Consider the following 56489-nt stretch of genomic DNA (forward strand, 5'->3'; position numbering starts at 1 on the left):
TTTTGGCTGAATTCAACGGTTTTTTGGTTAGTTAATCCATATTTCTGCGCCGATATTTCCATTTCGCGTTTGAATTGATTGTATTCATTTAAATTTTTTTCAGCTTCATGAAGCTTCCTCCAATCATAACGTAAGCATAATATTTTCCGTAAATCGTATAAGGTTTGAGAGCACTCTTTAAAGATTGAATGGCCCCTGCTTTGCTATTCAACTAAATTAAGCACGATTGTGCAATTTGCCACAGAAATTATATAAGGGTGATACGTGTAAAAACTCTCATTCTTTCAAAGATAGGAATTTTATGTTTATTTACACTTTTTGCTCAAGAAGTTTTCGGGTATAGATGGTTACCCATTTCCTTGGCAGCAGGCCCACACATTTAGCCATAAATTTATTTTTAAAGCCCGGAATGATTACCCTTTTATTCTTCATTAATCCTTCAAAGCCGCACTTGGCAACCGTTTGCGGATCCAACATGTTCTTATTGAACCTTCGTGCCTGCCCCGGCGAATTGCTGCGTGAGTGTTGTTTTGGTAAAACTTGGACATAGCACTGAGACTTGAACCCCGGTTCCTTTCAGTTCTTCAGCAATCGCTTCCGAAAAGGATAAGACGTACGATTTACTCGCTCCATACATCGACATTCGTGGAACCGGCTGAAAGGCTGCCAGTGAAGCCACGTTTAAAATTTTACCTTGCTTTCGTTTCACCATGTCATCCACAAAAAGTCTAGTTAAATACGTAAGCGAAATCATATTGAGTTGCAGATATTCCATTTCCTTCTGAATATCCACTTCCGTCATAAGTCCGAATCCGCCCGCTCCGGCATTATTAATCAAAATATCGATGTCAATTCCCTCGGTTTTCAAGTGTCGATGCAAGCTCTCTACCGTTGTATAGTTTCCTAAATCGCCAGCAAAAGTATTTACTTGCATACCATAATCCTTTTTTAAATTCTCCGCTTGTTGCTCCAGCAACGTTGCGTCTCTGGCGACTAACACCAAATTATAGCTATGACCTGCGAAAATTTTAACGAATTCCAAACCAATTCCTTTTGTAGCACCTGTAATTAAAACAGTTTCTGTTCTCATCCGTCTCCTCCCCATGTTTTATTTATCCAGTTGAGCAATGAGAAATTACTTTATCCCTGTCTTGAACAACAGATTCAGAATCTGTTACATCCAGTGCCAGGACAAGGGCTCGTTTCCCTAATACCTCGATTCCTTTCATAACTTTCTCGTAAGCCTCTATACGACGTGAACATACTACAACGTTTGCATCTTCCTTTACCAACACAAATGCTTTCAGGATCCTTTAACCCGCTACTATCTTCAGTAACTATTTCTGTCCCGTTAAAACAAACAATTGTTTTGATACCTTTAATTTTTTGAATGTTCAAAATTCTATAAAACTTATTATTGTTATCAATTATACTTATAAATTATAATTAAATAAAATTAAAGAATTTAATCTGTAAGTAAGTAATACTAATATTCGAAAAGGGGAGCGGTCATGAACATTGAGCAATTAGTATATATTATTGAGGTCTCAAAACACAGTTCTCTGACTAAAGCAGCACAGAATCTTCATGTGACCCAATCTACGATTAGCCAATCCATTACCAGCTTAGAAAAGGAGTTAGGGATTAAGATCCTTAATCGCTCACGGGGACACGGTGCTGTACCAACCGATGAAGGTAGAATCATTCTAAAACTTGCCTACGGAGTACTGAGAAAAATTGAAGAAATAAAAGAGACAGCCAGCTCATTCAACTCCATGGAAGTGGGAGAACTAAGGTTATCTTCTTTACCCGGATTGACGACGTTTCTAGTAAAAGCTATAGCTGCTTTTAGACAGGAATATCCACATGTAAATGTGGAGGTTACCGAAAAAAGTGGACATGCTGTAATTGAAGATATTCGACAGCATAAGACCGACATCGGACTGATTACGTATTCGCCCGATTTAAATGTAAATATGGAAGGAATAGCTTTTGAAACACTATTTGAAGGGAAACAGAAAGTATATGTTTCTAAGCATTCCCCCTTAGCGTTTCTTGGTACCATAACTCCTCATGATATACTTGATCAAACTCTCGTTACATATAAAGGTGAATTTATGCAGTATTTTGTTCAAGATTTCTTTAACAAATATAAACCCTTAAAAATCCTATTTACATCAAACAATATGGATGGAGTTCTCCAAGCCATCATCGAAAGTTTAGCTATTACATTTGCTCCTGATTTCGTAATGAAAAATTATCCCCCTGTCAACAATGGTGATATCATTCCCGTTGATTTGATGAATCATAGGACTGTAAATATTTCTTTAGGAATGGTTCGATCAGAGAATAAACATCTATCCACTTTTGCCAACAAATATATTTATCATCTAAAATCCCAAATTATTAAGAGTTAAAAAAGAAAAAAGAGGAGCATCTTCGTCACATGAACGTCGCGCTTCTCTTTTTTACGAATCTATCTTTTAAAATTTAGTCACATCGACAGGTGCAATTCCTTCAGCTGCGCAATGCTCATGGTATTTTTTCAGAAATGACTCCCAATTATCTCTGGCAATTATTTCTCCATTCTCACCTAAATAGTCTAATGTTCCTTCAACAATATTAAGCGTAATAACTTCTTCATCCCCTACAGCTTGAGGTGTATGGGATGAGCCAGCTGGCTCATAAACGACATCACCAGCTTTAGAGACCCAAGGATCCTCGAGATATCTCCAAGTGCCTTGGACGGTATAAACAATGACCGTACCAGGGTGAAAATGAGCAGGAAGCTGCATAGCCGCAGGAACTTTTAATAGCGTAACCGTCTGTCCTGTCACCGGGTTTGCCTTAAGCAATTTAAACTTCGAATCTCCAAAATAAGGAATCCAAGGTAAATCATCTGGACAAATATTATTGGCATGAAATGCCACTACCTCTTTTACATTCTTTACGTTTCCCATTTATATCCCCTCTTTCAATTTTTTAAAATCAGCATATTGATAACGCTTACAATAGTCAGTTGATTAACTATTGCGAATCTATCATTTTCAGTGTGTTCATAATTAAAAATTAAGTGAAATGATTATTTTTAACTTATAATTAACTTCTACTAATTCACACCCTCAATTTGATATATTCACGAATTAAGTTTAATTATTTTTTGGGGGATTTACTTAGCACCAAGTCCCCCATCAAGAGTCAATATTTGTCCTGTACAATAATCAGAAGCTGCTGAAGCAAAATAAAGGACTGCTCCTACTAAATCTTTGTCTCTACCTAACCTCCTTACTGGAACTTGGGAGGCGATAATCGGACCGGCCTTATGCACAAGTGTTCCCGGTATTTCTGGGTTATTCATTCCAGTAGTGAAAACTCCAGGAGCAATAGAATTCACATGTACACCATGGCGGCCCCACTTAACTGCAAGATCCTTCGTTAAAGTCATAACTGCACCCTTACTTGTTGTATATCCTACAGAATCTACTGCTTCTGGGTCAGTACCTTTAAAGCCGATTGAAGAAGAAATGTTAATGATTTTTCCGTATTCGTTGTCTATCATATGTCTTCCTACAGCCTGACACATTAAAAATGTTCCTGTCACATTTGTATCGAGCATAGCTTGCCATTGCGTTAAAGGCATGTCCGTAGCAGGCGTTTCAAAAACCGTTCCGCTACTGTTGACTAAAATTTCGATTTTCCCAAAATGAGAAACCGCTATCTCCACACCTTGAGCGATAGATTCAGGAACTGTTATATCCAATGATAAGGCAAGTGCTTGTCCTCCTAACGCCTCGATTTCTTTCACAACTTCTTCGCAAACTTCTATACGACGTGAGCAAACTATCACATTTGCACCGGCCTCAGCTAACGCCAGTGCCATTACACGTCCTAACCCGCTACCACCTCCGGTGACCATTGCTGTCTGTCCTGTTAAATCAAACAATTGTGTAGATGACATTCTAGACCCCCTTAAAAATTTTAAATATTCGAAATTTTTAAAACTCACTATATTATGGATTATACTCATAAGTTATAATTAAATAAAATTAAAGATTTTAATGTGCAAATAAATATTATTAATATTCAAAAAGGAATACAGTATCAATATTGAACAACTACCATAAATATGGACGGGATTTTCCAATTCACCTTTGAAAGTTTGCCATTACATGTTCTCCTGATTTCGTAATAAAAATTATCACCCTGTCATAAAAGGTGATATCATTCCAATTGATTTGGTGATTCATAAGCACTTAAATATTTCTTTTAGGTTGGTTCAATCAGAAGATAACTTGCTTTTTTTGCTACCTGCGAAGCTCCAAATTCTGTCGTACAACCTATTTTACTTCATCTTCTACTTCAATATAATCATCCGAGTAAGTCTCGGACATCTTCTCTTGACAATTCCAACACTCGCTGCGATTCCGTTCCATAATGGCTAATACTTCATGACAATGTACACAACGATCCATTTAGCAACCTCCCTTTCATATTTACTCCTTTCTTTCCCTCCCCGATCCATCATTAATTTTTAAATACTTACTTGCTCCTCTGCTTTTATTGTTGTATGACTTTGATTCGCGGGACGTACAACAATCAAAAACAGTAATCCAATAACGAACATACACAAAGCAGTTACTTGAAATCCATAACGATATCCCATTTCCTCAGTCGCTGCATACTGGATGAAATACCCGAATACGAGCGGAGCAATAATACTTGTTGAGCTTGCAAGAGCAACGTAAATCCCTTGTGCTTTTCCAATGTTTTTTGGAGAAAAAAAATCCATCAATATTGCAGGTGCAAGTGAAAGAATGACATACGCAAAACCTGGAGCAAGGGTGAAAAACAAAATGGATATAGCACTTGAATTCACGGCATTTGCTATATATACACAAAGAGCAGATAGTACCATGGTGGAACCGGCAACATTTATTCGTGCTTTACGAATGTCCCCAGTTTTGCGATAAATCCGGTCTGATAGCATAGAAAAGCCAATTTGACTAATGGCAGCGAAAAGAAAAGGTAACGACACAGCTAATTTTAATGTTTGATTATCAAAATGTTGAACTTTGGTAAAGTATGCCGGAAACCATATAGCTTGAACGGACAATAACCAATAGGCACAACCTCCACACAAAATAATAAAAACAAAATTTTTAGATAAAAGATGCGGAAGAAACTGACGCCAAGAAACCTTGGAGAGGGTTGATGAATGCTGCTCCTCTTGATGAAAAGAAGGCAACCCGATTTCTTGTGGACTGTCTTTACCGAAAATGACCCATAAAACTAATACAATCAGCCCAACAATCCCCATGACTAGAAAAGCAGATCTCCATCCATATTGATTGATCAAGGAGATTAATAATGGTGTAGCAATTGCAGGCCCAATTGTTGCTCCACAGAGAACAGCGCCAAAGCCTATACCATGTCTATGTTTTGGGAACCATTTTCCAACTATAGCCGTTGATAGAGCAGGGGCTGCACCTTCGCCTGCTCCCAAGATCATTCTTGTAAAGACTAGCAGAGATAGACTAGAAACAAAAGGTGTAATAAATTGAACAATCAACCATACCAGCGACATCCAAGTTAACATTTTTTTCGTGTTTTTGGAATCGGCCATGCCCCCAAGAATGATAGAGGAAAAGGTGAAGAACCAAAAGAAGGAACTTCCCACCAATCCCCATTGCGAAGGACTTAAATGTAACTCTTTCATTACTGGAACGGAAACCAAACCAATGATAATTTTATCAACTTGGTTGATCATACCTGAAGCAACTAGAAATAATAATATAATCCAAGAATATTTTGGGGTGTTCAATATAACAATCTCCCCTTACCTTAAGTTTTCTACAATACCACCGCGACCTGCTTTACCTGTCTTCTCATCAATAAACATCGCTAAATCACGTGCAACTTCTCGGCCGTTTGGCATCGTGAGCCATGATCTTAGTAAATGACGTTTACGTTCTGGTTCTTCATAATGTGTATAAAATTACTGCAAGCCTCCCTAAGTATGAAAGCGTTACCATAATTTTATAGATTGTTTCCTAATAAAAGATCAACTTCAACTTCAACTCCATCTCCCTTCTCAAATTCTTTGTCAGATAAATTATAACTTCTTAAGTGCTGTCCTCCTTCTCCGCCTACGCGAAAGTGCTTTAAATAACAACCGATACAACCGCATGGATTGTTATTTAGATTATATTCATAATTTTCAGATAAATAAAATTAAAAGTTTTAATATGTAAGTAAATATCGCTAATATTCAAAAGGGATACAGTTATAGACAGTAAACAATTACAATATATTGTTGAAATCACAAAACACAACTCTCTACCTATCTTCTTCGCTTCTCTCAACCTTGAGATGGACACAAATAGCGGGATAAACAAGAATAGGAGTGTGCTCCTCCCCTTGAAGAGCCTATTCAATCGTACAAGACCGATACATTTTACAGAGTAAGGTATCTGTCCTATTTTCATTATTTACAAAATAACTTTTTTTATATTAGTAATACTTACTTACAAATTAAAATCTTTAATTTTATTTAATTATAATTTATCTGTAGAATTAAAAATAGAAATGATTCAATATTCTCGGGATTTATTTCCAAGTTTGATCTTTTACGGTTAAATCAAAACAGGGGGTTAAAATATGGACTTAAAGTTATCTGGAAAAAAAGCACTTATTATTGGAGGAAGCCGCGGGATTGGTAAAGCTACTGCCCGTCAGTTGGCTCTGGAAGGTGTAGATTGTACGATTTGTTCAAGAAACGAATCCTCACTAAAAATTGCGGCAGAGGAATTAGCCCAAGAAACAAAAAGAAATATCTATCCGATTGTGGCAGATACTACTGATCCTGACTCTATTCTAAATTTAGTTGAAAAATCAGCAGCAACAATGGGAGGCATCGATATTTTAGTCAACAGTGGAGCTCGTGTTGGCGGCTTTGAGCCAGAAGATTTTAATAGTATTAAAGATGAACTTATTTTGAAAGATTTTGAAGAAAAGTATATGGGCTATTTTCGTTGTATCCGAGCTGTAGCTCCCTATATGATTGAAAATAATTGGGGACGTATTATAAGTATAAGTGGTCTAGCTGCTAGAATTGGCGGTAATTATTTTAGTTCCGGTCCACGTAATGCATCTGTTGTCCATTTAACAAAATCTGCATCATTGGAGTTAGGAAAGCATGGAATTAACGTCAATGCTGTTTATCCAGGGATTGTCGATACTGAAATGTTTAGAAATCGAGTCACTAACGAAGATGCTTTGCGTCAGATGGCAGCACTCAATGCAATCGGCCGCCTGATTACAGTAGAAGAAATTGCCAATGTCATTACCTTCTTGGCTTCACCTTTGGCAGCATCTATTACTGGTGATGTTATTTCGGTAACCGGTGGAATTGGAGATACCGTTTTTTACTAAAAAGCTAGGATAGATATTGTAACTGTATCTTAGATTACCAATAATAGTGTATTTAAAAACGAGCCTCGCTAAAAGCTGGGGCTCGTTTTTTATAACTTTTCGATCTCAATCTATCCCTATTGTATATTTAGCAGTATTCAAGAACTTGTCAATCTTAGAAACCGTTGATTCAATGTTCTTAGAGAAAATAGCCATGTGTGCAAAAAAGCCGTGGATCATACCAGGTTCACATGCATATTCAACTTGCACACCAAATTTTTTCAGACGTTCAGCATAAGCCATTCCTTCATCCCGAAGTACATCATTTTCTGCGGTGATTACGATTGCTGGCGGGAGACCACTTAGATCTTCAGCCCCCAAAGGAGAAGCGTATTCATTATACCTGTCCTCATCATTCCTTAAATAATGATTACGGAACCAAACCAGCTGTTCACGATCTAACCCAAATCCTTTCGCAAATGTTTGGTGGGATTCCGTATTAAACTCAAGATTTGTCGCAGGATAAATTAAAACCTGTGCAGTGATGTCAGGGCCTTTTCTGTCTCTCGCCATCATAGTAACTACTGTTGCTAGATTTCCACCCACGCTATCCCCCCCGACTGCCAATCTAGTAACATCTCCGTTAAAAGAGGACCCTTTTTCATAAAACCATTCCAATGCCGCATATGCGTCTTCAACTGGAGTAGGGAACTTATACTCTGGAGCGAGACGATAGTTTACAGATACGACAATACTAGCCGTTCTATTTGCGATCATTCGGCAACTTGCATCCACCACGTCAATGTCTCCTAGAACCCATCCTCCACCATGGTAATAAATAAATATTGGGAAGGGACCTTGCCCCTCCGGTATGTATACCCTACATTTGATTTCTTCATCTTGACTTACCGGTATCATTAAATTTTCTACCTTTGAAACCAGATCTAATTTTACAGCAGGGCGTGGTGCGTTGTAAAGCATATCCCTTACTGCCTTAGGATCCATCGTATGAATAGGTGGCATCTGATTACACGCTTGTAAATATTTTTCTGCTTGCGGATCTAAATTTACCAAGAAACATCATCCTCACTTCAATTTATTTTAAAACTAACCCGAATATTTCCTAAACCTTTCTTCCTGTCCTGAAACCTTCACATTCACTTCATCATTAAAAAACATACAATGGTGATTTTATTCACCTTATTTCGATGAATAAAATCACCATACAACTTAATATAAGAAAAAATAACGATTTTACTTCTCACCAGCTGTTTATCCCACATTAACTGGCAGTAATAGCCCGATTAGACGAGCTTTCCATCAACAAGGGATGAAGCCCCACTGATAGAAGCTTCACTTTATCTATTTACAGGTACTCCTCCGATATAAAACTCGAAATCTGGGGCAATTTTTCTACCATTTGGCATCATAAGCCACAATCTTAATAAATGACGTTTGCGGTCATCTTCTTCATAATCTTCAAATACTGTGCGTGAATGCATAACTGTATAATTATTAACGAATTGCATATCCCCTCGTTCCATCATCATATCAATATGCATGTTCTTATCATGAGTAAGGGAATCTAGTAAATCAAATGCTTCGATTTCTAATTTCGTCAAAGAAACATCTGTTTTCGTTTGTGCAGATTCGATATAATTTCGTATCCATCTGCAGCTCAATTTACCATCGTAATAACTAAAGATTGGTGATGAAACTACTGGAGATGAACTTTGTGCTTCTTCCCCGCGAAGATCATGAAAGAATGGACGATAAAGAATTCCAAGATACTCTGGGTACTTCTCAAGAATTTCATTATAAATAGCCATAGAACTTGCGATACTACTTAGACCACCAGATTTTGCTTTGCGAAGACATAGTAAGCCAACTACATCAGCGAGGTCTGTGTGATAAGGAAGGTGTACATTCGTTTGGTAACCACGTACACTTGTATTTTTAAAGTCGAGACCTACGTCTTTGATATGCCCTAAAAGGTCACCTTTTTTACTTTGAATGATTGGAATACCTAGGTAAAGTCCGAGACCCCAATAAATGATGCTTGCTTCTTCATCAGTATAACGTTCCATTGGCAATCCACGAATCAATAGGAACCCTCTACCATTTTCCAGTTCGTCAACAAAGTAAGTGATTTCGTCAGCAAAATCCGAAATTGGGAAATCCTCTTTTCCAAAATCAGGTGCTTTTAATCCCTTATGCTGAACATGTAATACAGCCTTCTCAAGTGCAGCAATCATTTTCTCGGACAAATAATAAATCCATGAATCATCTTTAGCTAGTTCAATACCCTTCCACACTGAACGCCCTTGAATTTTTTCCTTTAAAATGATCGACATAAATAATCCTCCTTTATTAATTTGGTTATTTTCCTACTTAAGATGACTGAATTTTTTTTAGCATTAACAATGAAGAAAAGAGAAGTATCTTAATCGCCCTTTGATCCGAACCTCTCGCTATCTCCCAAAATACCAGTAAAACAACTGAATATTACGAATTTAATTTTTACACTTATAAATTAAATACAATTATAAGTAAGTTGTATTAATATATACCGGCATCCAATCTCACAAACAACCCTTTCAAAAAACTAAGTAATAGATTCATTGACCAAATAATCCATCAACATAGTTATACTCACCTTACCTCAACTTGATATATTCACTAACTAAGACAATTCTTCGTTGAAGTTACTACTGTACCCTTACTTGCTGTATATCTTTTAAATATTCACTTGCTCCTCTGCTTTTATTTTTGTGTTGCTTTGCTTTGCAGGACGTACAACGATCCAAAACAATAACCCGATAACGAACATCCCCAAAGAAGTTACTTGAAATCCATAACGATATCCAATCGCCTCAGTCGCTGCATATTGGATGAAATACCCGAATACGAGTGGAGCAATAATACTTGTTGAGCTTGCAAGAGCAATGAACGTCCCTTGTGCTTTTCCGATGTTTTTGGGAGAAAAAAATCCATAAATATTGCGGGTGCGAGTGAAAGAATGACATACGCAAAACCTGGAGCAAGGGTGAAGAACAGGATGGACACAGCAGAAGAATTCACAGCATTTTCCAGATATACACAAAGAGCAGATAGCACCATCATGGAACCGGCAAGATTTATTCGTGCTTTACGAATATCCCCAGTTTTGCGATAAATCCGGTCTGATAGCATGGAAAATCCGATTTGGCTGATGGCAGCGAAAAGAAAAGGTAGTGACACGGCTAGTTTTAATGTTTGACCATTCAAATGTTGAACTTTGGTAAAGTATGCCGGAAACCATATTGCTTGAACGGACAATAACCAATAGGCACAACCTCCATATAAAACGGTAAAAACAAAATTTTTAGATAAAAGATGCTGAAGAAACTGACGCCAAGAAACCTTAGAAAGGATTGATGAATGCTGCTCCTCTTGATGAAATGAAGGCAACCCAATTTCTTGTGGACTTTCTTTACCGAAAATGCCCCATAAAACTAGCACAATAAGTCCAACAATCCCCATGGCTATAAAAGCAGATCTCCATCCATATTGATCGATTAAGGAGATTAATAATGGTGAAGCAATAGCTGATCCACCTGTCGTTCCTAATAGAACTGCACCAAAGCCTATACCATGTCTGTGTTTCGGAAACCATTTTCCCATTATTGCCGTTGATATGGCAGGGACTGGACCCTCGCCTGCTCCCAAGATCATTCTTGTAAAGACTAGTAGAGACAGACTGGAAACAAAAGGTGTGAGAAATTGAATAATCAACCATGTAAGTGACATCCAAGTTAACATTTTTTTCGTGTTTTTGGAATCGGCCATACCACCAAGAATGATAGAGGAAAAGGTGAAGAACCAAAAGAAGGAACTTCCCACCAATCCCCATTGCGAAGGACTTAAATGTAACTCTTTCATTACTGGAACGGAAACCAAACCAATGATAATTTTATCAACTTGGTTGATCATACCTGAAGCAACTAGAAATAATAATATAATCCAAGAATATTTTGGAGTGCTCAACGTATAAATCCCCCCCTATTTTTACCATCAAGGGAAAACCTTTTCCTGCCATCTGAAAAGGCACCCCCATTACATGAATCAATTGGTGTTCTAATGAATCGATTTATATAGGTAAGTCTTTGTGATTTAAACCCAATTACTTTAAGTTTTCTATAATACCGCCAGATGTTTTTCCACGGACTGGAATACCGCCACGACCCGCTTTACCTGTTTTCTCATCAATAAACATCGCGAAATCATGTGCAATTTCTCGGCCATTTGGCATCGTGAGCCATAATCTTAATAAATGGCGTTTGCGTTCCGGTTCTTCATAGTCTTCGTATTGAGTACGTGAGTGAAGAACTGTATAATTATTGACGAATTGCATATCACCTTCTTCCAACATCATATTATAATGCATATTTTCATCATGAAGGGTGGAGTCCAGTATGTCTAAAGCTTCGATTTCAACCTTTGACAAATGGATACCTGTTTTCGCTTGTGCTGATTCTATAAATGTACGGACATATCTACAGCTCAATTTACCATCATAGTAACTAAAAATTGGTGATGTAAATACTGGCGATTCACCTGGCGATTCCTCACCACGACGATCAAAGATGAATGGACGACAGAGAATTCCTAAATACTCTGGGTACTTCTCAAGAATTTCATTATAAACAGCCATTGAACTTATGATACTACTGAAACCCCCAGATTTCCCTTTTCGAAGGCTTAATAGTCCAACGACATCAGATCCATCTGCGTGAAAAGGAAGGTGCAGTTTCGTTTGGTAACCGCGTACATTTGAATTTTCTAAACTCAGACCTTGATCAATGACGTGCCCTAAGAGGTCACCATTTGCGTTTTGCGATACCGGAATGCCCATGTGAAGTCCGAGCCCCCAATAAATAGTGCTCACTTCTTCATCCGTATACCTTTCCATTGGCAATCCACGAATTAATAGAAACCCCCTCCCATTCTCTAATTCTTCCACAAAGTATGCAATTTCGTCAGAGAGATCCGGAATCAGGAAGTCTTCCTTGTTAAAATTAGGTGCTTTTAAACCTTTTTGTTTAACATGAAATAAAGCGTTTTCAAGAGATGCTATTGTTTTCTCAGACAAATAATAAACCCATGAATCATCTTTAGCTAGATCAATACCTTTCCACGCTACTGGTCCTTGAACTTTTTCCTTTAAAATGAGCGACATAAATAATCCTCCTTCAATAATATGGTTAGTTAGTTTCTTACTTAACTTCAATCAATTGTCTTAACTCTCTGCGCAAAATTTTCCCTGTTGAGTTCTTAGGTAACCCTTTAGAAAATTCCACTCGGCTAGGAAGCTTGTACTTAACCAGCTTATCCTGACAAAATCGGATAATGTCATTCATGGTGATTCGTTCATCATTGACTACGACATAAGCTTTTACTTTTTCTTCGTATTCTCCATCTGAAACTCCGATTACGGCCGCCTCTATAACAGCAGGATGTTGATACAGAACTTCCTCCACTTCACGAGGATATACATTGTATCCACCAACAATAATCATGTCCTTCTTACGATCCACGATGTAGATGTATCCTTCTTCATCCATTGTCGCTAGATCATCAGTGTAAAACCATCCATCTATTAAGACCGCTGATGTAGCTTCCGGCATCCTCAAGTATCCCTTCATTACGTTTGGCCCTTGAACTACTAATTCTCCGACTTCTCCTCTGGGCAATTCTTTTCCGTCCTCATTGACAATTTTGCTCTTGAGGCCTGGTATATTTAGGCCGATAGAGCCTGGTTTGCGGGTTCCCTTTAAAGGATTAATAGCGACAAGAGGAGCAGTTTCCGAAAGGCCATACCCTTCCAAGATAAAAACGTTATATTTGTTTTCAAATTTTTGTAGCAGCTCGACCGGAATCGATGCACCTCCTGAGATACACAAGCGAATGGATAAAAAATCTTCTGCAGTGGATTCAGGCAATTGCAAGATAAAATTATACATCGTAGGAACTCCAGCAAACACTGTTGCCTTTTTTTCTCGAATGGTACTGATTACATCAAGAGGGCTGAATTTAGGTAGGATCAGGACAGTTGCCCCGCAAGCAATTGGGGCATTCAGACAAATAGTCATACAGAAAACATGGAACATCGGTAGAACAGCTACTACACAATCTTTACCATGAAGCTCAATTAATTCTGAAATGGCGTCTGCATTCGAAGCCAAATTCCGATGTGATAACATCGCACCCTTTGGTTTCCCTGTTGTTCCTGATGTGTATAAAATGACTGCAAGGTCTTCCTGATCAATGAAAGGGCTTAGCCAAACGTTATTGTTTGTTTCCATCAGATGCTCCCATGTACATTCCTGATCCTCGGCATCTGTATAAATGACTAGCATTAGATTTTTCAATTGTTCCTTTACTTCTGATAACTTCGGTTCTACAGATACATGAGCAATAACCGCTTTAACTTGGCTATCGTCTAAAATGTAATTCATTTCCTCTTTCGTATACAAAGGATTCATCGGAACAACAAATGCACCTAATCGTAAAATGCCGTAATACGTAATGAGAAATTCAGGGCTATTTCCTAATAAAAGAGCCACCCCATCTCCCTTCCCAATTCCTCGGGCAGACAAACCAGCAGCCAATTGATCTACCTGCTGATTTAGTTCTCTATAAGTAACACTTTTATCTCTATAGATATAAGCGATACTGTTTGGGAACTTACTTGCACTTCTTTTCAGATTTTCGTCTAAATTATAACTCATTAAATGATTCCCCCCTTTATTCATATGCAAGTGGTTGAATGGTAACTTTTAAGAATATTCAAAATATTATTACGTTAAGTATACTTATAAATAATAATTAAATAAAATTAAAGATTTTAATTTGTAAGTAAGTATTACTAATATTCAAAAAGGGATGCAACCCTGATGTTGGGAGCTCTTCAGCATATGTGGGAATAATTAAGAGGAAAACTTCCAAAAACTATTTTATGGTCAAACGTTAAGTATACTTGGAGATTGGTTTCATACTGCAGCTTTATGAACATTCGTCTATAGCTCAACAGAATCTCCATTTACGGATCTCTTATTCAATTATCAATATTTATAACAGGATGGCTTTTAGAAATACTTTCTCCGCAAATAATCGGTATTTCGTTAGCTATATGCTGTATTTTCGTTAGTTTTACATGGCTTTTCTTATTTTATCGCGAGGAACTTAGTGAAGAATCTACTATCACTTAATGGCATGTATATGTACATGCCATTTTTATTTATGTCGAAACTTACAAGAAAAAGGCGATTTATTTCTCTTACGTTCTAATTTTTTAGAACGTACAATAAATTTAGATTATAAGAAAGGAGCTAACATAATGTTTGAGGATCGACTTACCATTTCAGCAGAACAACAAAAATTAATTTCCAATGCAACTCGCATTCAAATTCTTCATCTTTTAAAAGACGAAACACTCACTGCAAAACAAGTATCTACTAAACTAAATAAATCTGCTGGTAGCGTTCACTATCACATCCAAATTTTATTTGACGGAGGCTTACTTGAGTTAGTAGATACAAAGGAAAAACGGGGGATTATTGAAAAGTACTATAAAGCAAAATCTGCTCACTTCTATATTGAAGAAGCGGGCACGGAAGGAACAAATACAGGGAGCCATATTATATCTCATTTATTTTTAACTCCAGAGGAATTACAACAACTCACTTGGGAGATTTCACAAGTTTTATTACGCTGGGAAAGCAAAACCGCTCGTCAATCAGCCTCAGAAGAAGAATACGCTATTTCCTGCCGGATAAAAAAACAATGAAAGAAAGGTCCATATACACATGAAAAATAAACTATTATTATTGTCGGGCACAGGCATTTCTCGTTTAGGTGATTTTATGTACCTCATAGCTCTAAACTTAATGGTGTTAAATAGTACAAACTCTCCCGCTGCTGTAGCAGGCACATGGATTGTCGGTCCAATTGCCACCGTTGTTACAAAAATATGGTCTGGTAGTATTGTAGATCGATTAAATAAACGGTCAATTATGCTCATCACAGATATTATTCGAGCAGTTCTCATCGGCTGTATTCCACTATTTGACTCTATTTGGGCAATTTATATTTTTATCTTTTTGACTCGCATTGCTACATCATTTTTCGATCCAGCTTCATTCACTTATAAAACACTGCTCATACCAGCTGAAGAACGTGCTCAATTTAATGCTTGGAATAGCCTATGTACAAATGGGGCTTTTATTATCGGTCCGGCTCTTGCTGGAATACTTCTCACTACATACTCGGCAGCTTTTGTTATTTACTGCAACTCAATTTCATTTCTACTTTCTACCATTCTCATTTACTTCTTGCCAAACATCACATTACAAACAAAGCAAAACGAAGAGGTTGCAAATACTTTCGTACAAACGTTACGAAGTGATTGGAAACAAGTTTTTTCATTCGCACGAACTGAAACTTATATTATTCTCGTATTCGTTTTATTTCAAGCTACGATGCTTGTCTCTATGGCACTTGATTCACAAGAAGTTGTTTTTACACGACAAGTACTGTTTTTATCAGATGTAGAATATAGCATGCTTGTTAGTATAACCGGAGCAGCTTACGTTTGTGGTTCATTTCTTGTCTCTCTCTTTGCAAAACGATTACCGATTCAATATTGTATCGGTTTAGGTATGATTTTCACAGCAATAGGCTATGTGATTTTCGCCTTTTCAAATTCATTTACGGTCGCAACAAGTGGTTTCATTTTACTTGGGATCGCTTCATCATTTGCTGGTACTGGATTTATAACATTTTATCAAAATAACATCCCAGTACATATGATAGGACGTATCGATAGCGTATTTGATTCAATAAAAAATTTCATCCAAATCTTTTTCATTTTAGCAATTGGAGCATCCGCACAATTTATTTCAATTCAAATTGCTGTAATAAGCAGTTCATTATTAATTTTTGCTCTTTCCTGCTTATTAGCAATCCGGGTAATGACTCCTTCACGAGAAAAATATTTTAAAACTACAGAATCTTCACTAGAATGCTAATTAAACGTAAAAAGCGGCTATTATGCCGCTTTTTCACAATAAATATTTTATAAAGTAAAGACCTGAACTTACTATCACGAATATATTAAAGAATAATAAAAATCCTTTTTCGAAATCTTTATACTTTTCTACTTTTACTCCACGTTTTTTTAACTCCATAATAATCATTGCAATTTCATGTGCATACGCAATACTTCCAAATTGTATATAATTGTTATTATATTTAATCTCAAAGACGTTTTTCATTTTTTTATGTTGCGAAATGGATTGTATATCTTCTATTGGCATGCTATGTTCATTTGTTTTTTTAAAATAACAATCTAACCCTTTCATTATCACTCTTTTATTTGTTAAAACGATATAATAATAAAAAGTAGCTCCTACGTAATATATATTTGGTATGACTTTATTATTTACCATACATCCTTCGTCTACTAGCAGTTCCTTCTCAATTTCTTCACCAGTTTGTAATTCGTTGCGAATTGATTCTTCCAACATTTGTAAGGTTAATTTTTTTAGTAGCTCTCCATTTCTCACATAATACTTATCTATATTTATAGACTCATTCGCTTCTTTCTCTAAACGTGTAATTTCTTCTTCTGAATATTGGAGCTCATTTAACATCGATAATAATCTTTTATCCATATTACACACTCCCTTTCCACAGTTTTTGAAGTTTTTTCTTCCCACGAGAAATTCGATTGTATATATAATCCACCGTTACTTTTAATTCTTTTGCAATATCGTCAATGGAATATCCATCAATATACCTCTTTAAAAAGATATATCGATCCTTCTTATTTAAATCTTGGACTATTTCCATAATCTCTTCTTCTTGTTCTATTTCATACCTATCATGGATACCTTTATCTATTTCTAAGTCTTTATCCATTTTGTTCTCTTTATGTACTTTCTTTTTATATTCCAAAGCCTTTAATTTAGTAATACCAATCATCCAAGATTTTAAGTTTCCCTTTCCTATATCAAATTGGTCAATATTAAACCAAATGACAGTAAATACATCGTTATAACAATCATCCACATATGTTTCTCAATAGGGGTACTTAATGATTTATGAATAATGTACAAAATTAATTTTCCATATTGATCAATCACTTCTTTCAAAGCATCTTGATCACGTTTTTTCATAGCTATAATTAAATCCTCTTCAGAATTGAAAATCATAAGCATCTTCCTTCCTCAGTTCCCCTTTAGCAGCTGCTTTTACTTACTATTGGAAATTTATTCTCATTTTCTATCACTTTTGTAAAAATTTATTAATTTTTATTTTCACTTTATATAATAACAAATAAAAAACCGAAGTTGAGAAAGCGGGTCCCACTTTCTTAGCTTCGGTTTTGCAAGTGATGTTATAACTTAAACTAACGTCTCACCACATACTGTTTTTATATTTTTAAAGTATTGAAGATTTTCATTAATTTCACCTTCATCAAACAAATTGAGCTGTTTCATAATTTCAATTGCAAATTCAACGTACGCGGATCCTATTGCTGTAATAATTTTCTCATCCACAGTTACATCTTCTTCTTGTTTATATTCCCATTTATGGAGATGTGCTAAATGTTCTACCTCTGGTGTTAATGATGTTGAGAATTTTTTCTTATTAAGCACTCCAGCTGCATGCAGTAGAGATGTCCCCGCACAAATTCCTGCTATCCATTTATTTTGCTTATGTAATTCGTTCACAATAGATAAAAGTTGTTCATTTTCTAAATGGTGAAAAATATGCCCTCCAGGTACAATAAACACTTCATAATCTACTGTTTCAATATGATCTATAGAGACGTGTGGCTGACACTGAAATCCACCTTCTCCTGTAACTGTTTTCCCGTCTACAGTTACTGTTATTACTTCAAATCCTTTACTTTTTAAACATAAACTCGCTATATTTACTTCAAATTCTGCAAATCCATCAAATAAAAACATCAATGCCTTTTTCATGTTATCTCTCCCCCATCTTTATACTTATTCGAAGGTGATTACATTTCTCCTCCCAAAAAGGCAAACCTGAAATATAGGTTTGCCTTTCACTTATTTCTTATTTAGTCCTCTTTCATTTAAAAACTCTTTCATATGCATTCTCTTCTCTTTGGACATAAATGTGCTCATTGATTCTGTCCATGTTACGTTTTTTTGATTTGACGATCTTTCTTTGTAATACGCGCTCATCGTTTCATCGTATTCGTTTAACAATTCATCATATTTCTTTTCATCATATCCATTTTCATGAAGAATGGCGGCTACTGGTAACCGCGGCTTAACTCCATGATCTTCATCTGGTACGCCGACTGTCATTCCGAATACAGGATATACTTTATCCGGTAAATGAAGCAATTTACTCACTTCTCTCGGATTATTACGAATTCCTCCAATATAACAAATACCGTATCCTAAAGATTCGGCTGCAAGTGCTAAGTTTTGTGCAAAAAGTGAAGCATCTACTGTCGCAACGATAAAGTCTTCCACCCCTTCATGTTTTATCTCTGTACCATGTTTTTCACATGCAACTTCTAAACGTTTTAAATCCGCACAACAAACAAAGAATGCTGCGCAGTTTTTCACGTGACGATTTCCAGATAGCTCTGCTAGTTTAGCTTTTAATACCTCATCTGTTACATATATAACAGAATACGCCTGCACAAAATGTGAGGAAGCCGCATGCTGAGCAGCTTGCACCATTCTTTCCACTACATCTTTTGAAATTGGTTCTTCTTTATATTTACGAACTGAAACGTGTTGCTCCATTTTATATATCATCTCATTCATGAAAATCACTCCTTTTTTCTCTTCATAATGAAAAATTAACATATCTTTTTCATTATTCACAACTTATAAACATAAAAAGAGCAATTCTTTTTGAATTGCTCTTTTTTAAATGTCTATTAATACGGTATATGAAATTATATAAACGATTTGACAAGAAATATCGACTTACCGACAAATAACGGCTGGCTCACGTAATATGATTTCCTGTTATACAATTTTTGTTACGCCGTTTTCAAAACTTTAATACCTTTTACGATATTCCAAATGAAATAGTAGATTCCTACAAGAATGAACACTGCATATGTGATAGCCATTCCAATTCCAGCGCCATCAGATTGATTGAAGCTTAAACCGTATACTCCTGACACTGCTAATCCGCCAAATAAGATTGCGTACGGGAAAATATGTGACCAAAATGCTTTTTTTGCGTGATATTTCACTTCATCTTCCGCAACGAAGTATACGATAATTGGTAGTAAAAATGGTGCGAAAAAGATACTAAAGTAACATAACGAAGATAAAATATTATTTCCTTTCATACGATTCACCTCTAAAGTTTTTTGTTACCTTCATTATGTCAGGAAACCATTCCAGAAACTATCGCTTTACCTTTCATAAACATGACACATTTGTAAGATTTACATCCTAAAAACTCCCACCTAATTTTAGGTGAGAGCCCTATTGACTATATTCGATTCATAAACCAATATTGTGTAATTGCTAAATATTCTCGGACGTTCGATTGAATAATAATTGGCTTCGGTGTTTTTGCCGAGAGACCTTCTAGTTTTAGCCCTTGTTTTTCTGCAATCTTTTTCGCTCGGAACATATGAAAATCATTCGTTACAATCATCCCTTGTTTCATATGTTTTGGAATAAGGGGTTTTGAGAATTTAATATTTTCATCTGTACTCGTCGAGCGATCTTCCATTATAATTCGATCTTCTGAAATATTTTGTTTCATTAATCCTTGTTTCATTGCTAATGCTTCTGAAATATCCTCGCCTTTTCCTTGCCCTCCAGATACGATAGCAATTGTTTTCTCATGTGATTTTAAATACTCAGCTGCTTTATCAATACGATATTGCAATGAGTAAGATGGTTTCGTCCCATTTACTTTCGAGCCTAGTACAATTATGTAATCCGCATCGTCAATTGCATTCATATGCCCATGCTTATAAATGTTATATTGTAAAAAAACCGCATACACGGCGCAAATCATTATAACAACTAAAATGTACTTAATTATTTTCTTCTTTCTCATATTCATATACTCCTATTTCCTTTACTTCCTTCATGATAATATCCATTTATTTGTTTGTATACAGACAAATTCCAATTAACCCTAATTTATCCTTCAAAAGGTAATATTTATATTACTTCTCGGGAATAGTAAGTACAACTTCGCACGAAGGAGTGTCCCTATTGCTTCTCTTTTTATTTAATGTATCGTTCTTTTTCATCTTATTTTTACTATCCCTTAAGCTGCTTGGTAAATCTGCATTAGCACAACTAACTCCTCATGATTTTGGGGCTATTATCTTTTTATCTTATTTAGCTTTTCAAGCCATACCAGTCGCTGGTGCTTTGCAAGCCTTTTTCGGTATGGTCGTTATTACTTGTTTGCATTTACTTCTTACAAAATTAAGCTTACTAAACAAACTAAATCGTTTCATTCTTGGACACCCCATTATTTTAATTAAACATGGTGATATTATCTTTGATAACTTACAAAAAAGTAGATACCCAATCGCTGAATTACTCTCTAATCTTCGTGTCGCCGGATATCCAAGTGTTCATGAAATTGAATACGCTATTTTAGAAACGAATGGAGCCATTAGTATTTTACCAAAGCGAGAACTTGTACCATTGACTCCAAAAGATATGAATATAGATGTTAAGTATGCTGGATTACCAATCGCCCTTATCGTCGATTCACAAATTCAATACGATAACTTAAAGTTAATTCATAAAGACGAAAAATGGTTATATAAAGAGTTAAAAGAAAAAGGCATCACAAATATTAAAAACGTTGCTTTTGCGTCTGTTCAAGAAACGGATGGATCTTTTGCGATTAGTTTAAAAGAATGAAAAAATCCCCTTACTTGTTCAAGGGGATTTTCTTCACTATATTGCTTCTTTCTTTCCTGCCAAGTTTAATGGAACAGGATGTTTCATACGATTCATCGTAAATACAATGATTGCTGTCAATATTTCCGCTACTGGCATAACGAGCCAAATTCCATTTACACCAAATAATTTCGGCATAATCCATAACAATGGAATAATAAATAGTAAACCACGGCTCAAAATAATAAGAACTGATTTTGTCGTTTGTCGCACTGATTGGAAATACTCTCCATACACAATGTTATAGCCTAAAAATACATATTGGATAAAGAATAAACTAATACCTGTTAACGTTAACTCCAATAGTTCTGGGGATTGAACATCAAACAAACCAATTATATATTTCCCGAAGAATAAACCGACAACAATTGCTACGCCTCCGAGTACAACTGCAATTTTTACAGCTAACCGTAATCCTTCACGCAGTCTTTCTGGTAAATTTGCACCATAATGGAAACTAGCAATAGGTTGTAATGCTGCTCCAACACCGAAGAATAATAGTAATGTCATTGCATGAATACTATTGACCATCGCATAAGAAGCGACACCTACTTCTCCTGCATATTGAACAAAAGCGATATTAAAACCAACCGTTACAATCGCTACTGTAATCTCAGTTGTAAAACTTGGGAAACCAATCACCATAATTTGTTTAACCGTATCCCATTCAAAATGGAATTTCGTCCACTTTAAAACACTATTTTTTCTAAAGAAGTGAGTTAATAACACTAGGAAACCAATTGCTGCTGAAAGAATAGTTGCTGAAGCAGCACCTGTTACGCCCCATCCAAAGATGAAAATAAAGATATAGTCAAAGATAATGTTCAATACAGCTGTTACGACAAGACCTGCCATTGCTAAATTAGGATTTCCATCGTTACGTATAAATGTACTTAAAATATTTTCTAAAACATATATCATTCCAAATGTTAATAACACGTGTAAATAATCTAACGCATATGGTAAAATCACTTCATTTGCACCGAACAGATATGCTAAATCTTCTATTCTCCATAAGCAAATAACCGCTAAAACACCTACGATAATAACTGCCACTGTCATAGATTGAGTAAAAATAGATCTTGCTCTTTCTAATTTATTTTCACCTAGTGCAATGGAATATAGCGTTGCTCCGCCCATTCCAATCCATAATGAAATGGAGAAGAAAATTGAAAACGCTGGAACAGCCACGTTTACTCCTGCTAAACCGTTCGCTCCAACTCCTCTACTAATCATGACCGCATCAATCATAATATTCACTGACATTAATACCATCCCAAGAACTGCTGGTATTAAATACGAAATAAATAAACTTTTTATCGGTTTCTCTCTTAACTTTTCTGTTGTTTCCATCATGTAAATGCTCCTTTTTCAATGCTCTATTCACAGTTTAAACCTTCAAGTTACTTGAAGGTCAATAGAGAATCGAAAAATATATAAGCCTATTTGTTATTTATTTTTTTAACAACAGGTATTTGAATTTCCGTTACTTGCTCCTCCGGATTTTCTGTTACAGACCAATCAATTAATGCAAGCTCAAGCGCATCTCCGCATACTTCGTATCCTTCGTTATCAATGTGCTTTAATAATTCCGTATACGTTGCGTCTGTTTCTTCATATGGTCCATGGTGATAAGAACAAGCAAATATCCCTTCTTTTATTTCATCTGAAGTATGCACTTGAAAAGGCATATAATCCAATAAAATAAACACACTATTATATGCTTGAAACTCATTTTGAAGTAACGCTTTTTTGGAAACTGTTACACCGATATCTCCTGAAAATAAACTATTATCAATTTGCTTCATATTTTTTTGCAGCGAATGGATATAATATTCAAACATATCATCCGTTGTATTTGGTGCAACTGCAATCGCTGTTATTTTTCGCTTCGGTATTTTTTTATAAATAATTTGATTCGCTTCTGATTTCGTCGCTTTTTTCATTAAATGGATTTTATGTTGCATTTTTGCCAAAGCATACTCGATTTCTCTTTGCTTTTTCAGCATCATTTCTTGTTGTTTTTCAAGTAAATTCAGCGCATAAGACGGATTTCGTTCATCAATATATTTCTTTATTTCCTTTAATGGGATATTCAATTGGCGTAAAAATTTAATCGTGTCTAATAGTGAAAACTGATCAATTGTATAATAGCGATAATTCGTTTGCGGGTCCACAATGGACGGATGAAAAATTCCTTTTTCATCATAATAGCGTAATGTAGATTCCGCTATATTATGCATTTTTGCCATTTCTCCAATTGTAAAACGTTTATTTAATAACATATGCCCTTCTCCAATTCATTAAAAATGTAGCCTTATTTCTTCTTATTATATAGTGATTCCCTCCATCCCTAAATCGAATCCTATCATGAAAATCTGCTATTTTTTCATTGATTTTTAGTAAATTTTATTATATATTAATTACAGGTTCAAATTACGAGTTCAAAAGAACTTGTAATAAGACCCTTTGTTTAATGGGTTTTTACATATTTTCATTAGGCAAATTCCGAGAAATCGTATGATAAAACTAAAAATGATGAGGAGAGGATCAGATGGAATTCGAATTTTTCTTTCAAATTGCACTAATTCTATTAAGTACAAAGCTTGCTGGCGACCTTAGTGTAAGATTAGGTCAACCTTCTGTACTGGGTAAATTAATTGTCGGTATCGTTATCGGTCCAGCTATATTAGGTTGGATTGAGAATTCAGAACTTCTAACGCAATTAAGTAATGTCGGGGTTATTCTTTTAATGTTTATGGCTGGACTAGAAACAGACTTAAAAGAGTTAAATGAAAACCGTAATTCGTCTTTAGCAGTCGCAATTGGAGGTATCGTTCTTCCATTCGTAGGTGGTTACGTTGCCGGTCTTGTTATGGGCATGGAACAAGGGAACGCTGTCTTTTTAGGATTACTTCTTTGTGCGACAAGTGTTAGTATTTCTGTACAAACACTTCGTGATTTAGGTAAGATGAAAACACGTGAAAGTACGACGATGCTTGGAGCAGCTGTATTTGATGACATTCTTGTTGTTATTTTATTAGCATTTGCAATGAGCTTCTTAGGTACAGATGATGTTAACTTAACAATGGTTATCTTGAAGAAAGTAGTATTCTTTGCTTCTATTATTTTAATCGGTTGGAAAGGTGTTCCAGCGATTATGCGTTGGTTATCACCACTACGCGTATCGGAGTCTATCGTTAGCGCAGCACTTATCATCTGTTTCTCATTCGCATATTTCGGCGAACTATTAGGAATTGCTGGTATTATCGGTGCTTTCGCAGCTGGTATCGCTATTTCTCAAACGAACTACAAACATGAAGTAGAAAAGAAAGTAGAACCAATCGCTTACGCTATGTTCGTACCAGTATTCTTCGTTAGCATCGGTATGAATATTACATTTGACGGTATTGGTGATCAAATTTGGTTCATTTTAGCATTAACAGTAATCGCTGTATTCACAAAACTAATCGGTTGTGGATTCGGTGCACGAATGACTGGATTTGATGCAAAGTCTTCTGCAATTATCGGTGCTGGTATGGTTTCTCGTGGTGAAGTTGCACTTATCATCGCAGGAACAGGACTTTCTTCTGGCCTATTAGCACAAGATTACTTTACAGCAATTGTTATTGTCGTTATTTTAACTACGATGATTACACCACCAATGTTAAAATACACTTTTGGTGCAAAAGATAAAGCAATGAAAGCAAGTAAATAATTTTAATATAATAAAAAGAGATTGCTATCTTATAAGATAGCAATCTCTTTTTCATGTTCTCTTTAAACAATTCCATGCGTTTTCAACCATTTTTCAAAAATAGTTCGTGCTTCTTCATCCTCGATATCATCATGAAATGAATAGACTTTAATGCCGTAATCATCTATATATTCACCTAGCTTCATTTCACTTACTTTCTCATAAAGTGAAACTTTAATCAGTGGGGGTTTTATTCATCCCCACTGATTATTAGCCCTCACCAATCGGGCGTTTACGGGCAGCCCGACTCCCACCTAACTTCTTTGCTCCAGGCGAATTTTGAGGTGGGAGTTTTACTGCCCACAAATAGCAGGATAAAAACTCCCTGCTTCATATTCTGGAATATATGCATCCCAAACTGCCTCATTTATTCTTTTGTACGCTGTCACTTCTAAATCATATCCATCTTCATAATAACCGATGTGATAATGTTTGTTAGGATCATATTTATCCATTAAAAGCCCCTCCTAATAAACAAAAGCGAGCCTTATCTTTCAGCTCTCTCCTCTCATTTCATTTACTAAATACGTTCCATTGCCGTCTTCAACGTTCCAACAATGAAAGCAATTTCTTCACTTGAAATAACAAGCGGTGGTGCTAATGTTAAAACGTTATTATACCCCGCTGTTGTCATACCGTTACGCCCAATAATAAGTCCTTTTTCTTTACAAGCATTTACAACACTTGCAATTTTGTCGTTATCAATTGGTTCTTTCGTCGCTTTATCATTTACTAGTTCGATTCCAACTAATAACCCTTTCCCTCTAATATTACCAACAAGCGGATGTTCCCCAATTTCTTCTTTTAATTGATTTAATAAAAGTGAACCCATTTGTGCAGAGCGCTCAATTAAATTTTCATTTTCCATAATCTCTAAGTTTTTAAGCGCTAATGCACAAGCCGCTGGATTTCCACCAAATGTATTAATATGGCGGAAGAATTCATATTCTCCTGTTCCTTTAAATGCCTCATAAATTTCTTTTTTTACAGCTGTTGCTGATAATGGTAAGTATGCGCTCGTAATACCTTTTGCCATCGTAACGATATCAGGCTTAACGTCATAGTTCATAAACCCAAATGCTTTTCCTGTACGCCCGAAACCACAAATAACTTCATCACTTATAAGTAGTGCTCCGTGTTTTTGACATGTTTCGTGAATTGCTTTCATATAGTCTTGTGGTGGCATTAAAATACCTCCGCCTGTAATAATTGGCTCCATTATAAATGCTGCTATTGTTTCGCTTAATTCCCACGTCATAACACGATCTACTTCTTTCACACACTCTACATCATAAATATTTTGTGATTCCATTTCTGGCATACGGTAACAATCTGGAGGCGTTACGTGTAAAAAACCTGAAGCAAATGGCTCATATTGATATCTACGTTGTGCTTGGCCAGTTGCCGCCATCGTTGCCATTGTATTTCCGTGATAACCACGATAACGTGACATAAATTTGTAACGATGCGGTTCACCTTTTTGAGCATAATATTGTCTTGCTATTTTAAAAGCTGTTTCATTCGCTTCTGATCCACTATTAGAGAAGAATATAACATACTCTCCACCAAGCCACTCGTTTAACTTTTCAGCGAGCTTTATAGCTGGCTCATGTGATTGTGACATCGGAAAGTATGATAATGTTTGCAATTGCTTATAAGCTGCCTCCGCGAGCTCTTTTCTTCCGTATCCACTATTCACACACCAAAGACCACTCATACCGTCTAAATATCTTTTTCCTTGTATATCTTCAACCCAGCACCCTTCTGCTTTTGCCCCTACCATTGTACTACTCGGGCTAAAAGGACGCATTCCGTGCCAGACATATTGCTCATCTTTTGCTAATAATTCATCGGTTTGTTTTGTCTTCATCATTTCTTCCACCTTCCATAACAACTTATTTTTCACAAAGCTGTGCTGGTGCCATGATGAGTTAAATTTCTCCCTGCCTATTTCATTCCACAAAAACATGACAAATCCTACAAAAAATATAGTGATATTTATAAGAGAATGACAAAAGAAAAAGGAGCTTTTCTTTTAATTCGAAAAGCTCCTCTTTTTTAATGTGAAGAAGCATCACTAATACCATGACCAGTATTAGATTTCACAAGAATTTCATCAAACTTCGCTGCATCTTCTTTCTTACTAGAGAAAACAGTTCCTAAATATGCTGCAAGGAATCCAAGCGGAATAGAAACAATTCCAGGTGTCGTATATGGGAATATCGCCTCTCCAACAAATATAGCTTTCCCTGCCACAGGATTCCAAACGTTTGGACTTAACGCAACAAGAACGATTGCTGATACAAGACCAACGATCATTCCACAAATTGCACCCGTTGTATTAAAGCGTTTCCAATATATTGTAAATAATATAACTGGTAAATTTGCACTCGCTGCAACTGCAAATGCTAGTGATACTAAAAATGCTACGTTTAATGTTTGAGCAAATAAAGCAAGTATAATAGATACTATCGCTACTCCAATAGACGCATAACGAGCCATTGACACTTGCTCTTTTTCCGTTGATTTTCCTTTTCGAATAATCTCGTTATAAAAATCATGAGCAAATGCGGAAGCCGCTGTTAATACAAGACCTGCTACTACAGCTAAAATTGTTGCAAAAGCAATCGCAGATACGAATGCGAATAAGAAATCTCCACCTAATGCTTTAGCTAATAAAGGTGCTGCCATATTACCGGCTGGATTTGCTTGAATAATTGCCTCATTCCCTACAAACGCCGCCGCACCAAACCCTAAGAAAATCGTCATAATATAAAATGCACCAATTAACCACGTAGCGTACACAACTGATTGACGTGCAGTTTTTGCATCACGTACTGTGAAAAAACGGACAAGAATATGCGGTAATCCTGCCGTACCAAGAACTAGTCCTAAATTTAAAGAAAGTGTATCAAGACCATCTTTATACTTTACTCCTGGATTTAAAAACGAATCTTTTAATGGAGTAGCAGTTTTCATTTGAGCGAACATTTCAGTCACACTGAAATTAAATTTGGAGAAAACGATAACAGAAATAATAAATGTCCCTGCCATAAGTAGTACAGCCTTTACAATTTGTACCCAACTTGTAGCAGTCATACCACCAAAAATAACGTACACTGTCATAAGTGTACCAACGATTAATACGGATGTCGTATATTCAATTCCTAATAATAATTTAATAAGTGCACCCGCCCCAACTAATTGTGCAATCATATAAAAAATCGAAATCGTCATCGTACTAAGTGCTGCAATACCGCGAACTTTTTTCGTATCAAAACGCGCCGCAATCATGTCCGCTAACGTATACTTCCCTAAATTTCTAAGCGGTTCTGCAACTAGGTATAATACAACTAAGTAAGCAACTAAGAAACCTATACTATAAAAGAACCCATCAAATCCTGTTAACGCTATCGCTCCGGCTATACCAAGAAATGACGCAGCAGACATGTAATCTCCGGCAATGGCCAGACCATTTTGCCAACCAGTTAATCCCCCTCCAGCCGTATAAAATTCACTCGCATTTTTCGTTTTTTTCGATGCGAAATAAGTTATAACAAGTGTACCAAGGACGATAATTAAAAATAGCGCAAAAGCGGTTGTATTCAAAGTCAGCCCCTCCCTTGTTGCATATCTTGCAGAATTTTTTGCGAGATTTCATCAAAGGATTCTGCTTTTTTGCTATAAATCATACATAATGCCCATGTCATTATAAATTGCGCAAAAGCAAATACCCACGCCCATGTAACATCACCAAATACCGGTGTATTAAGCACCTTTGAATACGATGTTAAAATAGGTAATGTAATAAAAAAACTTAAAAAGAAAATACTCATCGGAATGATAAATTTCTTTTTCGTATTTAATAACAATTGAAACTCTTCAGACTGAACAACTTCTGTATAATTCACCTCATTTTGTAACTTACGTGCTGACGTATCATCTCGTTTCATTCTCTGGTCCCCTCTCTTAACTTAAAATACAATTCCCCCTTGCATACCTAAAAACTAATTTTTATAAATATTCAGAAACTTATTTTCATTTTAGACAATCCGTACATTCCTGCAAAGATTTTTCGATAGACATTTTTCGTCATTTTCTCCTAAATTTTCAATATACTTTTTCAACATAAAATTTGATTGATTCGATTAAACTTTTATTCCCGTTAAAACAGAATAAAGTGAAACTTTAATCAGTGGGGGTTTTACGGGCAGCCCGACTCCCACCTAACTTCCTCGTATTCGCCGAATTTTGAAGTGGGAGTCTTACTGCTCGCAAATAGCGGGATAAAAAAAGTAGTGCTTATCGCACTACTTCTGTCTTTGTCTCCTTTTCTAAATTACGAGCTGTTTCACTTAATTCAACGTCTTTTCCATCTTTAAGCGTTCCAAATATAAAATCGAATACTGGATTTGAAACTCCGAACCAAAACTTTTCATTTTTATAATGGTGTAATATGTGCTGTTTTTTTAGCCATCTTCCAAACTTAGTGAAGGGACGAATCGGTTTATGTGCAATATAATGTTTCCATTCATAAACGAGGAGCATGATAATCATTCCGACTCCAAATGAAAGTGTAACAGTAACACTTTTTGTAATACCATATGATATAAGTAAATAGATAGTAAAGCTAGGTATACTAAACCATGCAGGCAAAAATAAAAGCTTCAAATCATCTGGATATACGTGATGATCATAATGTAATCTTCTTAACATTTTTAATAAAAATGCGTTTTTAGGCGGCTTTAAATGGAATAAAAAACGGTGTGTTATATATTCGTTAAACGTATAAAAAACAATCCCAAACACACACGCTAACATACCGATCCATGTGAAAAATTGCATTTTTAAAATAATAATAAAAATTAATAGAACACTATACATAATAACAATATCATGTTGTAAAAAGAACTCTTTCACCACTCTCTTCATCTTTCTTCCCCCTTTTCCCAAAAAACAGCCGTAACATATCGTTACGACTATTTCTTTTCTATTTTATTCTTATTCTATTCACTTTACAAATTTGCCTGCTGTTCTATTGTCGAGAAAAAAGTGTTCGGACCAAATATATTTTGCTTCGGAATAATGTGTTCTACTGCAAACACTGTTACTTCTCCTCTTTGTACTTCTCCAATAATGAGACCGAATACTTCATGATTTACCGCAAACGTTGGTTGTTTCGTTTGCAGTAACCTTGCTGCATTTTTAAATACCGCTTCATATAGTGGATTCCTATCAGTAATTTCTTTTCGGATTTTTGGTGCTAAAGTGATGATAATTTCTTTTCCGTCAATAGTGGTTCGATACATAAAAATCTCCCCTTCAATCTTATATGAACAACTGTAAAGCTTTGTATGCAAAATGGATAGAATATCCTACTAAAATAATACCTGCTCCGGCTGTAATATAGCCAAGTGCTTTTTTCTTTAATAAAGTTCTTCCAAAATGTACAGAAAAGGCAATATTTAAATTCCACAAAATAATACCAACAATAATGCAAAGACTGTACAAAAAAGCTTCTTGTTTCGTTACCTTTGTAAGCAACGAGCTAAGTGTACTTCCGTATATGCCAAACCAAAAAACGAGATTTAATGGATTGGATATCGCAATTAGAAATCCTGCCATAAAAGATTGTTTAAGTCCACCTATCTCTTCTTGTTTATATTCCATATTAGAGTGAGAAATTCCTTGTTTTACACTTTGAAACCCTAAATAAAACAACAAGAAAAAACCAGCGCAATACATAAAAGCTTGTACATATGTATACATAAACACAGAAGATAAACCGAAATAAATAAGCAGCATAAACAAAATATCAGCAGTCATTCCTCCGATTCCAACAATCCACGCATGCCAAAATCCACGTTCAATTCCCCGTTTTAACATTTCAATATTAATCGGACCTACAGGTGCAGCTAATGAAATACCTAATACTATTTGTTGTATAATTGCTCCAAACATCGCTCTATCCTTTCTACTTCTTTTACTATTAAGTAATGATGCAAATATAGAAAACAGACTAGCCTTCATAAAAATTATTCACTAATACAATACCCTTTTTTATCCAAAATATGCAAAAGAGCCATCCAGTTGATGGCTCTTATTTCTCTACTCTATGATGAAAAGGACATTTACCTTTAATCGGCTCAATATCATCCCCTATGAAATATTGTTTCCATTCACGATGATTAGGATCGCCGTAGTGACTAATGTTAGGGTGCTTCGGCAACTGATCCCACTTTTCAACTCGTTCACGGACCATTTGTCTTGAATACGACCCTTTAGGACGATCTCCTTCTAATCCATCGAAAATAGTTCGTGGCTGGAATCCAATAACGAGAGAATTTCCTAAATGCCTAGTTTTTCTCTGTTTATAAGCTGGCGCATTCCCAAATGCAAATATTGGTTCACCACCAAATGAAAATTCCCATAAATGATGGTCAGGGTCTGCTGGAATTTGCTTCGGCCATGTTTGGTTATCATTTTCATGTAAATACTGTAGTACTTTCCAAAAGTAATCACGGTAATATTCCAATGATTTTTCTTCACATTCTGGTTCCACAAAAAGAAAAAAGCCCCTTCTTACAATCGGCCGCTCTTTCATTAGCTCCAAAAAAGTTAACATTGTATTGGGCAAATGACTCCAATCATTATGAGAGAGAAATGAATAACGAAGTTCATTCTTCTTCAATGCTGTTAAACCGAAATAACACGGGAAGGTTGGTTCTAACACGACACTCGAAAAATCATGAAATTCTTTTGCAACCCAATTCGGTATGTCGACTCTATTTTTCATCCCTTCATTATCTAATAAATAAGACTCATCCATTCTTTCACCTCATTATGTACAGCATTCACTTAAGAATATTACATACTCGGCTTGTCCTATACCTTTTTAAAAATTCGAGAAGAAATTAATTTAAAATGCGAAATTTTCAAAACACTCACTTGACTAAATTCTACCAATTCATGTATATTTAAATTAATCATTTAGCAGAATATTCGAGAATGTAGCATTTTTTATTTATATTATTTTTTAATGAATTTCACTAAATGAAAAAAGGAATCGTTTTTAGGAGGAATTGTGACATGCAAGGAAAAGTAAAATGGTTTAACAATGAAAAAGGTTTTGGATTTATCGAAATGGAAGGCTCTGAAGATGTATTCGTACATTTCTCTGCTATTCAAAGCGACGGTTACAAAGCTTTAGAGGAAGGTCAAGAAGTATCTTTCGACATTACTGAAGGAAACCGTGGACCTCAAGCTGCTAACGTAACAAAACTTTAATCCCACATATGACAGGAGGTTACCTTACTTGGTAACCTCCTTTGTTATTCCTTTGTATATTTCCGTTTTACAGAGCAAAAACTATGTGAAATGCACAAAATACAAAGGAGGCAATAACAATGGGGTCACATGTAAATGATTTTGAAGAAGTAAAATTCCGTGTAGAAACTGCACAAAAAATGGTAGGTTCTGCAACAATTTCAATGGATCCAGACACATTAGAGCATGCCACTACTGCAGTAGAATCGGCTCGTTCTCAGCTTGAAATCATGAAATCCGTTGCAACGGATTTAGATGAGCCATTTCTAATGAATGAAGAAAAAAAATTAAGTAAGTGCGAGCATCAATTACACGAAGCGAAGCACTAAAAAACATCCAGAGAAAATTCTCTGGATGTTTTTTTATGACAATTGCTCCCCATACTTTTTCAACTTCTCTCCAACCGTACATTGCCGTATACAAAAAGAATGGGCATAGTATTTACTATGATTTTTCCGATTATGTTCCTGCAGGAAACACCCTCCGCAATACGTTTCTAATAAGTCATTTACCTCTGTAATGAGTTGCTTCTTCTTCACGTGTGCACCTCTCTATTCGGTTATTTCTTTATGACTATCAATCGTCGTCCCTTCTAATGCTTGCGCTGCTAATTGATGTGCCTCTTTATTTTGCTTTCTAGATATCGGTTCACAAACAAGTTTTAATTTCATTTGCTTCGCTTTTTGTTCAATTTGGTCTAAGTAATGATTTAAATTTTCATCATAGCAAGGCCATTCACCAGCTAATTGCTGCAGTACAACTTGAGAATCTCCACGAAGTGTAACTGCTTCATATTTAATTCCTAATTCCTCGAGTGTATTCATCCCGTATAATAATGCTGCGTACTCCGCTTCGTTATTATCATATATGCCTTCTATGTATGCATTGCGACGAACTCGATAATTTGTATTTCCTTTTTTGTAGTATACACATATGCCAACCCCAGCTTCTTTCGTCTGCACATCATAACCACCATCAAAATAAACTTGAATTTCTTGAGGATCTTCCTCCACTTGCTTACTCAGTTTTTTCATTTCTTTTAATGACCATTCCGCGTCCATTTCATCGTAAAATAAAAGTTCTTTCACCCTACCTGTTTTCTCAAAATCCTCCGCAAATTGAAGCACTTCTTCTATGTTCATATAATCTGTTGTTAATTCAGTTTGTAAACCACGCTTCGTTTTATACAACCAATGTATTTTATATTTCATACTAGATTCCCCTTTTATAAGACTTCTTATATTTATTTTATTATATTTTATCAAGAGTCACAGCATTATATTCAATATAATCACATACAAAAAGAGCCATCCTATATAAGGACGGCTCTTTCATCTATTACATAAATCTTTCAAATTGTACTCGCTTATTAATCCAGTACATTACAGGCATACCAATTGCCATTACAACAAATTCACCAACTGCACAAGTTAGCCATGTCAATAAAAATGGCAGATCAAACGCAAGATGAAGTTCAATTGCTATCATAAACATTGTAATTGTAAAAATAACTGTATTAAAAATCATACGAGCCCAAACACCTTTAATGAAGCGCATAGAAATAATAGTTGCAAGTAGTGCAAGAATTGATTGCCCTACTCCAAATACTAAATCATAAGCGATCATAGGTGAGAAAAAGAGATTCGTTAAAAATACACCTAATACAATCCCGTAAATTGCTTTCTTATTGAATACAACGAGATGATTAAACATCTCTGAAATACGAAACTGTACACTCGTAAAGCCAAATGGCTGAATAAGCATAGAAACAGCAATATATAATGCCGCTAAAATACCATTACCGACTAATGTTCTTATATTCATGACAAAATCTCCTTAGTTTTTTTACGTGGGATGGTTTCGAACCACGTTATTCGTTTTTAAGCAACAAGATTATATTTTACGCAATAGGTGCTCTTTCGTCAATAGATTCCTATCATTTACTACCTTTTTTCTTTTAGACAACGTATAATAAAGTGAAACTTTAATCAGCGGGGGTTTTGTCCATCCCCCACTGATTATTAGCCCGCACCAATCGGGTTTTTACGGACAGTTAATACGGGATAAAACATATGAAAGATTTAGGAGGTTTCACTTCATGACAGCAACAATTCAAAATGAAAAAGTGATCGTTTCCATCTCTGACAAAGGTGCAGAATTACAAAGCGTTCGCTTAAAAGAAGACAATACAGAATATTTATGGCAAGGTGATTCTACTTATTGGGGACGTCGTGCACCAATCTTGTTTCCAATCGTCGGTCGATTAGTAGAAAATACATACTACGTAGAAGGTAAACCTTATTCATTAACACAGCATGGTTTTGCCCGTGATCTTTCGTTCTCTGTTAAAGAACAAAGTGAAACAAAAATCACTTATGTCGTTACTAGTAATGAAGAGACGTTACAAAAATATCCATATGAATTTGAATTACTCGTTTCTTATGAAGTAGACGAACAAAATATACATGTTACATATGAAGTAAACAATCCTTCTTCAAAAGAGATGTTCTTTTCAATCGGAGCACATCCTGGATTCAACTGTCCTTTATTAGAAGGTGAATCATTTGCAGATTATCATCTATCATTTAACGGATCTGAACGTTTAGAAACTAGCATATTAGAAGGTCCTTTTCTTTCAAATGAAAAGCAACTAATCGCTGAAAATACGAAAGAATTGCCACTTACATATGATTTGTTCAAAAATGACGCGCTTATTTTTGAACATATGAATACGAATGAAATTTCTATTCGCTCACATAAACATAATAAATTTGTAAAAGTAGCATTTGATGGGTTCCCATTTGTCGGCGTATGGACACCAGGAGATAACGCACCTTTCTTATGTATTGAACCTTGGTACGGAATTGCTGATGAAGTAAAGCAAACAAAAGATTTTAAAGAAAAAAAAGGAATTCAATCGTTACAAGCGAATGAAACATTTACATGTCGTTATAGCATTACAATTGGATAAAGTGAAACTTTAATCAGTGGGGGGGTGTTCATCCCCCACTGATTATTAGCCCACACCAATCGGGCGTTTACGGGCAGTAAGACTCCCACAAATAGCGGGATAAGTACTCTATCCCCTACTTCTAAAAAAATTTTCAAGTAGGGGATAACCTTATAACTGGAGGTTTCTCATTTTGATTGAAGTATATATCGATGGTGCATCAAAAGGAAATCCTGGACCTTCTGGTGCCGGGGTTTTTATTAAAGGGGTACAGCCACCTGTACAATTGTCATTACCACTTGGGACAATGTCAAACCATGAAGCAGAATACCACGCTTTACTTGCAGCATTAAAGTATTGCGCAGCGCATAATTATAGCATTGTATCTTTTCGTACAGATTCTCAACTTGTTGAGCGGGCTGTTGAAAAAGAATACGCAAAAAATAAAATGTTTGCACCGCTTCTAGAAGAAGCACTGCAGTACATAAAAAATTTCGATCTCTTTTTTATTAAGTGGATTCCAAGTAGTCAAAATAAAGTCGCTGATGAATTAGCTAGAAAAGCTATTTCACAAAATTAACGGGGGTATGAGTGTGAAAAAAGGGTGGATTGCTCCTCTCGCATTATTATTCGTCTCTTTTATTTGGGGAGCTACGTTTGTTGTCGTTCAAAATGCTATGTCTTTTATTGGACCATTTACTTTTAATGCTATTCGCTTTTTATTCGCTGGAATTATTTTATTATTCGTTCAAATGATTTTCTCACAAAAAACTTCAAAACAAGATATAAAACAGAGTAGTCTCGCTGGATTGATTGTTGGATTCTTTTTATGTATTGGCTATTTATTACAAACATTCGGCTTACTTTATACAACCTCTTCAAAAGCTGGTTTCTTAACAGGGCTTAGTATCATTATGGTCCCAATCTTGTCTTTTATCTTTTTAAAACAGCGAGCTACAATTTTCATTGCACTTGGTATTACTGTAGCAACAGCAGGTTTATATTTATTAACAGCTGGTGATTATTTTCAATTAAACATTGGAGATATACTCGTTCTCGGTTGCGCTGTCGCTTTCGCTGCCCATATTCTTATTAACGGTTTCTTTTCTAAGAAAATATCACCTTTATTACTAAGCACTTCTCAAGTATTAGCTGTCGGTATATTTTCTTCTATTTGCGCTTTTTTGTTTGAAGATTGGGGAAAATTACTTTCAGTATCACTATGGACAAATCATTCCTTTTTATTCGCTCTATTTCTAACTTCCCTGTTTGCGACATCAATTGCCTTTTTCATTCAAACATCTGCACAAAAACACACTTCTCCAACGAGAGTAGCCATTATTTTCGCAATGGAGCCTGTTTTTGCAGCATTAACAGGCGTTCTAGTAGCAAATGAACAGCTTTCTATTTCTGCTGTTATTGGATGTCTATGTATTTTCCTAGGTATGATTTTTGTTGAATTACCTTCAAAAACAAAAAAAGAAGCGCGGGCTGCGTGAAGTTACGCTTGTAACTTCCGCATAAAAGCCTTAGCGCTTTTTTTATCTGTAATTTCTTCTTCTTTCAATCGTTCTAATAACGCAACAAAATAACTGCCATCAAACTGTAACTGATGTTTAATCGTCGCTTCTATTGCTGCGTTCACAATTCCATCAGATGCACCAGTATATCCTTGTCCAAACATAATAAACCCGTGTGCTTCCTCTGATAATTTAAATCCTTTCGTATGTAAGAATGAAAGATAATCTTCTACTGTTTGCATGATATTCCCACCTACTCAAAAATTCTCCACTTCCTATCATACATGTTTTTATACTCTATGAGAATGAAATTTCTTTGACAACTTTGTAAATCGCTCGTCTACTTCACTAATGATAGAGGATTCTCATACACTATTACGGAATATATAAAGTGAAAATTATTCTGTATTAAAGGGGAGAAACAATGAAACAAGCTCTATTAATTATTGATGCTCAACAAGAACTAATTGATGGAAATGAACAAGAAAATGAAGTTTTCCGTAAAACCGAGCTATTAGCTACACTAAATATCGCTGTACAGCAAGCAATTGATTCAAATGCCCTTATTGTTTTCGTAAGAGATACTGATGTTGCTTCTGGTAAAGGGGAAGGATTTGAAGTACATAAGCAAATTAACATCCCTCAATCTGCAATCCTTATTAATAAAGCCGCAACAAATTCATTCTATGGTACTTCTTTACTTGAACTTTTAAAAGAAGAGAAGATTAATCATCTCGTTATAGGTGGATGTAAAACAGAACATTGCATTGACACCGCTGTTAGAACAGCTACTGTACAAGGTTTTGATGTTACATTAATTAAAAATGGCCATTCAACAACTGATTCTAACGTATTGTCTGCGCAGCAAATTATCTCTCACCATAATAAAACTTTACATGGTCATTATAACGTTGATCATTTTTCTATGGTGAGAGATATCGAGGAAGATCTCTTTCAACCGACTCATGACCAATATCGTGATTAAATTAACTATAAAAAAGAATCCTTTTCACGAAAGGATTCTTTTTTATCCAAAAATTTGTGCCGCAATACTATAGAGCCCATTATTCCTTTTTAATAATTGATCACTATTTTTCATCATTATTGGCGGTTTATTAACCTTTTGAAAACCAGTAATCTCTAATTCTTGCATGAAATCTTTCTTTCCTTCTGGTACATCAATTCTTAATTTTCCATTATGCCCTTTTGCTAAAGAATGTACAATTTCCATTGCCATTGTGTCATTTTTAGCAACGACTGGTCCTATTATTTTATTTTCTGGCGTTTGTATACTCATTCCATAGCCTAATATATTTTGTTTTGTATCCCTTATAAGGATACATTGTTCACTTTGCATAATTCTGCGCTTTAAAAACCCTTTTCGACTTGTCCCAAATGCATCTTCATCTATTTTTATTATTTTTTCTAAATCACACTCTTCATAATTCAAGATATACTCTTCATTTCCTACACATTTATAATTCGCATTATACGAGTTGCATATGTATTTAGAAACATAGCTCACAACCCTAAATCCTAATTTTTCATATAAAGGCTTCCCCTCATCCGTAGCAATAAGCATAATTGGAGTTTGAGATGATACAATCTTCATACATGAATCCGTTATCGCCTTTCCAATCCCTCTCCCTTTATAATCTGGATGTACAATCACCATTCCGATAGACGCTAATGTCTCCCCATATAATATAATTGCTGCACTAGCGATTACTTCTCCCTTTTCATTCCGCATGCCATATACGATACCTGAACTTAAAATGGTGTTGATTTCCCCTAAACTATAATCCCAGCCTATCCTTTCCGATAGACTAATAAGACATGATATATTATTTTCTCCAAGCCTCTCTACTACATTCACACAGTAGCTCCCCCTTCTTTGTCCCTTCTCACTACACTATAACACCCCTTCACTTTGTGAAGGGGTGTTATAAATCAATCTTCATTCAATTATTAGAACCACTATATGCTACATGTCGTTTCTCAATTCGTTCTTCTATCTCTTTCATATTCTCTTTATTACTTAATAATGATTGTTTATTTTCAATTAATAATTGTTTAAAGGATTTTCTCACTTTTTTTCGCATTTTCATTTTCCTCCTTGGGGGATGGTTTATATAAAAGATAAGGAATTATCTGCGTGTTCTTATAATAATTGATTGTTGTGAAATCTATTTGAACTTCATATGAAAATCCCGTTTATTTTCTGACAACTTTGTGAACAAAAAAGAAAGGCCGATTAAAAATATTTAATCGACCTTTCTACTTCTTACAACATATTTATTAATATTTCAGGTCTTCCCCAATTCATTTCTTCACAAACGAATCTAAGTTTTTCTTCATCCATTGTGTGTAACCCTTCTTCTAATGAACATGAGATTGGAACTTCACAGTGAATTTGTGCTAATTGTAATGAAATATTTAAGTTCTCTAAATCACTTTCAATCTTTGTGCGCTGCGCTTTTGTTAATGATGCTATATTTTCTAGTACAGCCGATACTGTGCCATATTCTTGAATAAGCTTATACGCTGTTTTTTCACCAATACCTTTTACACCCGGATAATTATCACTTGTATCTCCCATGAAAGCTTTCGCATGCACGATTTGCCAAGGTTCTACACCTTTCTCTTCCATGATTTTTTCCGGTGTGTAATACTCGTAATTTCCAATTCCTTTACGAAGAAGCATAACTGTAACATTCGTATCAACAAGTTGAAGTAAATCTGTATCACCTGTCAAAATATAAACTTCCGCTTCATTGCAATATTGTTTTGCAAGCGTACCGATACAATCATCCGCTTCATAACCTTTCATACCGATTACAGGCATAGATAATTTCGCAGTTATTTCTTGCACTAAATCAAATTGCGGAATTAATTCTTCCGGCGGTGCTGCACGATTTGCTTTATAATTCGAGAAAGATTCCGTTCTAAATGTCGTACTTCCCATATCCCAGCACGTTACAATGTGCGTTGGTTCGATTGCTTGTTTTGCTGTTAATAAATGCTTCATATAACCATGAATCCCATTCGTCGGGGTACCATCTTGTCGTTTCATAAATTGTCCATATACACTTGTTGCGTAAAAAGCACGAAATAATAGTGCCATACCATCAACTAACAATACTTTTTTCATAATTCCTCTCCTACTAACAAAAAATAATAACCTCACGTTATCACGTAAGGTTATATATAGATTACCATTCTACGTTTTTGTTCAACTTTGTCTATTATACATTGTTTTTGTATATTTAGCATCATTAACACATTAAGACATTCTACCGCAACAAGTATGAAGTATTCCTGAATACGTATTTTTACCTGTCGAAACAACTACAGCCTTTGCATTTCCGCCAACAATATACGTACCTTTGAAACATACATTTTCAAGTTCAAGTGGATTATAGTCTTTCATCCGTTTTAATGGAATAAATCGTTTACGTTCAAGATGGTAGCAACTTTCAAATTTCTCAATACTAGCATCGTTTCCTGTCAGCATAGATTCATTTACTAATAAACCATTTGCATAAATAATACGTACATCTGCTGGCACTGTATCGCCCTCTGAAAGAAAAATCATATCTCCAGGTACAAGCTCTTGTACTGGTAATTTCATCATTTTCAGTTCACTGTTTAACCCTGTTACGCTACAACCAGCTACTCTAGAAACAGTAACTGTTTCACATTGTAATTCATCACGCACATTTTGTTTTGAAAGACCTGGGATCATTCCACTTAGCTTCATCATTACTTCCGCAATACGCACTCTTTTTGAAGTTAATTCATTTCGGCCATATACTTGAATACGCTGTTGTGCCTCTTTCATAGATAGTCCGTCTCTTGTTGTTTTAAAATACGCAAATACAGATTTTACATCTCTTGTTGCGATTTCAATTAATAGATCTTTATTTTTTTGAAGCATTGTTTGTTCTTTCATTGCTTTTTTACTTAATTTATACGGAGTGTTACCCACACTTTTATTTACATATAACATATTATCGTCTCCTCCTTTACAACATAGGAAGAAACGCTTTGTTTCTCAATTTATCCACTTCACCGTGAAAGTGTCTAGCGCTTAAATACTCGAATAAACGCTACATTATGATAAATATAGAGGGAGGAACAAGTCGTTTCCTGCCTACATCATATATTTTTGATTTGAAGTATATGGGTAACGGAACCGAGTCAGAATTTGACATGCTCCTCACCTCCTCTTTAATTTTTTAGTTATAATCTATACTATGAAATTACTCATAGCTTGCTAACAAAAAAGACCCTTACTCATAAGAGAGCAAAGGTCATTGCATACACAAATAAGCGATTCCTAATATAATACAATTAGAAATCTACGGACCTCTCCCTCGCCGAGTTTTAGCACTGTATAGCATAGGTTCATTACCAGCTACGTTAAGAAAAACCTTAATTCGATCATTCCTGTTGACCCATTGGCGTCTCTCGACATTTTTGGGCAGTAGCATTTCTCTATACAGGAGCCTCACCTAACAGAGACTTATTTTAATTACATAGAAAATGTTACTCTTATTTAAAATAGATGTCAACACTTTGTATGGAAACTTTTCCTTATTACAAAAACTATCTCGAGTTTAGTACACTAATACGCATCCTGCTCAGCGTTCGGCTACATAAATTAATTGAACACATATTGAGAAAAAATTAGCACATGAAAAATAAAACCCTTACGTTAAAATGTAAGGGTTTTAATATGTTACACAACCAGCAATTACAATTCCGATGGAAAGTGATAAAAACATAAGGAAAAGACCAACTGCTTGATTATCTTCTTCAAGGCTTTTATTAATATTAAAACGTGGTGTAAGCCATTCCGCTAAATAAAAGACAATAATTTGAGCTAATATCCCAACAGCTCCCCATGAAACCATATCAAGAATTGAAATAGAATTAGCAGCCGTTGAATATAAAACGATAGCAAGACCAAGTAGTCTTCCTCCAAGTACATAGCTTACCGCTTTATTCCCTTGAGCCATTAACTTAAATTCCTTAACTTTCGTTGTCACTTCCATAAGAAAAAGACCGATACACAAAAGTGCAAGTGATACTGCTAAATATAGTAAAAAATTAATCATTTATTTTCCTCCTTCTTAATACCTACCGGTAAATAATATGATTCATTTCCCGTAATTTTTTCTCCAGCACGTATACCGATGCTGCTCGCTTTTCCAGCAATTAAAAACGCCCCAAACACGTACGACAGCTTCTCAATTCCTTTTTCAGTCTCCAAAAATAAAACTGGAAGCTCTGTATATTTCTGGAATATAGGAGGTGACGATTTATACGTTTCATGTGCATTTCGAATCATAACGTTTGTATCCTTATCACGAATCGTAATCGTGTCACCTTCTCTACCGAACGAAGGTTTTTGAACGAAAGGACTTTTCCCCAAAAATAAATCTGGCTCTAAATATGTAGGAAGCATATATTCTTTAATCCACTTTTGTTCCTCACTTGTGTAAAAAGCACCTTCTTCTGCTAATCCCCAAATAAGACATTGAATTGATTTTGGCTGAAGTAAAAAGGACGACAAAGGATTTATAATAAAAAGCTTTCCTTCTTTTACAAGTTGCAAGAGTTCCACTCCCACCAAATCCCCCGTTTCGGGATCTTGATCTTCAATCAAGTCTTCAATTGGATATGTTTGGCGATACAAAATATCAATTGGTACACCATCTCTATCTACTAAAGCATCGGCTGTAATTCTAAGTTCTGTCATTGGCATCACTTTATTTTCAACATGACATAGTTGGCTCAAATACATAGTCGTATTCCAATCTTCTATATGTTCATGATGAGCTGTGAAAACAACATTTGGATCTTCCATTCCTTTTGCAAACTCCATTACGGCTTTTGTAATACCAGAAGAAAGTAAGCGCTCTTGATTTGCATTTGGATCATCATAGTCAAGTTCTTCACAAACTTTTCCATTCATTTGAAAGCATTCCACAATAAAAGTTGGCGTGTCACTATTAAACTCAAGCATTTTAATACGATTATCATCTGTTAAAGCAAAATCAAATCGTGAAATAACAGATTCAGGATACATTCCTTTCAGTCTAATAAAAGGCAAGCTTGCAGTTGGAAAACCGAGTTCAAGAAGCTGTTCATTAGATAAATTCCGAAGAAGTCTAGCAGTCTTAAAAAATATTTTCCCCATTCGTACAGTTGCTAATTGCAATTGTTTCATCGTTTGCTCTGTTATTGGGAAAACTTGAAACAAACTATACTCACATTCATATAAATCCGACCAGAAGTGCGGATAATTCGAATAAAATTCTTTTCGTTTCTTTATGTATTGCGACATATTTTAACCTCCAAATCCACCTTTTGAACCGCTTCCAATTCCACCTTTAAATTCGGCCGAAGATTGATAAGTTTTAAACTCTGATGAATTTTTGAAGGTGGATTTATTTTGATAGTATTTACCACCATAAAAGTAATGTCCACGATAACCTGAACTACTATCATCACACTGCCAAACACCAAGTTCATCATCCCAATCCCAATCAGAACAACTAGTATCATTCGGTTCGGGGGGAATATCTTGCGCACAGCCAAATAAAGTGCCCGTCATTAAAGATGTCAGGACACCACCTACTAGCCATTTCGTTTTTGTCACCTTTGCACTCCCCTTTTCAAATTATATTTCTATTATATAAGATGTCATGATAAAGTAGAAGAAAAAGGAAGAAGAGGGATAAAATGCGATTGGAATACCGGCTCAATGATGAAACTAACGGGTATCCGGCTTTATGGAACTACGCAAATATTTCTAATTCTGAAATTGTCGCGCGCATGACTTGTGAATATTTTATAAAAGATGGAAATACATATGTCGTTACTGCAACTTCAGTAGATCCAGACGGGACAGCAGTGTTATATATACAAAAAGAAGTTTTTTTCAACGATCCTTCAGATCCTACATACTCGCACATAGGTTTTGAAATTAGAGAACTAAAGGAAGCAAGCTCAATTATGATAGAAAGTAAAGATGTGTGGAATTACGAGGACATCTTACCCTCTCTCCATTCAGATATTATATATATTCAACGGGATGGAATACATTTGGAATTCACCCTAGATTCAAGAGAAATTGATGAAGACCGCAAGTGCTATATTTATTATGGGAACTTTACAGGTAAATCGAGATAACATGAGCATATTTATTCAACAAAAAAACCTTACGTATAAAACGTAAGGTTTTTTATATAGTCCCACATATGCCGTTATCTATAGATGTCCATAAACCTGCTCTCACAGGTGGATGTTCTCACAAATGTTTGTAACTTCCTTCTTAAAAAGATGGCCTGCTATCTACATCTAAATATTGAACTTCCATATTATACTTATTGGTTTAAGACATACACAAGCTACGTACACCGTAGGAATTTTATATACTGTTAGTTGAAATAAGACCCCCGCAAATGCCGTCCCTCGTAAATGTCCAAAAACCCGCTACTCGCAGGTGGATGCCCTCACAGTTACCGTATATCTTCCTCCACAAAGAAGGCTTGATAATGGTCACTAAATATTGAGCTTCCGTAAAACTAACATCGGTTTTAGACATAAATAAGTTACGCACACCGCAGGATGTATTATTTACTTGTCGTTATATTATCACATTGTTTCCAATGTGTAAAATATAATATTTTTGAAGCAATCTCTTGCTTGTGACCTTATTTTAATACAAATTATTTTTGCATGCAAGTGATTAATCTTCTTCTTTTGCAATTTGATTTTCTGGATAAGAAATCCAATCACTCCAGCTACCTGTATACAATTTAACATTTTGAAAACCAGCTAATTTTAATGCAACTATGTTCGGACACGCTGTAACACCAGAACCACAATATACGATTGTTTCCTTCTCTTTATCAAGATTTTGGAAACGCCCTTGCTGTTCCTCTTCGTTTTTAAAGTGTCCCGATTCTAAAATTCCATCTTTCCAAAAATAGTTTACTGCCGTCGGAATATGCCCTGCCTTCGAATCAACGAGTTCTTCCGCACCAGCATAACGTTTTGGTTCCCTAGAATCAATTAATGTCATATGTGCATCTGCACCAATTTTCCCTCTCACATCTTCCATCGTTACAAGCATATTTTCTTGTATTTCCGGTATAAAAGGTTTTCGTGCAATAGCTGGGATATTCGACGTTGTTTGTAATCCATTCTCTTTCCAAGCTGGAAATCCACCGTCTAATATATACACTTTCTCATGTCCTACATAGTTTAATAACCACCATAAACGAGAAGCCATTGCACCAGCTTGACTATCATACGCAATTACTGTCGTATGTTCATCAATTCCAGCTTGTGAAAGCTTGTCTGCAAACTGCTCTATACTTGGTAATGGATGGCGACCACCATGTTCTATTACAGAACTTGATAAATCTAAATTTAAATCAAAATATAACGCATGAGGAATATGTTCTTCCTCATACTTCTCTTTACCCCAATTTGGATTCGCTAAATCAAAACGACAATCGACTATACGGACATGTTCATCTTCTAAATGCTCACGCAACCATTCGACTGTAACAATCATCCTTAACGCCCTTCTTTCTCGTGCACGCGACCTACATACTCCATAACCATATCTGTTGTAACAAGTTTACGCTGCGGCGCAACGCCGCGTTTTGCAAGGTCATTAATTTGCTGTGTTACCATATTAATTGCATCAACTGAGAAATGTTTTCCATTTGATGCAAGTGCGATCGTAGCCTCAATCGCTGCTTCGCGTTGCGCATCTAATTGTAAAAATATTTTTACAATCTCATTTTGTTTACGAGAATGTGCTGTAATTGCTTTATGTACTTCCATCTTCTCTTCCCCCTAAATAATTTATACTTATTTGTTTAATTCCATTGCAAGCCGAATCATATCACGACATACAATTCCATTTTCAATAATCTCTTCTTCATAATGCTTCGAAAAGTAATCAAAATCAATAGAAAAAATCCGAAATCCACATTTTTGATATAACGCAAGTTGTGAAACACTAGAATTACCTGTACCAACTTCAAGCTTGTACATATTATATTCTTTAGCTGTTTCTATTGCATGCAACAATAACTTCTTACCAATACCTTTTCCTTGCATATGTTCTACAATCGCAATATTCATAATTTCCATCGTCTTTGGTCTTGTTTCCAAAAGCACATAGACACCGATAACTCTTTCTTCTTGTTTAGCTACATACATAAGTCCTCTTTGTACATATGCATTAATTTGACTTTCACTTGGATCAGCAAGAAGCAATAAAGATTTCGGTATAGCTTCTTTTGAAATCCGCTCTATTACAACAGACATAAAAATTCCTCCTTCTCTATTGTTCTAAACCCCCCTTGTCTACCATAGATAATAGAAAGGAGGGATTCACCATGGACAACAATGAGAAAAAATGCAACGTCATCTCTATTGATGGAAAGAAAAAGAAGAGCGACACATATTCCTATCCAAAATTAGTAGTAGAAAACAAAACGTATGAGTTCTCTTCATTCGTCTTATGCGGTGAAACACCAGACGGCAGACGCTTAGTTCTTACCCATATGATTTCTACTGATGAGTTTGCAGGGTTTGTAAAATCTTTAGATACTGTACTACAAAAGAAAATTGAACGAATCTTTTTTTCATAACAGCTATTTAATATAAATTTCTTTTTCAATTTCTACTAACTGCTTTTGTAGCTCTTCTTTACTTTGTTCGTATAGTGATACATCAATTGTTTCAGCTAAAGCGAATAATATACTTTCATAATAATTCTCAACATCTTGCTGCATCACTTTTTGGAATAGGTTCCATTTTGCATCCCACTCTTGCTTATAATGATGAACGAATAAATCTTCTTCATCAACTACATAGTTTGATACGAAAGGTTCTAACACTCCTTTAGCGTCTTCTTGCATAAAAGCTTTATCATTTTTTTCAAAAAAGCTTTTCTCATTTTTAAAATGTGCTAGTGCCTTTTTAAAATCTTTTATTTCTATTGAAGGAAACGGCTCTTTATGTGTAATAACTTTATATTCATAATCCACTGTTCCACCCATAGAAATCGATTCATTTTCCACTTTGCAATTCACAACAATTTCATCCTTTGCACACTTCATCGCTTCATCTATCCATTTTTCAAGACGTAATGATGTCGCACGCATTTCTTGTAATAAATCATGTTGAATAAATGAAACTAATTCCATTACACATTGTTGCAACTGCATTTTCACATTTCCATCTGTTCGTAACGAAGCCGGATTAATAAATTCAGTAAACACATCGTTATAGCGTAAAAATAGACGTTGGTGTACATAATAAAGCAATTCTTTCACTTCATTTTGCATTGCTTGCTCTTCAGCAAGCACACTATATGATGAAATAATATGAAGTAGCTGATCACGCTCTGCTTCATATTTTTTTGTTTGCTTCTCTTTCTCATCATTTCCCTGCTTCGCGCCATTTATCATATTTACAAGAAGCTGATTCGCTCCTTGCAATGCACCATATAAAGCATGCACAGATACAAGCATTAAATCCCTCATCATAAAGGACGTAAATGATTCTTCAAACTTAGCAATCCCAGAGTTTTGTAAAATACCATACTTTTCTTTATCAATACTTTTCCCTTGTTTTTCTTCGAGTGCACATAAACTTGAAATTGCAAATAAGCGTGGATTTCTAATACCATATTGTAAAAGCTGATCCGCAATATAACCTTTTACCATTTCAAGCTCTTCTTCAGATTGAGCTAAATCGGCTGCATTAATTAAGAAGAACATTTTATCAAGCGCAAACGTATCTTTTACACGACCGAGCTGAATTAAAAATTCACGATCTGCACGAGAGAAAACATGGTTATAGTATGTTACGAATAAAATAGCATCCGCATTCTTTATATATTGGAATGCAACATCAGTGTGACGAGCATTAATAGAATCAGCCCCTGGTGTATCCACAAGAGCTACCCCTTGCCTTGTTAAAGCACAATCATAATAAAGCTCCATATACTCAACAAAACATGATTTTTCTTCATTTGCTACATAATCAGAGAACTCCTCTAACGTAACTTGTACTTGTTCACCTAAATGAGCAGCAACTGCCCCATACCCTTTTTGTACCGCTCGTAAAAAGCTAAATGTTGTTTTTTGCTTCCCGCTTGGTGAAGGATATTTCATAATTTTATCAATTTGTGTTAGCGCTTCTTCCAACGTAGCAATTTCATAGTGAAACATTTTATAAACGGCTTTCATATCTTCAAATAGTGCTTGCTCTGACTTAAACTGCACAATTACCGTTCCATGTGGTTTGTCTTCTGTAACTGGCAAAATTTGATTTATTGTTGCTGTCGTTGGATTTGGTGATACAGGAAGTACCTTTTCACCAAGTAATGCATTGGCAAATGATGATTTACCTGCACTAAAAGCTCCAAATAATGCTACTGTAAATTGCTTCGTTTCCACGCGCTTTCTTTTACTAACTACTTCTTGCTGTAAATGTTTAAGTGTAGGCAATGGATCTAATATCGTTTCAGCTTTCTTCACTTTTTCTAATATACGCTGAATATTTAAAGCTTTCGTTCCTTTAATCTCTTCTTCACTAGCCGCTACGTTATCATTTACAATTTCTTGCTCTTGTAGTGTAAACTTCTCACTAACAACTTGTTTTTCACTTTGTAATATTTCGTCTATTCGCAATCCATCTGGCGTAGAAACACGATCATACCAAACATCTTGTAAATAGCCCTCATATTCCTCATACGTCTTAATGTATTGTAATTTCGTTTCTTTCGCTGTTTGTAACATCGTATATTTTTCAATTTCCTCTTCAATACGGGCAACTTCTATCTTCACTTTTTTCTGCAATGCATCCGTACTTTTTTCAAAAATTTGCTGAGATTTCATAAAGTATCTTTTCTTCAACTCATTTGCAACGTCAGCAGTATACAGAAGTAAGTAATCACCAGTAAATCCAGCCCCTTGTTTAATTGTTTCAGCCAACACTTCCGGTCCGAAAGCAATCTCTAACGCATATATGTCTTTCCCTATTTCTTCTGTAAATAACCCTTCTTCTTTTAAGAAGGCTACAATAAATTCTTTCACATGAAAATCAAGTTGCGTTTCAACAGTCTTTTGAAGAGCAGAATAAAAAGCATCTACACGTCTTTGCTTTTCTTGCTCTGTCTTTCCTTTCGCAAATAACAAACCAACTTTAAACTTCGTTAATTTCGTTTCTAAATACCCGTTTGCCAATGCTCTCATTTCAAATGGCATTAAATACGCGTTATCTAATATAGCTTGTAAACCTTTTATAAACTCATTTCTCACATCGGATTCTTTACTAGCCGCGCGATTTTTATTTTCAGTTAACTCTTCTTTCTTTTCGACTATCTCTGAAAGGGAAAGCAGTGATGTCAATTCTTCTTCATATTTCATGAGATATTTTTCATTTTCAGAAAGTATGAACGAGCAATGTTCTTGCAGTAAATATTCTGTTTCTCGCTCCATTCCATTTCTTACATACTGCTCTTTTTCTTTCATAATTGAAGAAATTAATACTTCTAATCTTTGAATTTCATTGTACGGATGATTCATCATTCGTAACGATGTATAAAAAATACCATCTACTTCTATATCCCAGTTAGAAAAAGACTGTTTTACACTATCTCTATACTCTTCAAACGATAGTTCATTTTCTTTATGTTTATCTATTTGGTTTACAACAAGATAAACCGTTTTATTACGTTGTTTCAATTCTTTAACAAATTGTAAGTTAACCTCTGATTGGACATGGTTATAATCCATCATATAGAAAATAACATCTGCTAGATGCAGTGTTGATTCTGTCGCTAATTGGTGGGCATCATCCGTAGAATCAATTCCGGGCGTATCAACTAACATAACCCCATCAGGAATTGGCGCATCATTTCGATAAATATGAACACCAATTACTTCATCACCGTCTTTACATATTTGTTTTAATTCTTCTGCTGAATATGCGCCGTCATATTCATACTGTTCTCCAGACTTAATCGTTACAACAACGCGATCAGATCCTCTTTCAATTTTAACGACGTTAGCACTCGTTGGAATCGGACTTGTCGGTAATAATTGCGCTTTATATAGGTGATTCATCATTGTCGATTTCCCCGCAGAAAAATGACCACAAAAAGCTAGCATAAGCTGCTCTTGTTTATATTTTTGAATCACTTCAAACAACTTCAAACTATTCTCTACATCGCCGTTTTTTTGCCACTCTTCATAAAAACAAACAAGTTTTTTCATACCGTTTGTCTGTACTATGTTTGTCATCCCCTTGTTCCCCTTTATCCAAGATGTATATACTTTATCCCGCTATTTTTGGGCAGTAAAAACCCGTTTCGTGCGGGCTAATAATCAGTGAGGGATAGACCTCCCCGCTGATTAAAGTTTCACTTTATTATCATACTAAATTTTCAGCATATTCACATCAAAAATAAAAAATCCCTTTCATTCTTTTTACAAATGAAAGGGATTTTATGTAATATTATTCATTTTGTTGTTCCTACTCCATTTAATACATACTTTGTAACACCAACATATATAGCAATCGTTCCTGCAACAAGTGCATACACCATATTAACACACCAACCTTTTTTGATAATGATTATCACTTTTGAATACATTTTATCATTAAAGAGAATCATTATCAACAATTTTCTAAAAAAGAAAGCTCCTTCGGGAAAAGGAGCTTTACTGCCTGTTTTAAAGAAGTTTAAAACTTGCTGTGCACTCTTATTATATCTCATAATACACATCTTAACAGTTTTAAAAATTGGAAATAACCTATATACCCTCCCCTTTACATTTTGTATAATAAAAGGGAATTACTTAACAAGGAGGAAAATAATGACACAAAATCTCACGCAAGGCGAGAGGATACACTCTATCGATATTATTAGAGGAATAGCTGTACTTGGTATTTTTCTTGTTAACTGGCCAGTTATTGCCGGAGTTGACTCAAGTGAAATTTCAGGGATTTACGAAGGAGTAGACAGCTACATCCGCCTATTTTACGATATGTTTATTCAAACGAAATTTTATACTATTTTTTCGTTTTTATTCGGATTAGGTTTTTATATCTTTATGAATCGTGCTGAGGCGAAAACAGATCGTCCAAAAACTTTGTTTGTTCGCCGTCTTCTCATTTTATTATTATTTGGTTTCTTGCATTACGTTCTTTTATGGGATGGAGACATCTTACATACTTATGCAATCACTGGGTTTTTCTTATTTCTATTTTACAAGAGAGAGCCACGTACTATTTTAATATGGTCAATTGTACTATTAAGTTTCATGCAATTGTTCACATTATTAGGTTCTCTTCTAATGGCACTAGTGCCGTTAAATGAATTAGACCTTTCCTCAGCAATTATACCGTTAGAAAACTGGGGCTTACAAATCGAAGACAGATTCCATTCATTCTATTCGGAAGCAATAGGAAACAGTTTCATTATGCTTCCTGAAACACTAGGGTTGTTTTTACTCGGATTATACGCTGGTAAAAAAGATATTTTCCGTCGTGCAAAAGAATTAGATCCAAAACTAAAAAAATGGCAAATTATTATTTTCATTTTAACATTGCCAATGTGGTTTATTATGATTCACTTCTTTATTAACAACCAACCTTATACACCATTTACCCTTATGGGCATTACGATGATAAGCGGAAAAACATTATTCATCTTTTACATTTTTACACTGATGCGCTTATTACAAAAAGAAAGATGGCAAAAATTATTACGCCCATTCCAATATGTCGGACGAATGGCGTTAACAAATTATATCACGCATACGATTGTTACGTTACTTGTATTCGGTCTATTTTTCAAAAATTATTATCCCGCTCCATTATGGGTCGGGCCACTATTTTGCATCGGTTTCTACACGTTACAAATCTTCATTAGCCGCTGGTGGCTTTCTCGTTATCAATACGGGCCACTTGAATATATATGGCGCCTCGGTACGTACGGTAAGATGATGCCACTTAAAAAGAAAAGCAAGGTCTCATAATGAGACCTTGCTTTTTTATGCTTCTCTTACTGCACTTTGCATCGGAACTGGCTCTTCTTTTACTTTACGCTGCGGCACCATGTTAAATACAATATTTAAAAGTACGGCTGATGCACTTCCAAGTACAATTCCGTTATCTGTTAAAATACGAATGTTTTCCGGAAGCTGTGAGAATAACGTTGGAACGACTGTAACACCAAGTCCGATTCCGACAGAACATGCAACGATTAATAAATTCTCTTGTTTTCCAAAATCAACACTGCTTAACATTTTAATGCCATACGCCATTACCATGCCGAACATTGCTAACATCGCACCGCCAAGTACTGATTTCGGAATAATTGTTGTAATGGCTGCAATTTTAGGAATAAATCCAAGAGCGATTAACATACCACCGCAAGTATAAATAATAACGCGATTTCTCACTCCAGTTAATTGAATAAGACCTACGTTTTGAGAGTACGTTGTATATGGAAATGCGTTAAAAATACCGCCTAAAATCATTGCTAACCCTTCTGCGCGATAGCCTTTTGTTAATTCTTTTTCACCGATCTTTTTATTGCAAATATCAGATAATGCAAAATATACACCTGTTGCTTCCACAATCCCTACGCAAGCAACGAGAATCATCGTAATAATTGGCGTTAATTCAAATGTTGGTGTACCGAAGTAAAATGGCTGAATGCCGTGGAACCAGTCTGCCTCTCCAACCGCTTGCAAGCTTACTTTCCCCATAAATGCTGCAACGATTGTACCGAACAAAAGACCAAGTAATATAGAGATTGAACGGATAAATCCGTCAAAGAAACGATACATAATAATGATAAATAATAAAACACCAAATGCTAATGCTAAGTTTTCAAGACTTCCAAAGTCTTTACTTCCTACTCCCCCAGCCATATCATTAATTGCTGCTGGAACAAGTGTAACCCCAATTACTGTAACGACAGATCCTGTTACAACAGGAGGAAACAGTTTTACAAGTTTCCCAAATAATTTCGCGAAAATAACAACAAATAATCCCGCAGCAATAATTGCTCCATATATAGAGGACACGCCGTATTGTTTACCAATTGCAATCATCGGTCCAACCGCTGTAAATGTACAACCAAGTACAACCGGAAGCCCAATACCGAAAAAGCGATTTGATAATGCTTGTAAAATCGTTGCAACGCCGCACATTAATAAATCAATGGATACTAAATACGTTAATTCTTGTTGATTTAAACCAAGTCCCCCGCCGACAATAAGTGGAACAATAATTGCGCCAGCGTACATTGCAAGCATGTGCTGAATGCCGAGCGATGCGATTTTAAATGGGTGCTGCTTCATTGTTAGTTCACCTCCGCAGTTTCTTGCTGTACAAATGTAACTGTGCCGTTATCAAGTGATGCAATTTCTGCTAGTGATTCAACACGAACGCCCTGTTCACGCAGCTTCTTTCCTCCATCTTGAAATGCTTTTTCAATAACAATGCCAATTCCAGCAATACTTGCCCCGGCTTGCTCTACTAAGCTCATTAAACCTAAAGCAGCCTGACCGTTTGCTAAAAAGTCATCAATAATTAGTACATGATCATTTTCATCAATATGATTTCGAGATAATGAGATCTCGTTCGTTTCTTGTTTTGTAAATGAGTATACTTTCGCAACATACATATTATCTTGTAACGTTAACGATTTACGCTTTCTTGCAAAAACTACTTTTACACCAAGCTCTAAAGCAGCCATAACTGCTGGCGCAATGCCTGAAGATTCAATCGTCACGATTTTTGTAATGTTCTCTTCTTTAAAACGCTTAGCAAATTCTTTTCCGATTTCTTGCATAAGTACTGGATCAATTTGATGATTTAAAAATGCATCTACCTTTAATACATCACCAGATAAAACCTTTCCTTCGTTCAAAATCTTTTCTTGTAATACTTTCATGTTTGTTCCTCCTCTTATGCAAATAAAAAACTCCAAAAGCCGCCACCACTCGTTACAAGTGAGAGACGTGCTTTTGGAGTTTCGCAAAAAAGAATGCTAAACAAGCAAATATATTCGTCCTCACTCATAGTCAAAGTATTTACGGTACTTCGGTAGAAACTTGCAGGCCATATCCCCGCGATTATATGAGTGTAGCTAACTTATTTATTTATTTATAGAAGGATTATAACGCACTTTTTTCACTTTGAAAAGCATTTATCGTAAAAACACGTACAAATTTTATGAAAACACCATTTTCGTTCGAGTTTTTCAAACTCTTACATTTCATATTACAACGTCGTTAATATGATAGGCCCATCCTTCGTAATCGCAATTGTATGCTCATATTGTGCAGATAATTTCCCATCCATCGTCCTTGCAGTCCATCCGTTTAAATCTACTTTAGAATATCGCATACCGGCATTTATAATAGGTTCAATTGTAATTACCATTCCTTCTTGTAATTCTGGCCCTTGCCTTGGCTTACCAAAATGAAAAATTGCTGGTTCCTCATGAATTTCTTTACCAATTCCGTGTCCCGTAAAGTCTCTTGCAACAGAAAACCCTTCAGAAGCTACATAACTTTCAATTGCGTATCCAATATCTCCAACATGATTACCACTTATCGCTTGCTCAATCCCTTTATATAAAGCACTCTCTGCTACTAACAATAACCTTTTTGCTTCATCAGAAATATCTCCAACTATATACGTCCATGCAGAATCCGAGAGTGCACCATTTAAGTTTACTACCATGTCAATTGTCACAATATCTCCTTCACTTAAAGGAACATCTGTTGGAAACCCATGACACATTTCATTGTTCACAGATGCACATATTGCGTACGGATAATCGTTATACCCTTTCTGTTCGGACCTGGCACCATGCTCTTCTAAATATGCTTCAACAAACGTATCAATTTCTTGTGTAGTGATACCTGGTTTCATCATTTTTGCGATTTCTCTATGACAAGAAGCTAGTAACTTCCCCGATTCATGCATCAAATCTATTTCATTTTTCGTTTTAATTGTAATCATACTACCTCTACCTCTCCTTACTAAACTTGCTATTTGCTACTAAACTTCAATCATACACATCCTCTTCCAAAATTTCAAAACTTCTAACTACATCAAGTACAAAAACAAACATCATTTATTTCAACATCAAAATAAAAAAACAGAAGCCCCTTTCTGTTTCTTAATCATTTTTACATATATAGTTCATTTTCAAAAACTCAAAACAACTGCCATTCGTTTTTTGAATAAACGTTCCAACTGCTTCGAATCCTGCTTTTTTATATACTTCGATTGCCCTTTCATTAAATGCCGCTACCGATAATGTTATATAGTCACAGTTATATTTTTCTTTACTAAAATCTAATCCAGCTTTTACGAACTGTAAACCTAATCCATTGCCTGTTATATCAGGTCTCATTCCAAGTCCTATATCAACCGTTTGATTATTTATTTTACAAAAACTAAAGAAGCCAATTATAATATCGTTTTCTTTCACGACAAATGTAGTATTTCCTCTCATATGAGCATTTAAAAAGTCCACTAAATCTTCTTGATCTGCCTCTATATCATAAAAAGAATACTCCCCTTCATAATGCCAGTTGTATGCAATTTCTTCCGCTTCCGCTTGCGACATTACTATAAACATATAGCCCATTTCTCTCACTCCCTCATAAAAAAGAGCTGCAATTAAGCAGCTCCTGTTTTATAACTCATAAATCTCTTTATATTTAGCTTCCAAATAATCAGCTAAGTAGTTTGCATTTAAACCTTCACCTGTCACATCTTTTAAAATTTCAAGTGGTTTTTTCGTTTTGCCATATTGGTGAATATTCTCTGTTAACCATTCACGAATTGGTGTCACGTTTCCTTCTTCTAATAATGCATCAAAGTTCGGAATATCCTTTAGCATCCTATGTTTAAATTGCGCTGCATACATATAACCAAGCGCATAAGATGGGAAATATCCAAATGAACCACCAGCCCAGTGAACGTCTTGTAATACACCTTGTGCATCATTCTCTGGACGAATACCTAAATAAGTTTCCATCTTATCATTCCATGCCGCTGGTAAGTCCTTTACTTGCAATGTGCCATCAAATAATTCTTTCTCCAGCTCATAGCGAACCATAACATGAAGCGGATATGTAAGTTCATCTGCTTCTATACGGATAAAGGATGGTTTTGACTCATTAATCGCATCATAAAACTCGTCTACTGATACGCCATCAAATTGATCGTCACTATATCGCTTTAACAAATCATAGTTTTTCTTCCAAAACGACTTATTACGGCCAATGAAGTTTTCAAAGAATAACGATTGTGACTCGTGAATTCCCATTGATGTTCCACTGCAAAGCGGTGTTCCTTCTAGTTCCTCTGCAACATTTTGCTCATATACAGCATGACCACATTCATGAATCGTGCCGAAAACAGCCATACGGAAGTCTTTCTCATCGTAACGAGTCGTAATA

Annotated in this window: 63 protein-coding genes, 2 other RNA genes, 4 pseudogenes and 3 riboswitches (2 of these 72 running past the window's edge); of the genes and pseudogenes, 16 read left to right on the forward strand and 53 right to left on the reverse strand. The window is 35.5% G+C overall.

The genetic code is table 11. The annotated features are described in order from the left end of the window. The 4 genes from CQZ94_RS00925 to CQZ94_RS00935 all read right to left on the reverse strand — a co-directional run. Positions 1–62 carry the beginning of an aspartyl-phosphate phosphatase Spo0E family protein gene (locus tag CQZ94_RS00925; RefSeq protein ID WP_105583927.1) on the reverse strand. 73 nt of this gene lie to the left of the window's left edge, so only the first 62 of its 135 coding nucleotides appear in the window; its start codon is at positions 60–62; its stop codon lies off the left edge, out of view. 247 nt (positions 63–309) lie between these two features. Then, entirely contained in the window at positions 310–477 is a 168-nt protein-coding gene (locus tag CQZ94_RS31590) for a hypothetical protein (RefSeq protein WP_258166002.1), read from the reverse strand. Positions 478–481: 4 nt separating this feature from the next. Then, positions 482–1090 (reverse strand): SDR family NAD(P)-dependent oxidoreductase, encoded by a 609-nt coding sequence (locus CQZ94_RS00930; protein ID WP_258166003.1) that lies wholly within the window; start codon positions 1088–1090, stop codon positions 482–484. Positions 1091–1112: 22 nt separating this feature from the next. Beyond that, positions 1113–1295 (reverse strand): SDR family NAD(P)-dependent oxidoreductase, encoded by a 183-nt coding sequence (locus CQZ94_RS00935; protein WP_258166004.1) that lies wholly within the window; start codon positions 1293–1295, stop codon positions 1113–1115. Between the two features lie 216 nt (positions 1296–1511). On the opposite strand from CQZ94_RS00935, the gene CQZ94_RS00940 reads away from it, so the two are divergent. After that, positions 1512–2417: a LysR family transcriptional regulator gene (locus CQZ94_RS00940; protein WP_105583929.1), complete on the forward strand. Its 906-nt coding sequence runs from the start codon at positions 1512–1514 to the stop codon at positions 2415–2417. Between the two features lie 66 nt (positions 2418–2483). On the opposite strand, the gene CQZ94_RS00945 is transcribed toward CQZ94_RS00940, so the two are convergent. The 4 genes from CQZ94_RS00945 to CQZ94_RS00955 form a co-directional block, all read right to left on the reverse strand. Beyond that, positions 2484–2960: a 2,4'-dihydroxyacetophenone dioxygenase family protein gene (locus CQZ94_RS00945; protein WP_105583930.1), complete on the reverse strand. Its 477-nt coding sequence runs from the start codon at positions 2958–2960 to the stop codon at positions 2484–2486. Between the two features lie 209 nt (positions 2961–3169). Next, complete coding sequence (locus tag CQZ94_RS00950; protein WP_105583931.1) at positions 3170–3958, reverse strand: SDR family NAD(P)-dependent oxidoreductase; 789 nt, start codon at positions 3956–3958, stop codon at positions 3170–3172. Positions 3959–4337: 379 nt separating this feature from the next. After that, entirely contained in the window at positions 4338–4472 is a 135-nt protein-coding gene (locus tag CQZ94_RS31595; protein WP_002171253.1) for a hypothetical protein, read from the reverse strand. A gap of 59 nt (positions 4473–4531) precedes the next feature. Further along, positions 4532–5821, reverse strand: coding sequence for an MFS transporter (locus tag CQZ94_RS00955; protein WP_105583932.1), 1290 nt, complete (start codon positions 5819–5821; stop codon positions 4532–4534). A gap of 836 nt (positions 5822–6657) precedes the next feature. Here CQZ94_RS00955 and CQZ94_RS00965 point away from each other — a divergent pair. Further along, positions 6658–7431: an SDR family NAD(P)-dependent oxidoreductase gene (locus tag CQZ94_RS00965; RefSeq protein ID WP_105583933.1), complete on the forward strand. Its 774-nt coding sequence runs from the start codon at positions 6658–6660 to the stop codon at positions 7429–7431. 105 nt (positions 7432–7536) lie between these two features. On the opposite strand, the gene CQZ94_RS00970 is transcribed toward CQZ94_RS00965, so the two are convergent. The 5 genes from CQZ94_RS00970 to CQZ94_RS00990 all read right to left on the reverse strand — a co-directional run bounded on the left by CQZ94_RS00970 (position 7537) and on the right by CQZ94_RS00990 (position 14180). Continuing rightward, complete coding sequence (locus CQZ94_RS00970; RefSeq protein ID WP_308727538.1) at positions 7537–8433, reverse strand: alpha/beta hydrolase; 897 nt, start codon at positions 8431–8433, stop codon at positions 7537–7539. A 335-nt stretch (positions 8434–8768) separates the two neighbouring features. Further along, a complete protein-coding gene (locus CQZ94_RS00975) occupies positions 8769–9764 on the reverse strand; it encodes a TauD/TfdA family dioxygenase (protein ID WP_105583935.1) in 996 nt (331 codons plus the stop codon). Between the two features lie 487 nt (positions 9765–10251). Continuing rightward, positions 10252–11436 (reverse strand): MFS transporter, encoded by a 1185-nt coding sequence (locus tag CQZ94_RS00980; RefSeq protein ID WP_258166005.1) that lies wholly within the window; start codon positions 11434–11436, stop codon positions 10252–10254. A gap of 136 nt (positions 11437–11572) precedes the next feature. Beyond that, positions 11573–12628 carry a TauD/TfdA family dioxygenase gene (locus CQZ94_RS00985; RefSeq protein WP_105583936.1) on the reverse strand — a complete coding sequence of 352 codons (1056 nt, stop codon included), beginning with the start codon at positions 12626–12628 and terminating at the stop codon, positions 11573–11575. A gap of 37 nt (positions 12629–12665) precedes the next feature. Next, the gene (locus tag CQZ94_RS00990) at positions 12666–14180 is read right to left on the reverse strand and encodes a long-chain-fatty-acid--CoA ligase (RefSeq protein ID WP_105583937.1); all 1515 of its coding nucleotides are present in this window, start codon (positions 14178–14180) and stop codon (positions 12666–12668) included. Between the two features lie 306 nt (positions 14181–14486). On the opposite strand from CQZ94_RS00990, the pseudogene CQZ94_RS00995 reads away from it, so the two are divergent. From CQZ94_RS00995 to CQZ94_RS01005, 3 genes and pseudogenes are all read left to right on the forward strand, one after another. Further along, positions 14487–14660: pseudogene (locus CQZ94_RS00995) on the forward strand (MFS transporter); the annotation flags it as partial. Positions 14661–14788: 128 nt separating this feature from the next. Then, positions 14789–15238 (forward strand): ArsR/SmtB family transcription factor, encoded by a 450-nt coding sequence (locus tag CQZ94_RS01000; protein WP_105583938.1) that lies wholly within the window; start codon positions 14789–14791, stop codon positions 15236–15238. A 19-nt stretch (positions 15239–15257) separates the two neighbouring features. After that, positions 15258–16478, forward strand: coding sequence for an MFS transporter (locus CQZ94_RS01005; protein ID WP_105583939.1), 1221 nt, complete (start codon positions 15258–15260; stop codon positions 16476–16478). Between the two features lie 33 nt (positions 16479–16511). On the opposite strand, the gene CQZ94_RS01010 is transcribed toward CQZ94_RS01005, so the two are convergent. The 6 genes and pseudogenes from CQZ94_RS01010 to CQZ94_RS01040 all read right to left on the reverse strand — a co-directional run bounded on the left by CQZ94_RS01010 (position 16512) and on the right by CQZ94_RS01040 (position 20529). Continuing rightward, the gene (locus CQZ94_RS01010; RefSeq protein WP_105583940.1) at positions 16512–17123 is read right to left on the reverse strand and encodes a PH domain-containing protein; all 612 of its coding nucleotides are present in this window, start codon (positions 17121–17123) and stop codon (positions 16512–16514) included. A 1-nt stretch (position 17124) separates the two neighbouring features. Next, positions 17125–17669 (reverse strand): annotated as a pseudogene (locus tag CQZ94_RS01015) (sigma-70 family RNA polymerase sigma factor). Between the two features lie 186 nt (positions 17670–17855). Continuing rightward, entirely contained in the window at positions 17856–18440 is a 585-nt protein-coding gene (locus CQZ94_RS01020; protein ID WP_105583941.1) for a DJ-1/PfpI family protein, read from the reverse strand. Between the two features lie 90 nt (positions 18441–18530). Continuing rightward, on the reverse strand, positions 18531–19265 hold the full coding sequence (gene nfsA, locus CQZ94_RS01025; protein ID WP_105583942.1) for an oxygen-insensitive NADPH nitroreductase: 735 nt from the start codon (positions 19263–19265) through the stop codon (positions 18531–18533). Between the two features lie 221 nt (positions 19266–19486). Further along, positions 19487–19804: a magnetosome magnetite crystal formation protein family gene (locus CQZ94_RS01035; protein WP_105583943.1), complete on the reverse strand. Its 318-nt coding sequence runs from the start codon at positions 19802–19804 to the stop codon at positions 19487–19489. 146 nt (positions 19805–19950) lie between these two features. Continuing rightward, the gene (locus CQZ94_RS01040) at positions 19951–20529 is read right to left on the reverse strand and encodes a YdcF family protein (protein WP_142395715.1); all 579 of its coding nucleotides are present in this window, start codon (positions 20527–20529) and stop codon (positions 19951–19953) included. A 161-nt stretch (positions 20530–20690) separates the two neighbouring features. On the opposite strand from CQZ94_RS01040, the gene CQZ94_RS01045 reads away from it, so the two are divergent. Continuing rightward, a complete protein-coding gene (locus tag CQZ94_RS01045) occupies positions 20691–21356 on the forward strand; it encodes a DUF421 domain-containing protein (protein WP_105583945.1) in 666 nt (221 codons plus the stop codon). Positions 21357–21392: 36 nt separating this feature from the next. Here CQZ94_RS01045 and CQZ94_RS01050 read toward each other — a convergent pair whose 3' ends face one another. Both CQZ94_RS01050 and CQZ94_RS01055 read right to left on the reverse strand, forming a co-directional pair. Continuing rightward, positions 21393–22748 (reverse strand): MATE family efflux transporter, encoded by a 1356-nt coding sequence (locus CQZ94_RS01050; RefSeq protein ID WP_105584311.1) that lies wholly within the window; start codon positions 22746–22748, stop codon positions 21393–21395. An 89-nt stretch (positions 22749–22837) separates the two neighbouring features. Then, positions 22838–23680 carry a MerR family transcriptional regulator gene (locus CQZ94_RS01055; RefSeq protein ID WP_105583946.1) on the reverse strand — a complete coding sequence of 281 codons (843 nt, stop codon included), beginning with the start codon at positions 23678–23680 and terminating at the stop codon, positions 22838–22840. A gap of 269 nt (positions 23681–23949) precedes the next feature. On the opposite strand from CQZ94_RS01055, the gene CQZ94_RS01060 reads away from it, so the two are divergent. Beyond that, positions 23950–25113 (forward strand): cation:proton antiporter, encoded by a 1164-nt coding sequence (locus tag CQZ94_RS01060; RefSeq protein ID WP_105583947.1) that lies wholly within the window; start codon positions 23950–23952, stop codon positions 25111–25113. A gap of 62 nt (positions 25114–25175) precedes the next feature. Here the strand turns inward: CQZ94_RS01060 and CQZ94_RS01065 are convergent. The 9 genes and pseudogenes from CQZ94_RS01065 to CQZ94_RS01105 form a co-directional block, all read right to left on the reverse strand. Then, positions 25176–25316: pseudogene (locus CQZ94_RS01065) on the reverse strand (DUF3986 family protein); the annotation flags it as partial. A 141-nt stretch (positions 25317–25457) separates the two neighbouring features. Then, a pseudogene (locus CQZ94_RS01070) lies at positions 25458–25607 on the reverse strand (DUF3986 family protein); the annotation flags it as partial. Between the two features lie 65 nt (positions 25608–25672). Further along, positions 25673–27022 carry an aspartate aminotransferase family protein gene (locus CQZ94_RS01075; RefSeq protein WP_142395716.1) on the reverse strand — a complete coding sequence of 450 codons (1350 nt, stop codon included), beginning with the start codon at positions 27020–27022 and terminating at the stop codon, positions 25673–25675. Positions 27023–27210: 188 nt separating this feature from the next. After that, positions 27211–28761, reverse strand: coding sequence for a solute symporter family protein (locus CQZ94_RS01080; RefSeq protein ID WP_105583950.1), 1551 nt, complete (start codon positions 28759–28761; stop codon positions 27211–27213). A 2-nt stretch (positions 28762–28763) separates the two neighbouring features. Beyond that, a complete protein-coding gene (locus tag CQZ94_RS01085; protein ID WP_105583951.1) occupies positions 28764–29105 on the reverse strand; it encodes a DUF485 domain-containing protein in 342 nt (113 codons plus the stop codon). 349 nt (positions 29106–29454) lie between these two features. After that, positions 29455–30084: a sterol desaturase family protein gene (locus CQZ94_RS01090; RefSeq protein ID WP_105583952.1), complete on the reverse strand. Its 630-nt coding sequence runs from the start codon at positions 30082–30084 to the stop codon at positions 29455–29457. Positions 30085–30167: 83 nt separating this feature from the next. After that, on the reverse strand, positions 30168–30461 hold the full coding sequence (locus CQZ94_RS01095; RefSeq protein ID WP_002011898.1) for a hypothetical protein: 294 nt from the start codon (positions 30459–30461) through the stop codon (positions 30168–30170). 19 nt (positions 30462–30480) lie between these two features. Beyond that, on the reverse strand, positions 30481–31113 hold the full coding sequence (locus CQZ94_RS01100; protein ID WP_002030886.1) for a LysE family transporter: 633 nt from the start codon (positions 31111–31113) through the stop codon (positions 30481–30483). A gap of 139 nt (positions 31114–31252) precedes the next feature. Then, entirely contained in the window at positions 31253–31981 is a 729-nt protein-coding gene (locus tag CQZ94_RS01105; protein ID WP_105583953.1) for a YqcI/YcgG family protein, read from the reverse strand. A 260-nt stretch (positions 31982–32241) separates the two neighbouring features. Between CQZ94_RS01105 and cspB the strand changes: the two genes are divergently transcribed. Both cspB and CQZ94_RS01115 read left to right on the forward strand, forming a co-directional pair. Continuing rightward, positions 32242–32439 carry a cold shock-like protein CspB gene (cspB, locus tag CQZ94_RS01110; protein ID WP_105583954.1) on the forward strand — a complete coding sequence of 66 codons (198 nt, stop codon included), beginning with the start codon at positions 32242–32244 and terminating at the stop codon, positions 32437–32439. A gap of 119 nt (positions 32440–32558) precedes the next feature. Continuing rightward, the gene (locus tag CQZ94_RS01115) at positions 32559–32807 is read left to right on the forward strand and encodes a DUF2564 family protein (protein WP_002011905.1); all 249 of its coding nucleotides are present in this window, start codon (positions 32559–32561) and stop codon (positions 32805–32807) included. Positions 32808–32840: 33 nt separating this feature from the next. On the opposite strand, the gene CQZ94_RS01120 is transcribed toward CQZ94_RS01115, so the two are convergent. The 3 genes from CQZ94_RS01120 to CQZ94_RS01130 form a co-directional block, all read right to left on the reverse strand. Further along, the gene (locus tag CQZ94_RS01120; protein ID WP_002011906.1) at positions 32841–33017 is read right to left on the reverse strand and encodes a zinc-finger domain-containing protein; all 177 of its coding nucleotides are present in this window, start codon (positions 33015–33017) and stop codon (positions 32841–32843) included. 12 nt (positions 33018–33029) lie between these two features. Continuing rightward, complete coding sequence (locus CQZ94_RS01125; protein ID WP_105583955.1) at positions 33030–33689, reverse strand: ribonuclease H family protein; 660 nt, start codon at positions 33687–33689, stop codon at positions 33030–33032. 127 nt (positions 33690–33816) lie between these two features. Further along, on the reverse strand, positions 33817–34302 hold the full coding sequence (locus CQZ94_RS01130) for a QueT transporter family protein (protein ID WP_105583956.1): 486 nt from the start codon (positions 34300–34302) through the stop codon (positions 33817–33819). Positions 34303–34308: 6 nt separating this feature from the next. Continuing rightward, positions 34309–34353: riboswitch (PreQ1 riboswitch) on the reverse strand. 223 nt (positions 34354–34576) lie between these two features. Here CQZ94_RS01130 and CQZ94_RS01135 point away from each other — a divergent pair. From CQZ94_RS01135 to CQZ94_RS01145, 3 genes are all read left to right on the forward strand, one after another. Beyond that, positions 34577–35449, forward strand: a complete 873-nt coding sequence (locus tag CQZ94_RS01135; RefSeq protein WP_105583957.1) for an aldose 1-epimerase family protein — start codon at positions 34577–34579, stop codon at positions 35447–35449. A 172-nt stretch (positions 35450–35621) separates the two neighbouring features. Further along, entirely contained in the window at positions 35622–36008 is a 387-nt protein-coding gene (locus CQZ94_RS01140; protein ID WP_002149250.1) for a reverse transcriptase-like protein, read from the forward strand. Positions 36009–36021: 13 nt separating this feature from the next. Beyond that, positions 36022–36927, forward strand: a complete 906-nt coding sequence (locus CQZ94_RS01145; protein WP_142395717.1) for a DMT family transporter — start codon at positions 36022–36024, stop codon at positions 36925–36927. A gap of 2 nt (positions 36928–36929) precedes the next feature. On the opposite strand, the gene CQZ94_RS01150 is transcribed toward CQZ94_RS01145, so the two are convergent. Continuing rightward, a complete protein-coding gene (locus CQZ94_RS01150; RefSeq protein ID WP_105583959.1) occupies positions 36930–37190 on the reverse strand; it encodes a DUF6123 family protein in 261 nt (86 codons plus the stop codon). Positions 37191–37372: 182 nt separating this feature from the next. On the opposite strand from CQZ94_RS01150, the gene CQZ94_RS01155 reads away from it, so the two are divergent. Beyond that, positions 37373–37933: an isochorismatase family protein gene (locus CQZ94_RS01155; protein WP_105583960.1), complete on the forward strand. Its 561-nt coding sequence runs from the start codon at positions 37373–37375 to the stop codon at positions 37931–37933. A 42-nt stretch (positions 37934–37975) separates the two neighbouring features. Here CQZ94_RS01155 and CQZ94_RS01160 read toward each other — a convergent pair whose 3' ends face one another. From CQZ94_RS01160 to CQZ94_RS01190, 7 genes are all read right to left on the reverse strand, one after another. After that, positions 37976–38824, reverse strand: a complete 849-nt coding sequence (locus CQZ94_RS01160; RefSeq protein ID WP_105583961.1) for a GNAT family N-acetyltransferase — start codon at positions 38822–38824, stop codon at positions 37976–37978. Between the two features lie 85 nt (positions 38825–38909). Then, complete coding sequence (locus CQZ94_RS01165; protein WP_105583962.1) at positions 38910–39050, reverse strand: FbpB family small basic protein; 141 nt, start codon at positions 39048–39050, stop codon at positions 38910–38912. 182 nt (positions 39051–39232) lie between these two features. Further along, entirely contained in the window at positions 39233–40099 is an 867-nt protein-coding gene (locus CQZ94_RS01170; protein WP_105583963.1) for a 5'-3' exonuclease, read from the reverse strand. Positions 40100–40231: 132 nt separating this feature from the next. Continuing rightward, the gene (locus CQZ94_RS01175; RefSeq protein WP_105583964.1) at positions 40232–40957 is read right to left on the reverse strand and encodes a P-type ATPase actuator domain-containing protein; all 726 of its coding nucleotides are present in this window, start codon (positions 40955–40957) and stop codon (positions 40232–40234) included. A gap of 354 nt (positions 40958–41311) precedes the next feature. Further along, positions 41312–41477: riboswitch (M-box (ykoK) riboswitch) on the reverse strand. Positions 41478–41681: 204 nt separating this feature from the next. Further along, positions 41682–42068: a DUF350 domain-containing protein gene (locus CQZ94_RS01180; RefSeq protein WP_002117799.1), complete on the reverse strand. Its 387-nt coding sequence runs from the start codon at positions 42066–42068 to the stop codon at positions 41682–41684. Continuing rightward, complete coding sequence (locus CQZ94_RS01185) at positions 42065–43300, reverse strand: glutathionylspermidine synthase family protein (RefSeq protein ID WP_105583965.1); 1236 nt, start codon at positions 43298–43300, stop codon at positions 42065–42067. The genes CQZ94_RS01180 and CQZ94_RS01185 overlap by 4 nt, the downstream gene beginning before the upstream one ends. A 3-nt stretch (positions 43301–43303) precedes the next feature. Further along, entirely contained in the window at positions 43304–43615 is a 312-nt protein-coding gene (locus CQZ94_RS01190) for a hypothetical protein (protein ID WP_105583966.1), read from the reverse strand. 83 nt (positions 43616–43698) lie between these two features. On the opposite strand from CQZ94_RS01190, the gene CQZ94_RS01195 reads away from it, so the two are divergent. Beyond that, positions 43699–44148, forward strand: a complete 450-nt coding sequence (locus CQZ94_RS01195) for a hypothetical protein (protein ID WP_002158539.1) — start codon at positions 43699–43701, stop codon at positions 44146–44148. Positions 44149–44203: 55 nt separating this feature from the next. Here CQZ94_RS01195 and ssrS (CQZ94_RS01200) read toward each other — a convergent pair. From ssrS (CQZ94_RS01200) to CQZ94_RS01220, 5 genes are all read right to left on the reverse strand, one after another. Beyond that, positions 44204–44387: non-coding RNA, 6S RNA (ssrS, locus tag CQZ94_RS01200), on the reverse strand. A 21-nt stretch (positions 44388–44408) separates the two neighbouring features. Then, positions 44409–44591: non-coding RNA, 6S RNA (gene ssrS, locus CQZ94_RS01205), on the reverse strand. A gap of 116 nt (positions 44592–44707) precedes the next feature. After that, on the reverse strand, positions 44708–45541 hold the full coding sequence (locus tag CQZ94_RS01210; RefSeq protein ID WP_105583967.1) for a sulfurtransferase: 834 nt from the start codon (positions 45539–45541) through the stop codon (positions 44708–44710). A gap of 2 nt (positions 45542–45543) precedes the next feature. After that, the gene (locus CQZ94_RS01215; RefSeq protein WP_105583968.1) at positions 45544–45816 is read right to left on the reverse strand and encodes a YpbS family protein; all 273 of its coding nucleotides are present in this window, start codon (positions 45814–45816) and stop codon (positions 45544–45546) included. 27 nt (positions 45817–45843) lie between these two features. Next, positions 45844–46305: a GNAT family N-acetyltransferase gene (locus CQZ94_RS01220; protein ID WP_105583969.1), complete on the reverse strand. Its 462-nt coding sequence runs from the start codon at positions 46303–46305 to the stop codon at positions 45844–45846. A 71-nt stretch (positions 46306–46376) separates the two neighbouring features. Between CQZ94_RS01220 and CQZ94_RS01225 the strand changes: the two genes are divergently transcribed. After that, positions 46377–46631: a DUF3931 domain-containing protein gene (locus tag CQZ94_RS01225; protein ID WP_000369740.1), complete on the forward strand. Its 255-nt coding sequence runs from the start codon at positions 46377–46379 to the stop codon at positions 46629–46631. A 3-nt stretch (positions 46632–46634) separates the two neighbouring features. Here CQZ94_RS01225 and CQZ94_RS01230 read toward each other — a convergent pair whose 3' ends face one another. Then, on the reverse strand, positions 46635–50294 hold the full coding sequence (locus tag CQZ94_RS01230) for a dynamin family protein (protein WP_105583970.1): 3660 nt from the start codon (positions 50292–50294) through the stop codon (positions 46635–46637). A gap of 218 nt (positions 50295–50512) precedes the next feature. After that, positions 50513–50770: a hypothetical protein gene (locus CQZ94_RS01235; protein ID WP_002149265.1), complete on the reverse strand. Its 258-nt coding sequence runs from the start codon at positions 50768–50770 to the stop codon at positions 50513–50515. A gap of 100 nt (positions 50771–50870) precedes the next feature. Here CQZ94_RS01235 and CQZ94_RS01240 point away from each other — a divergent pair, with 100 nt between their 5' ends. Beyond that, positions 50871–52034, forward strand: a complete 1164-nt coding sequence (locus CQZ94_RS01240; protein WP_105583972.1) for a DUF418 domain-containing protein — start codon at positions 50871–50873, stop codon at positions 52032–52034. A gap of 15 nt (positions 52035–52049) precedes the next feature. Here the strand turns inward: CQZ94_RS01240 and pbuX are convergent, their stop codons facing one another. The 5 genes from pbuX to ypwA form a co-directional block, all read right to left on the reverse strand. Then, positions 52050–53366, reverse strand: coding sequence for a xanthine permease PbuX (gene pbuX / locus CQZ94_RS01245; protein WP_105583973.1), 1317 nt, complete (start codon positions 53364–53366; stop codon positions 52050–52052). 2 nt (positions 53367–53368) lie between these two features. Next, positions 53369–53962: a xanthine phosphoribosyltransferase gene (locus CQZ94_RS01250; protein ID WP_105583974.1), complete on the reverse strand. Its 594-nt coding sequence runs from the start codon at positions 53960–53962 to the stop codon at positions 53369–53371. Positions 53963–54069: 107 nt separating this feature from the next. Then, positions 54070–54171, reverse strand: a riboswitch (purine riboswitch). 120 nt (positions 54172–54291) lie between these two features. Beyond that, positions 54292–55038, reverse strand: a complete 747-nt coding sequence (locus tag CQZ94_RS01255; protein WP_105583975.1) for a type I methionyl aminopeptidase — start codon at positions 55036–55038, stop codon at positions 54292–54294. Between the two features lie 160 nt (positions 55039–55198). After that, the gene (locus tag CQZ94_RS01260) at positions 55199–55672 is read right to left on the reverse strand and encodes a GNAT family N-acetyltransferase (RefSeq protein WP_105583976.1); all 474 of its coding nucleotides are present in this window, start codon (positions 55670–55672) and stop codon (positions 55199–55201) included. A 48-nt stretch (positions 55673–55720) separates the two neighbouring features. Beyond that, positions 55721–56489, reverse strand: partial view of a carboxypeptidase gene (gene ypwA, locus CQZ94_RS01265; RefSeq protein ID WP_105583977.1) — the 3' portion only. 749 nt of this gene lie beyond the right edge of the window; 769 of the gene's 1518 nt are visible here — the last part of the coding sequence; the start codon falls outside the window, past its right edge; its stop codon occupies positions 55721–55723.

This window comes from Bacillus sp. MYb209 (assembly GCF_002975175.1).
Taxonomy (GTDB): Bacteria; Bacillota; Bacilli; order Bacillales; family Bacillaceae_G; genus Bacillus_A.

What these genes read in the sequence shown, in the direction of transcription:
- CQZ94_RS01230 (WP_105583970.1), bottom strand. Translation starts at nt 50,294, where the DNA reads ATGACAAACATAGTACAGACAAACGGTATGAAAAAACTTGTTTGTTTT.
- CQZ94_RS01250 (WP_105583974.1), bottom strand. Translation starts at nt 53,962, where the DNA reads ATGAAAGTATTACAAGAAAAGATTTTGAACGAAGGAAAGGTTTTATCT.
- CQZ94_RS00975 (WP_105583935.1), bottom strand. Translation starts at nt 9,764, where the DNA reads ATGTCGATCATTTTAAAGGAAAAAATTCAAGGGCGTTCAGTGTGGAAG.
- CQZ94_RS00940 (WP_105583929.1), top strand. Translation starts at nt 1,512, where the DNA reads ATGAACATTGAGCAATTAGTATATATTATTGAGGTCTCAAAACACAGT.
- CQZ94_RS01130 (WP_105583956.1), bottom strand. Translation starts at nt 34,302, where the DNA reads ATGAATATAAGAACATTAGTCGGTAATGGTATTTTAGCGGCATTATAT.
- CQZ94_RS01095 (WP_002011898.1), bottom strand. Translation starts at nt 30,461, where the DNA reads ATGTATCGAACCACTATTGACGGAAAAGAAATTATCATCACTTTAGCA.
- CQZ94_RS01010 (WP_105583940.1), bottom strand. Translation starts at nt 17,123, where the DNA reads ATGGATAAAAGATTATTATCGATGTTAAATGAGCTCCAATATTCAGAA.
- CQZ94_RS01235 (WP_002149265.1), bottom strand. Translation starts at nt 50,770, where the DNA reads ATGAGATATAATAAGAGTGCACAGCAAGTTTTAAACTTCTTTAAAACA.
- CQZ94_RS01105 (WP_105583953.1), bottom strand. Translation starts at nt 31,981, where the DNA reads ATGGATGAGTCTTATTTATTAGATAATGAAGGGATGAAAAATAGAGTC.
- CQZ94_RS01085 (WP_105583951.1), bottom strand. Translation starts at nt 29,105, where the DNA reads ATGAAACGAGATGATACGTCAGCACGTAAGTTACAAAATGAGGTGAAT.
- CQZ94_RS01000 (WP_105583938.1), top strand. Translation starts at nt 14,789, where the DNA reads ATGTTTGAGGATCGACTTACCATTTCAGCAGAACAACAAAAATTAATT.
- CQZ94_RS01155 (WP_105583960.1), top strand. Translation starts at nt 37,373, where the DNA reads ATGAAACAAGCTCTATTAATTATTGATGCTCAACAAGAACTAATTGAT.
- cspB (WP_105583954.1), top strand. Translation starts at nt 32,242, where the DNA reads ATGCAAGGAAAAGTAAAATGGTTTAACAATGAAAAAGGTTTTGGATTT.
- CQZ94_RS01150 (WP_105583959.1), bottom strand. Translation starts at nt 37,190, where the DNA reads ATGCAAACAGTAGAAGATTATCTTTCATTCTTACATACGAAAGGATTT.
- CQZ94_RS01040 (WP_142395715.1), bottom strand. Translation starts at nt 20,529, where the DNA reads ATGAGAAAGAAGAAAATAATTAAGTACATTTTAGTTGTTATAATGATT.
- CQZ94_RS01220 (WP_105583969.1), bottom strand. Translation starts at nt 46,305, where the DNA reads ATGTCTGTTGTAATAGAGCGGATTTCAAAAGAAGCTATACCGAAATCT.
- CQZ94_RS01075 (WP_142395716.1), bottom strand. Translation starts at nt 27,022, where the DNA reads ATGAAGACAAAACAAACCGATGAATTATTAGCAAAAGATGAGCAATAT.
- CQZ94_RS00930 (WP_258166003.1), bottom strand. Translation starts at nt 1,090, where the DNA reads ATGAGAACAGAAACTGTTTTAATTACAGGTGCTACAAAAGGAATTGGT.
- CQZ94_RS01005 (WP_105583939.1), top strand. Translation starts at nt 15,258, where the DNA reads ATGAAAAATAAACTATTATTATTGTCGGGCACAGGCATTTCTCGTTTA.
- CQZ94_RS01240 (WP_105583972.1), top strand. Translation starts at nt 50,871, where the DNA reads ATGACACAAAATCTCACGCAAGGCGAGAGGATACACTCTATCGATATT.
- CQZ94_RS31590 (WP_258166002.1), bottom strand. Translation starts at nt 477, where the DNA reads ATGTTGGATCCGCAAACGGTTGCCAAGTGCGGCTTTGAAGGATTAATG.
- CQZ94_RS01050 (WP_105584311.1), bottom strand. Translation starts at nt 22,748, where the DNA reads ATGGAAACAACAGAAAAGTTAAGAGAGAAACCGATAAAAAGTTTATTT.
- CQZ94_RS00965 (WP_105583933.1), top strand. Translation starts at nt 6,658, where the DNA reads ATGGACTTAAAGTTATCTGGAAAAAAAGCACTTATTATTGGAGGAAGC.
- nfsA (WP_105583942.1), bottom strand. Translation starts at nt 19,265, where the DNA reads ATGAATGAGATGATATATAAAATGGAGCAACACGTTTCAGTTCGTAAA.
- CQZ94_RS01135 (WP_105583957.1), top strand. Translation starts at nt 34,577, where the DNA reads ATGACAGCAACAATTCAAAATGAAAAAGTGATCGTTTCCATCTCTGAC.
- CQZ94_RS01255 (WP_105583975.1), bottom strand. Translation starts at nt 55,038, where the DNA reads ATGATTACAATTAAAACGAAAAATGAAATAGATTTGATGCATGAATCG.
- CQZ94_RS01115 (WP_002011905.1), top strand. Translation starts at nt 32,559, where the DNA reads ATGGGGTCACATGTAAATGATTTTGAAGAAGTAAAATTCCGTGTAGAA.
- CQZ94_RS00950 (WP_105583931.1), bottom strand. Translation starts at nt 3,958, where the DNA reads ATGTCATCTACACAATTGTTTGATTTAACAGGACAGACAGCAATGGTC.
- CQZ94_RS01185 (WP_105583965.1), bottom strand. Translation starts at nt 43,300, where the DNA reads ATGTCGCAATACATAAAGAAACGAAAAGAATTTTATTCGAATTATCCG.
- CQZ94_RS01125 (WP_105583955.1), bottom strand. Translation starts at nt 33,689, where the DNA reads ATGAAATATAAAATACATTGGTTGTATAAAACGAAGCGTGGTTTACAA.
- CQZ94_RS01035 (WP_105583943.1), bottom strand. Translation starts at nt 19,804, where the DNA reads ATGAAAGGAAATAATATTTTATCTTCGTTATGTTACTTTAGTATCTTT.
- CQZ94_RS01175 (WP_105583964.1), bottom strand. Translation starts at nt 40,957, where the DNA reads ATGTTATATGTAAATAAAAGTGTGGGTAACACTCCGTATAAATTAAGT.
- CQZ94_RS01170 (WP_105583963.1), bottom strand. Translation starts at nt 40,099, where the DNA reads ATGAAAAAAGTATTGTTAGTTGATGGTATGGCACTATTATTTCGTGCT.
- CQZ94_RS00945 (WP_105583930.1), bottom strand. Translation starts at nt 2,960, where the DNA reads ATGGGAAACGTAAAGAATGTAAAAGAGGTAGTGGCATTTCATGCCAAT.
- CQZ94_RS01100 (WP_002030886.1), bottom strand. Translation starts at nt 31,113, where the DNA reads ATGTTTGGAGCAATTATACAACAAATAGTATTAGGTATTTCATTAGCT.
- CQZ94_RS01180 (WP_002117799.1), bottom strand. Translation starts at nt 42,068, where the DNA reads ATGATTAATTTTTTACTATATTTAGCAGTATCACTTGCACTTTTGTGT.
- CQZ94_RS01020 (WP_105583941.1), bottom strand. Translation starts at nt 18,440, where the DNA reads ATGAAAAAGGCATTGATGTTTTTATTTGATGGATTTGCAGAATTTGAA.
- CQZ94_RS01225 (WP_000369740.1), top strand. Translation starts at nt 46,377, where the DNA reads ATGGACAACAATGAGAAAAAATGCAACGTCATCTCTATTGATGGAAAG.
- CQZ94_RS01195 (WP_002158539.1), top strand. Translation starts at nt 43,699, where the DNA reads ATGCGATTGGAATACCGGCTCAATGATGAAACTAACGGGTATCCGGCT.
- CQZ94_RS01215 (WP_105583968.1), bottom strand. Translation starts at nt 45,816, where the DNA reads ATGGAAGTACATAAAGCAATTACAGCACATTCTCGTAAACAAAATGAG.
- pbuX (WP_105583973.1), bottom strand. Translation starts at nt 53,366, where the DNA reads ATGAAGCAGCACCCATTTAAAATCGCATCGCTCGGCATTCAGCACATG.
- CQZ94_RS00970 (WP_308727538.1), bottom strand. Translation starts at nt 8,433, where the DNA reads ATGCCACCTATTCATACGATGGATCCTAAGGCAGTAAGGGATATGCTT.
- CQZ94_RS01060 (WP_105583947.1), top strand. Translation starts at nt 23,950, where the DNA reads ATGGAATTCGAATTTTTCTTTCAAATTGCACTAATTCTATTAAGTACA.
- CQZ94_RS01055 (WP_105583946.1), bottom strand. Translation starts at nt 23,680, where the DNA reads ATGTTATTAAATAAACGTTTTACAATTGGAGAAATGGCAAAAATGCAT.
- CQZ94_RS01090 (WP_105583952.1), bottom strand. Translation starts at nt 30,084, where the DNA reads ATGAAGAGAGTGGTGAAAGAGTTCTTTTTACAACATGATATTGTTATT.
- CQZ94_RS01165 (WP_105583962.1), bottom strand. Translation starts at nt 39,050, where the DNA reads ATGCGAAAAAAAGTGAGAAAATCCTTTAAACAATTATTAATTGAAAAT.
- CQZ94_RS01210 (WP_105583967.1), bottom strand. Translation starts at nt 45,541, where the DNA reads ATGATTGTTACAGTCGAATGGTTGCGTGAGCATTTAGAAGATGAACAT.
- CQZ94_RS00990 (WP_105583937.1), bottom strand. Translation starts at nt 14,180, where the DNA reads ATGAGTTATAATTTAGACGAAAATCTGAAAAGAAGTGCAAGTAAGTTC.
- CQZ94_RS31595 (WP_002171253.1), bottom strand. Translation starts at nt 4,472, where the DNA reads ATGGATCGTTGTGTACATTGTCATGAAGTATTAGCCATTATGGAACGG.
- CQZ94_RS00985 (WP_105583936.1), bottom strand. Translation starts at nt 12,628, where the DNA reads ATGTCGCTCATTTTAAAGGAAAAAGTTCAAGGACCAGTAGCGTGGAAA.
- CQZ94_RS01260 (WP_105583976.1), bottom strand. Translation starts at nt 55,672, where the DNA reads ATGGGCTATATGTTTATAGTAATGTCGCAAGCGGAAGCGGAAGAAATT.